This window comes from Gordonia sp. PvP123, assembly GCF_040547295.1.
Taxonomy (GTDB): Bacteria; Actinomycetota; Actinomycetes; order Mycobacteriales; family Mycobacteriaceae; genus Gordonia; species Gordonia terrae.
In genome coordinates, this window is the sequence record NZ_JBEPPN010000006.1 from 345,677 (window position 1) to 402,276 (window position 56,600).

Sequence of the window (56,600 nt, forward strand, 5' to 3'; positions counted from 1 at the left end):
CATCGCCGACACCTGCGTGAGGATGTCGATGCAGTAGGTGTCTTCCTCGACCATGCGCTGCAGTCCGCGTGCCTGACCTTCGATGCGCTTGAGTCGGCGGAGGTAGTCGTCCTTCCGGCCGATGTAACCGTGCTGGTGCTCGTCCATGATTCTCCCGTCCGGATACCCCTCAAGGGTATGCTCGACCAGGTATACCACCGTGGCGCCGATAACGGTACCCCCCTACCGTATCGGCGAGCGCAGCGATCCTCGTGCTCCCTGAGGTGCGAGCGCAGCGAGCCACGAAGGGCTCAGCGAACCGGAGGGAGCAAACTACGACCGCAGCGCGGCAGCCAACTTGGCCAGCGCGCCGGCCACCTCGTCGAGTGCGGCTCCGATGGCCGCCACTCGTGCGGCGTCGAAACCCGGTGCACCGTGGTCGGGCCCGGATACGGCCGGGAGGTTCCCCGGCGTGAGGGCGGCCGGCCGGGATCCCGGACCGCCGACAACCGGGCCGCCGCGGTCGTGTCCGTCGACAGGGTCCACCGGGTCCGGAGAGTAGGCGACGTCATACCCGTCGGCCCGGTGACGTCGACCCTGATAGTCGTCGACGACCTGCGGCTCGACGTTGGTCGAGCGCCGTCCACCGCGATACGACGTGTTCGGTTCCGGGTCGTCCGACGCCGGGGGCTGCGCGGCGAGCGACGCGGCCGGGTGAGAGTCGGGCAGGCGGTGCGACCCCATCCGTGACGAACCCGCTTGCGGCGGGGACTGACGCAGCGGGTCGACGCCGCGATCAGGCGCAACGGTCCGGGGATCGGGTGCGCCCGCGCCGCTCATCACCGACGGAGCGTGCCCGTTGCTGCGCGCATAGAAGTGCGGGCCGCCGTGCCCGGCGAAGAACACGCAGCCCGCGCCCTCCGGGGACGGCACCGGGCAGGGGTTGCGTTCGATGAGGGACTGCGCGCGGTCGTCGAAGTCGTTCCATTCGAGCCACAGCCGCCGGTCATGCCGCGGATGCGTGCTCGCATCGGTGGCGTGATTACCTCGGTGACCGATCGCCAGCCGGCACTGCAGCAACCAATCGGAGTCACCCGACAGTCCCAGCGCCGCGCGTTCGGCCGGCCGGCACACCACCGTCGACCAACAGCCCTCGCCGTTCATACGGACTCCCCTTCATGCCTTGCATCGCCGCGAGATCTTCGCACGACCACACCACTGTGGCGCGCACGGTCGTCTTCTCGTGCCCGTCGGCTTCGTGCCGCCCGGTAGCAAGCCCCCCGGCATGCATTTCCGCGGTGGCCGGCCCCCCGTGGCCACTCTGTGGTGAAGATCCCGCGGGTCAGTCTACGAAGCGGGCCGGTCCGGTGCCACCCTCTTGGCCCCGCGCGTCTGAACTGACGAACGCCAGGATCCTCCCGTGCACCTCATCCGGCCGGTCGAGGTGCAGAAAATGGCCCGCTCCGGCGACGACCGCGGCCGCGCTGCCGGCCGGCAGCACCTCTCGGACGTGGTCGGTGAGGCGCGACTGCATACAACCGTCGTCGGCTCCGTGCAGATACAGCGTGGGACAACGCGGTTCGCCCAGCCAGTCGTCCCGCATCGCAGCGTAGCGAGGATGGGTCCGCGGCCTGCGGAGCGCGCGGTAGTACCCGAGCGCCGCCGTCCGGTGAGCACGAGTGGGCAGCGCCGCCAGAGCGAGGTCGACGTCGAGTCGGTGGTCGGGCCGCGCGCCGGCGCCCGAGTTCAGTCGCCAGCGACGCCACAGCAGCGGGATCAGCCGGTGGAGCACCCGTTCGGGTAACCACGGCACCTGGTTGAAGGCGATGTACCAGCTCATCAACGCCTGACGGACGAGGGTCTTGGCTCCGTCGATCCCTCCGGCGAGCGAGCGTCGTACCGCCGGGACCGGCGGCACCGACATCGAGACCACCGCCGCGAACGGATTGTCGGCGCGATGTGCCACGGCGTTCGCCGTCATCGCGCCCCAGTCGTGCCCGATCAACACCGCGTCGGCACCCGCACCCGTGGCGCGATGAACCGCGACCGCGTCGTAGGCGAGCGCGGCGACGTGAAAGTCATTGTCCGACGGTATTTCCGACGGAGCGTAGCCACGGGTGAAGGGAGCGATCACCCGATGTCCGGCGGCGGCGAGTTCGGGACCGAGATGCCGCCACGTCCATGCCGAGTCGGGGAACCCGTGCAGACAGACGACGACCGGCCCGGCCACGGGACCCCAGGCCAGCGCATGCAGCGTGACGTGTCCGAGGTCCAGGGTGATCCGTTCGGGCGTCGCGATGGCCGGGTCGTCGTGACCGGGGCTGCCATCGCACCCCGAACCGTCTGCTGAGATCTGGGTCATCGTCGCCAATCCAACGCCGGCGGCGCCCGCCCGCATCGACTTCACCGGTCGCGACGAACCGGTCACGTCAACCGGTCGCAACTGCGGGGCGCGCCTCGCGCAGTTCGCCGTCGACGACGCGGAACGCCCGCGACTCCGCCACGTCGGCGGTCAGCGGGTGATCCGTGCGGACGTGCGCGCCTCGCGACTCGGTGCGCGCGGCCGCCGCGGCGACGACTGCCGCCGCGGTGAGCGTGAGCGCCGCGTCCTCGACATCGCGTACCGACTGCGCCGGCCGACGGGGCGCGGCGGCGATCGCGTCGGCGGCCGCGTCGAGCCCCGAGGCGGACCGTCGCAGTGCCACCTCCCGCGTCATCACGTCCTGCAGCACGTCCCGATCCAGGATGGGGACAGGCTGCTCGGCCCGCCGGCGACCGGCCTGCGGAAGCGGGAGCCCACGCCGGGTAACCGCCACCGCGGCTGCGCGTCGGCCCATCACCAGGCCCTCGAGGAGGCTGTTCGACGCCAGGCGGTTGGCGCCGTGCAACCCGGTGCGCGCGACCTCGCCGGCCGCGAGCAGTCCGTCCACCGCGGTGCGGGCCGACTCGTCGGTGACGACGCCCCCGCACAGATAGTGGGCTCCCGGCACGACCGGGATACGGCCGGACGCGGGATCCAGCCCGGCCGCGCGCACTCCGGCGGTCACCGTCGGGAAGCGGTCCTCGAAGTCGACGACGCCGCTCGTGTCGAGATAGACGCACGGGTGCCCGGTGAGTTCGATCGCGGTCTGCACGGCGTCGGCCACCACGTCGCGGGGCGCGAGATCGCCCATCGGGTGGACACCCTCGGTGACCGACCGGCCCTCGATGTCGACGAGTCGGCCGCCCTCCCCGCGCACTGCCTCGCTGATGAGCGTCCGGCGACCCCGCGCGCCGTCGGTGTAGAGCATCGTCGGGTGGAACTGGATGAACTCGAGGTCGGCCACCTCTGCCCCGGCGCGCAACGCCAGGGCGATGCCGTCACCCGTCGAACCTGCCGGATTGGTGGTGGCGGCGTAGAGGTGCCCGGTTCCCCCGGTCGCGAGCAACACGGTCGGGGCCAGCACGGACGCGGCACGCCCCGACCGCAGACACGCGACGCCGACGGCACGCCCGTCGTCGACGTAAACCGCGGTGGCGATCGTGTCGTCGAGGAAGCGGATCGGCGGGACGCCCCCGCCGATGCGGCCGGAGTGCCGGACGGCCTCGTGCAGGGCCCGCTGGATCGCGGCACCGGTTGCATCGCCCCCGGCGTGGATGATGCGCCGTCGGGTGTGACCGCCTTCGCGGGTCCGCAGCAGTGAACCGTCGACGTCCCGGTCGAACTCGGCACCCCAGCCGATCAGCGCCGACACCGACTCCCACCCGTCGGCGAGGATGAGTCCCGACGCCGTCGGGTCGGTGAGTCCGCCGCCGGCGGCGACCGTGTCGGCGAGATGGCGGTCCACCGAGTCGGCGGCCTCCGGCCCCGCCGCCCCGGGGATCACCACTGCGACACCGCCCTGGGCGTAGAACGTGGAGGTCGGCTGCTCCCGACTCGCGGCGTCCCATCGCGGCCCCTTGTTGAGCACGACGACCCGGAGGCCGTCCTGCGCAGCCCACAGCGCGGCGGTGAGACCTGCGATACCGGCACCCACCACCACCAGGTCGGCGTGGACCGTCTGATCGGTCCCGACCGGCTCCCGTGTGAACCCGCTCATGTCAACCGCCTCTCGCCGCGGCGTCCGACACCGCGCGTCTCCGGGGCAACACCGCGCAGACGTTTTCGATTCCCAGTCGAAAACCTTACCCCGGCCGCGATGTTTCATCACCTCCTCCCGAGGCAAACCCGGACACCATGAAAACCCTCTGGTTCGACCCCGCCGGCGAGGCAGCCCCCGACTACCTGCCCGATGTCCGTCCGGAGACGATGCCGATCGACGTCGTCGACACCTTCGACCAGATCGTCGTCGGCGGCGGGATCACGGGCCTGACCACCGGTCTCCTCCTGGCCCGCGCCGGTCAGTCGGTCGCGGTCCTCGAGGCACGGCACATGGGTGCCGCGGCGACCGGCCACACCACCGGCAAACTGTCCCTGCTGCAGGGCACCCGGTTGTCGTCGATCGCGAGCCGCCACGGTCATGCGGCCGTTCAGGACTACGTCGAGGCCAATCGCGAAGCCCAGGCGTGGTTGCGGCACTACCTGGAGCACCGCGGGCTACCCGTCGACGAGCGGGCGGCGCTCACGTTCGCGGCCACCGCGTCCGGCGCGAAGTCGGTCGAGAAGGAGTACGAGGCGTGCCGCGCCCACGATCTGCCGGTCGAGCATGTGGACTGCCCCGAGCTGCCCTTCGACGTTCGGAGCGCGATCCGCCTCGACGGCCAGGCGCAGATCGACCCGATGGTCGTCCTGCGCGCCCTCGCCGACGACCTCCGCGCGCACGGCGGCCACTTCTACGAGGGCGTTCGCGCGCAAGGACTCCGCCACGGCTCACCGAACGTGCTGACGACCGACGCAGGTGACGTGCGTGCCCACTCGGTGATCATCGCGACCGGGCAACCCTTCCTCGACCGCGGCGGCTTCTTCGCGCGGGTCCACCCGCAACGCTCCTACGCCGCCGCGTTCACCGTCGACGGGGAGATCCCCCGCGAGATGTACCTGGGCTCGGACAACCCGTCGGTCTCCCTGCGGACGGTCCGGCGCCCCGGTCACGACGGGGAGCTGCTGATGGTCGGCGGGTTCGGGCACGAGGTGGGCCGGACGAAGTCCGAACGACAGCACGTCCTGGACATGTTGAGCTGGACCCAGAAGCATTTCCCCAGCGCCCAGATGGTCGCGCGGTGGTCGGCCCAGGACTACACGACCATCGACGAGATGCCCTATGTCGGACCGATTCTCCCGGGCGTCGACTCGGTGCAGGTGGCGACCGGTTTCGCCAAGTGGGGTCTCACCAACGGGGTCGCCGCGGCACTCGCCATGACCGGACGGATCCTCGGAACCGAGCCCCCGTGGTCGGCGACACTGCGTCCGTGGCGGACGACCGAGATCAGCCGGCCGGGATCATTGATCTCGGCGGCGTCGGCGAACGCACAGGTTGCGGGCTATCTGGCGGGCGGCTATCTCTCGCTGCTGAAGCCGACCGGCGCGGCGCCGAAGGAAGGTGACGGGACCGTCGGACGCTCCGGCATCACACCCGAGGGCCGGTGCACGGTGGAGGGTCAGACGCGGTCGGTGGCGCCGCTGTGCACGCATCTGTACGGGGTGCTGCGGTGGAACGACGCGGAGCAATCCTGGGACTGCCCGCTGCATGGTTCGCGGTTCAGTCACACCGGCGAGGTCCTCGAAGGTCCGGCGACGCGAAACCTGGTTTCACACAACGACTGACGTCGCCACGCCGAGTTCATCGCGAACGCGACGCCCCGTCGACGGCGCCGGGCCGGGTCTCTCGGAGAGCGGCGTCCCCCAGGATCCGCCGAAAGACCGGCCGGGTGAGCGTCGCCACCGGCCGCTGTACCGCGCCGGCCAGCAGGCGCACTCCCAGATCGATTGCGCGCGCGTCGAATCCGATGGGGATGCGGTCGCGACCCGCCAGTACGCCGTGCAGGATCGCCGCGGCCGCCGCCTCCGGCCTGGTCCCGGGCAGGCGGTGGTTGAATCCGCGCGTGACGAAGTCCCGCACCCCTGGTGTCACATAGCGTGCGCGGGTGGCGATCTCGGTATGGACGGCACCGGGGTGCACCACATGCAGCCGAACCCCGGAGCCGTCGGCCCGCAGCTGCTGCTGAACGGTCTCGGAGTACCCGCGAGCGGCGAACTTCGACGCCGAGTACGCCGATTGCGCAGGCGAGCCGAGGAGCCCGAACGCACTCGAGGTGTTCACGATGGAGCCGCTGCCGGCCGCCTCGAGGTGCGGGAGGAAGGCCACCGTGCCGTTCACGACACCGCCCAGGTTGACGGACATGATGCGCCGCGCGTAGTCGTCGTCCTCCTCGAGAACCCCGGCCACCATCGTGATCCCGGCGTTGTTGAACACCATCGCCGGTGCCCCGGACCTGCCGACGACGGCGTCGGCATGTGCGGCCACCGCGTCGGCGTCGGAGACATCGACCTCGTCGACGTGCACCCGGACACCGGAGTCGCACAGACCCGCCGTCTCCAGCGCAGCGGGTACGTCGACGTCGACCAGGTACAGCTCGACGCCCGAGCGGGCCAGGCGTCGCGCCAGCGCCCGGCCCATCCCCGCCCCGGCGCCGGTGACGACCACCGGCCGGCCGGCGCATCGTCGGCGCAACCGATGGTCGGAGACCTGCGGACGCCACAGTTGTTCGGGCGGGAACGGCAGGTCCGGGAGTCGCGACCGGAGGTCAGACGAGTTCGTCACCCCGGCGGACTACCCCCGTGCCGGGGCACTACACATCACCACCGGCCACCACGCGAGGCGCCGTCGGGCCGCGCGGGTTCACCATCCTCGTGTGCCGTTCGCGTTTACCCTCTGGGGCGGCGGGTATCCCGCGCACCGGACGGAAGAACCCGGCGAACGGGCCCGGACCAGGGTGACACCGACGAGAGGAGCCGACCGGTGAGCGTGTCGGACGCAGTTGTCATCGGAGCCGGTCACAACGGCCTCATCGCCGCGATCCGCCTCGCCGATGCCGGCTGGGATGTGACGCTCCTCGAAGCACAGCCCGAAGTCGGCGGCGCGATTCGCAGTGCGGAACTCACCCCCGGTTACGTGACGGATCTGTTCAGCGCCTTCTACCCACTCGCGGTCGCGTCCCCGGTCTTCGCGGACCTCGACCTCGCCGATCACGGACTGGAGTGGAGCCGCGCCCCGCTCGCCTTCGGCCACCCCGCCGGGCCCGACGACGTCGACGCGCCGGTCGTCTTCCCCGACGCCGCGGACACCGCAGCGCACCTGGCCACCTTCGACGAGCGTGACCGGCGCGCCTGGCTCGACCTGGTCGAGCAGTGGGAACAACTCCGGCCGGCGATCCTCGACATCCTGTTCGGTCCGTTCCCCCCGGTCCGCGCGTTGTTGTCGCTCCTTCGCTCGCTCGGCACGGCCGACGCCCTGCGCCTGGCCCGGTTCCTCATCCTGCCGGCCGATCAGATGGTGCGGGAACTCTTCCACAGTGAGAAATCCGGTCTGCTCATCATCGGTAACTCCCTGCACGCCGACATCCCGCTCCACGCCCCCGGCAGCGGAATGATGGGGTATCTGCTGACCATGCTCGGCCAGGACACCGGATATCCCGTACCCGTGGGCGGGGCGAGCGCGCTGCCCGCGGCCCTTCGACGCCGCGCCGAGAGCGCCGGGGTGACCGTCGTCTGCGGCACGCGCGTCACACACATCGACGTCCAGGACGGGCGGGCCACCGGGGTCGTGGACAGCACCGGCCGCCGATGGCCGGCGAAGCGCGCCGTCCTCGCCGACGTGGCAGCGCCCACGCTCTACACCGAGTTGCTCTCGGCCGACGACGTGCCCGCGCGCGTCCTCGACGACCTGCGGACCTTCACCTGGGACACCCCGGTGGTCAAGGTGAACTATGCGCTGAGTGAGAAGATTCCGTGGCGCAGTACCAATCTCAGCGGAGCCGGCACGATCCACCTCGGCGCCGACGCGCGCAACATCGCCTACGGGACCGCCGACATCGAAACCGGTCGCGTCCCGGAGCATCCGTTCCTGCTCTTCGGACAAATGACCACCGCCGACCCGGGTCGGTCCCCCGCCGGCACGGAAAGCGCATGGTCGTACAGCCATCTACCACGCGGGGTGACCGACGACGAGGCGGCCCAGCTGTTGGCCCGCAGGATGGACGCCGTGCTCGAAGCCCACGCGCCCGGTGTCTCCGACCTCATCGTGGGACGGCATGTCCAGACCCCGCACGACCTGCAGGCCGCCGACGCCAGTCTCGTCCACGGGACGGTCAACGGTGGTACGGCACAACTGTTCCAGCAGTTGATCTTCCGCCCGACGCCGAACCTCGGCGGTGCGTCGACGCCGGTGGATCGTCTCTACCTGGCGGGGTCGGGAGCGCATCCGGGCGGTGGAGTGCATGGTGCTTGCGGCAACAACGCCGCACGCGCCGCCCTCGGCTCGGACGGTCTCCGCGGATTGCCGCGACGAGTGTTCGACCGCAACGTCATCCGTCGCCTGACGAAGACCGACTACAACCACTGAACGGAGACCGGAGCATGAACCGAGTCGAACGCCACACGAGCGCAACACCGGCGCAGGTCTGGTCGGTGCTCTCCAACGGTTGGCTCTATGCATCGTGGGTGGTGGGTGCCTCCCGGATCCGCGATGTCGATCAGTCATGGCCGCAGGCGGGGTCGAAGATCCACCACTCGGTGGGGGTGTGGCCGGCTCTGCTGAACGACGAGACGACATCCGTCGAGTCGAAGGCCGGGCTCCTCGAATTGTCGGCGGCGGGCTGGCCTTTCGGACGGGCACGCATTCGCATGACCGTGGAGAAGGACGGAAACGGTTCCCTGATCGGCATGGAGGAGTTCGTGGAGACCGTGCCGCTCAGGTGGATTCCGCCGACGATCCAGGAGACCGTCATGTCCCCGCGTCTGAACGAGTGCCTGCAACGCTTGGCGATGCTCGCGGAGAACCACGCGAGCTGACGAGGGTTGTGTCCACGTCGGTTCGGTATTCGCCGGCATGACCACTGCACTCGCGATCACCTGCACATCTCAAAGCTGGAACGACGAGGCGATGGGCGGCCGCGACTACAAGGACCTCGACGCGGTCCCGGATCCGGTCGACTCGGCGACCCATGCCGCCGCCCGCAACGCGGCACACCTCGCGCAGCTGCTGTCACACAACGGTTTCCCGGCGTACGAGTGATCACCGGACGACTCTGATCGTCTCCAGCTCGTCGTCGGCGGCGTCGGCAGATTCATGTCCGCGTTCTTTTCGGAATTGCTCGTCGTCCGCGTGCATGAGCAACTCGCCGTTTCCGCCACCCGGGACGGCCATCATCGCTGCCTTCACCGACGGGCGCTGCCGCAGGTCGAGAAGAACGCCATCCCGGCACCGGTCGCCTCGGCCATGAGGTCCTCCGCGTCGGAGAGGTAACTGACGCAATCCGCTGGTCATCGAACCCGCTGTCGGTCAGCGCATCTCGGTGTCGGTTCGATGACCCGCGGCCTCGGATGCCTGGCGTCGCAACCGCTCTCGATAGCCGTAGGTGGCACGCAGGACATCGTCGTAGCTGTCGGCACTCGAACCCAGGGCGCCGGCGAAGATCCCCATCGACGTCGCCAGCCACGCCAGGTACACGTAATTCCGTAGGCCCACCGGATAACCCAGCTGTGCGGCGAGGAAGTTCTCCTCGATGACGATGAGCGCCGCGGCAAGAGTCGCGACGAACAGTCCGGCGTAGAGCACCACCGTACTGAACACGACGGTGCACGCCGTGGCCATGTTGTAGAGACGGGCGCGCGGCTTGGCGGTGACCGCCGCGCGTTCCCACAACCGGTTGTTGACGATGAGCCAGACCGAGGCGAGCACCAACGACAGCAGGGTGATCGCGGCCAGACGCCACGCGCTCAACGCATTGGCCATCGACCAGATGGTCGAGAAGAAGATGCCGAACGACGCCGCGGCCGCGGCCGCCGCCGTCATGCCCGTGAGAGTCGGGATCAGCCGCCACGGCCGGTTTCCCCGGACCATTCCGGCCATCAGCTTGAGTCGGCGCAAATAGCCCTGGGCGCAGACGTATTCGGTGTTGTCCTCACGGACGACGACGATGCCGCGCTGCCGCTCGAACCCGGGCACCGAGTCATCACCGGTCATCGCCCCGGCGATGGTCGCGATCACGCTCCGCAGCGCTCGCCGCGGTGCGGGGCCGAGCGCGTGGAGCGAGACGACGGCGGCGTTGCGCTCGCGGTCCAGTTCGGCCAGCACCACGAGATTGCGGGGACTCCGGTCGTCGTCGCCGTCCCGCGGCCGGTAGAGCCGCGGCATCTCGGTGACGAACACGATCACCTCGTCGGCCGTGTCCTCCGTGCCCCAGACCGTCTCCAGATCACCACGCGGCGTCATCTGCAGCGTGGTGTCCTTCGTGACCGTGTGGCCCCGGTACTCCAGCGACAGTTCGTCGGCGATCTGCTCGAACCGTTCCTCGCCGCGCTCGATCAGGGTGGCGGGCAGCCCGTGTTCGGCGACGATGCGCAGCGCACCGGCCCGCCCGTGGTCACGCTTCTGGCTGGTCATGTGCCCTGCCGTCATGATCGAAGTGGTGCTCTCAGTCCGGCGGTTCGGACTCCCCCGCCGCCGGCGAGTTCGGGTCGTCCTCGTCGTCGCGTGCGGTGGCGGCGGAGGGGTCCACCTGCTCGTCCGTGTCGGGTTCGTCGACAGCCCGCTCCTCGAGTTCGTCGACCTTGCGTCGAGCGTCGTCGGGCGTCGCGTCCGGCGTACCGGTCTCGGCCGGCTCCATGGGTAGTTCTTCGGTCATCGTGTGCGTCGACCCTCCGGTTGGTGTCGCTCGGTGGTGCCTCTGTCGGAGGGACGGGTTCCCGTTCGTCACAGCGGGCAAACCCGGCGGGACACCGACCGAGCGCGGAGACGGCCGACCGTCACCGAGCCGTACTAGAGCGTCGAGGTGTCGATCACGAAGCGGTAGCGCACATCCGAGGCCACGACGCGGTCGTAGGCCTCGTTGATCCGGTCCGCGGAGATCACCTCGATCTCGGCACCGATGCCGTGTTCGGCGCAGAAGTCGAGCATCTCCTGGGTCTGTGCGATGCCGCCGATCATCGAGCCGGCGAAGCTGCGCCGCTTCCCGATCAGCGCACCCGCGGGCACGTCGATCGGATGTTCGGGCAGCCCGAGTTCCACGAGCGTGCCGTCGAGAGCGAGCATGCCGAGGTATTTTCCGATCGGCAGGTTGGCCGACACGGTGTTCAAGATGAGGTCGAACGAACTGCGCAGTTCACGGAAGGTCTGCGGATCGCCCGTCGCGTGGTAGTGGTCGGCTCCGAGGCGCAGACCGTCCTCCATCTTCTTCAACGACTGCGACAGCACCGTCACCTCGGCGCCGAGCGCGTGGGCGATCTTCACCCCGACGTGACCGAGCCCGCCGAGGCCGACGATCGCCACCTTCTTTCCCGGGCCGGCACCCCAGTGCCGCAGCGGTGAGTAGAGCGTGATCCCGGCACACAGCAGCGGGGCTGCCTCGTCGAGTGCGATGCCGTCGGGAATCCGGAGGACGTAGTTCTCGTCGACGACGATCGACGTGCTGTATCCGCCGTGCGTGGGTGTCCCATCGCGGCCGACAGCGTTGTAGGTGCCCACGTTGCCCCGCTCGCAGTACTGCTCCTCGCCGAGCCGGCACGGTTCGCACTCGCGGCACGAGTCGACGAAACAGCCCACGCCGACCCGATCACCGACGGCGTACCGGGTGACGTCGTCGCCGACAGCCGCGACCGTCCCGGCGATCTCGTGGCCGGGCACCACCGGGAACTTCGTCCCGCCCCACTCGTCGCGGGCGGTGTGGATGTCGGAATGACAGATCCCGGCGAACGCGATGTCGATCGACACGTCGTGCGGGCCCAGGTCGCGTCGTTCGATGGTGGTGGGTTCGAGCGGACGATCGGCGGCCGGGGCGATGTAGGCGTTGACCGTGGTGGGCATGCGGACTCCTCGGTACACATTCGATGGGTGGCAGATGGGCGATGCGCAACGCACCGACGACACACGAACAGATGCGGGCTGATGCATGTGTCCGACGCCCGCCAGTCTGCCCCCCGCGCGTTCTCCTTGCCATAACGGCACGTCGCGGCGTCGCGGGTGCTGTCCATCGGGGCGCGAGGCCACTGGATCCGTCGGCGATGATCGTTACAATGACCGACGGTGACGATCAACAGCTCAGTCGACGACGGTCAGCGCACGCAGTTGCACCCGGTGTCCCCCATCGCCGAGCTCACGCGATTCGGGACGACCACCGCTCACGCGGCCGCGGGCGTCGGACGCCTCGTCCTCCACACCGCAGGCGACGCCGTGCGCGGTCGCGCACCCGGCGCCGCCCGCGTCGCACACGAGATCCGGACCACCTTCGAACACCTCGGGCCGACGTATGTGAAGCTCGGGCAGCTCATCGCCTCGAGTCCCGGTGTGTTCTCCGAGTCCCTGTCCGCCGAGTTCGAATCGCTGCTGGACCGGGTGAAGCCGGCCGACCCGGCACTCATGCGCGAACAGTTCATCGCCGAACTCGGCCGCGGCCCCGAAGAGGTCTTCGCCTCGTTCGACCCGGTGCCGATCGCCTCCGCGTCGATCGCCCAGGTGCACACCGCGACCCTGCCCGGCGGCGAGGAGGTGGTGGTCAAGATCCAGCGCCCGGGCATCGCCGACCGCCTGGCCCCGGACGTCGCGATCCTCGAGCGCCTGGCCGGCCTCGCCGAGATCTCCGAGTACGGACGCATGCTCAGCGCGCGGCACGTGGTCGAGGACTTCGCGGCCGGGCTCGACGCCGAGCTGGACTTCCGTATCGAGGCCGACACCATGCGCGAGTGGTTCGCCTGCCTCCAGCCGGGACCGTACGGCGACCGTGTGCGCGTCCCCCGCGTCTACGACGACTTCACCACGCAACGCGTGCTGACCATGGAACGAATCCACGCGACCCGCATCGACGACGCCGCGGCAGTGCGCGCCGCCGGGCACGACGGTGTCGCGCTGTGCCGCAATCTCCTTCTGTCCCTGCTGGACTCGGCGTTCCACGGCGGCCTGTTCCACGGCGACCTGCACGCCGGAAACGTCCTCGTCGACGATGCCGGCAAGCTGGTCCTTCTCGACTTCGGCATCGTCGGGCGGTTCACTCCCCGCACTCGACGCGTCCTCCGCCAGCTCGTCGTCGACCTCGTGGTGCGCGGCGACCACGAGTCCGCGGGCCGGGCCATCTTCCTCCTCGGCGCCGTGCACAAACCGGGCTCGACGTCCCAGGGCGCCGAGGACATCAAGAAGGTGACGACGCCGTTGTCGACCGCCGAGCTCGGTTCGATGTCCTACACCGACCTCGGACGGCAACTCGCCGCCGTCGCCAAGGCCCATGACGCCCGCCTACCCCGCGAGCTCGTCCTCGTCGGAAAGCAGCTGCTGTACGTGGAGAAGTACACGAAGCTGCTGGCCCCCCGGTGGAAGGCGATGTCCGACAAGGAGATCTACGGCTACATGGCCGGCATCCTGAAGGAGGCCGAGCGCGATCGGCGAGCCGACCGGGGCTGACCGCACGCTGCACATTCCGGCATGTCGGACCCACTGTGCCCGTCTGTGGCAAAGGCGACAGTTAGGGTGGGAGCGATCAGCTGATTCCAGGAGTCACACATGAGACGTTTTGTGCCGGCAGTGCTGGCCTTCTTCGGCGCTGCGTGCATCGCGGCGGCCATCGCCATACCGCTTTATCTCGTGCCGCAGTTGAAGGTGGTTCCGCTCGATCTGGACATCACTTCCGACGCCACCACGGTTGCCGCGGACGGTTCGACGGGGGAGCGCTTCCCAGCGGTGATCTTCGATCGCTGTTCGGTGTCCGAGCCCCGTGCCCGCACACTCGATGCATCGCTCACCCAGCAGCGACGCTCGATCATCACCGAGCCGTCGGACAGCCGCCAGGCGAGCCTGCAGTCGGCGCAGACCGTCCTCATCGAACGTCTGCGTGACGCCGAGGGAACCGAGACCGAACCGACGGTCGCCGCCGCGGGTGAAACGCGCACGTGCGAGGACGGCCTGCTGACCGCGACCATCGACCGCGTGTCGGTGAATCGCAAGACCTCGGCACCCAACGGCGCCGTCAGTTCGCTGCAGCTCGAGGCGGTCCCCGAGGGCGGCAACGTCAACGACGTGTCGGTCGCCATCGACAACCGCACCGGCTACCAGTACAAGTTCGGCTTCGACGTGCAGCAGCGCGACTACCCCTACTACGACCTCAACACCCGCCAGGACTGCGCGGCGAAGTTCGAGGGCGAAGAGACCATCGACGGGGTGAACACCTACCACTTCGTGTGCGACGTCCCGGAGACCGACCTCTCCAACCTCCCGAACGCGCAGGGCGAGGCGGCATTGGGCACGATGCTGACGATGCCCGCCCGCTGGTGGGGCATCACCGGACGCGGCGTGCGGGCGAACGACCCGATCACGATGCACCGGTACGCCGCCGCGACCCGCCATGTGTGGGTGGAGCCGGAGACCGGGACCATCGTCGACGGTCGCGAGGACCAGCACCAGTACTTCAAGTCCCCCGATCAGAGCGACGCCACCCCGGAAGCGGTGCGCGAGTTCCGTATGGACGCCTTGAAGGGCACCTTCAAGTGGACCGACGAGACCGTCTCCAATCAGACGAAGAAGGCCAGCGGCTACGTCGACCAGCTGAAGGTGGGCGGGGTGTGGGTCCCGATCATCCTGGGCATCGTCGGCGTCATCCTGCTGATCGCCGCCGCGCTGCTGTTCTTCCGCGGACGCCGTGACGACACCCGGGTGGACGACACCCCGCCGCCGACGACCCCACCCGCCGACGAGCGCGACACCACGCTGATCAAGCGCGACGCACCGCCGGCCGGAGCAGCGCCCGCAGGCGGGAATCCGTGGGAGCGACCGACCGAGCAGATCCCCAAGGTCGGCGACACACCGCCGGCCGACGACTCGGCCACGCGCACCTTCCGCAAACAGCCGCCGCCCGAGTAGACAGAGGCAAGAGCGACCACCGCGGGCGCATCCGGTATCCACCGGGTGTGCCCGCGGTGTTGTGTCTGGATCCCCTGCGGGTTGTGCCGGGCCCCCGCGGGTTGAGCCGGGCCACACCCCCCGCGGGTTGAGCCGGCCCCGAGCGGAGCCGCCGGGCCGAGCAAGCGACGAAGGAGCGCGTCGAGGTCGAGGCGCCGGGTCGAAGCCCCTCCGCACCCCTGCGGGTTGAGCCGGCCCCGAGCGAAGCCGCCGGGCCGAGCAAGCGACGAAGGAGCGCGTCGAGGTCGAGGCGCCGAGTCGAAGCCCCCTCCGCACCCCTGCGGGTTGAGCCGGCCCCGAGCGAAGCGAGGCGCCGAGTCGAAGCCCCCTCCGCAACCGGCCCTCACGAAGTGACCTCGACAGACGCGCGGGCACGCTCCGCGTGGACGAGCTGCTCGGCCAGCAGTGGTTGCGCCACACCCCCTGCGGGTTGAGCCGGCCCCGAGCGAAGCGAGGCGCCGAGTCGAAGCCCCTCCGCAACCGAACCCACCAAGGTGACCTCGACAGACGCGCGGGCACGCTACGCGCGCACGAGCTGCTCGGCCAGCAGGGGGCGCGCGCGGGCACGCTACGCGTGCACGAGCTGCTCGGCCAGCAGCGTGCACGAGCTGCTCAGCAGATACAACAAGGGCCGGTGACCCGAAGGTCACCGGCCCTTGTCAGAGGGTCTGACTCAGAAGAAGGCGGGGCGGAAGGTCTTGGCCCACGACTCCTTGAAGGTGCTCTGCCAGTAGTCCCACCAGTGCGCACCGTCCGGGGTGATCCGGGTGGTGAGCTTGACGCCCGGGACGAGCGCGAGGCGGCCGATGTAGATCTGGCTGCTGGTCGACGCGGCGACCTCGAGCGGGATCATCTGCGCGAACTTGACCGGGTCGAAGTTGGCGCTGGCCGGGTTGACCGAGGAATCGTACTTGCTGCCGACACCGCTACCGGACGAGACGTAGACGTTCTTGCCCGCCAGGTTGCCCGCGCTCAGGAACGGATCGTTCTGGAACCAGGTGCCCGCGGGGTAGAAGCCCCACATGTTGAACGGGTTGCCGCCGACCTCCGCGACCGAGGCCATGATGCCCTGGGTGAAGCCCGGCAGGGTGACCGTCGGGTAGCCGCTGTAGGAGGCGACCGCCTTGTAGAAGTTGGGGTGACGCGACGCGAGGTTCAGCGCCGAGGTGCCCGACATCGAGAGTCCGGCGATGCCGTTGCGGCGGTTGTCACTGTTGTGACGCGCCTTCATGTAGCCCGGCAACTCGCGGGTCAGGAAGGTCTCCCACTTGTTGACACCCAGCCGGGGATCGGCGGTCTGCCAGTCGGTGTAGAAGCTGCCTGCGCCGCCGAACGGGATGGCGACGTTGGTGCCCTTGCCTGCCATGTAGCGGGCGACATCGGTGTTGATCAGCCAGCCGCTGTTGTTGGCGGGGGCGCGGAGTCCGTCGAGCAGGTACAGCGTCGGCTTGGGTCCGCCACCGCCGGCCGAGACGATGCACACGGGCACGGTCCGGTTCATGGCGTTCGAGCGGACGTACTCGACATTGCAACCGTTGGCCGCAGAGGCCTCCGGCGGAGCTGCGACCAGCGTCGCACCCGACACGGCCACGAGAGCCACGAGTCCGGCGACGAGGCGCTTACGGGCGCGTGTCAGCATTCGTCAGTTTTCCTTTGGATCACCACGGCCGGAGCCGGCCGCTTGCGGGTCTTGCCTACCGGGTACTGCTGCGGGCTTGTGTACGAAGACGTACGAGGAGGGATTGTATTGGTCCCCCCGGGCAGCGGTACCCGTCCTGGTGAAGTGTAACGGCACGATAACGCCACGGCAAAGGCGAGAGCGGGTCCCGTGACCCCATTACGGAGTGGTACACGTCACACCTCTCTACGCTGAACAGCTCATTCGGGACATAGGCGACGCCGCCGCCACGTGCTGCCGCTTTTCGTTCACGGTCTCGCGATCCGGCCGTTACCGGTTTGCGTGGGCAACGGTGACCGTGGGTCCCGGGTCGCCGAGAGGCCCGCCCGGCCCGCCGGCGGATCACCGACAAGTCCGCTCGACCGGCTCCCGGAACCACTAGGGTCAGGACGTGCACATGGGTGAGTATCTGTCCGCCGACGCGACCACCCTGGCAGGTCTCGTCGCCTCCGGCGAGGTGACGGCCGCCGAACTCCTCGACCTCGCGCGAGCCCGCGCGGACGCGGTGAATACGTCGCTCAACGCGATCGTGATCCGGATGGACGCCGACGCCGATGCCCGCGTCCGGGGCGATCTCACCGGGCCGTTCGCCGGTGTCCCGTTCCTCATCAAGGATCTCGCACAGGACTACCGCGGCTACCCGACGACCCGTGGCTCCCGCGCGCTGGCGACACACATCGCCCGCGAACACTCCGTCGGCGTGCAGCGGTTTCTCGACGCCGGCCTGGTGATCTTCGGTAAGACGAACACCCCGGAGTTCGGCGCGAAGGGCATCACCGAACCCACGTTCTGGGGGCCGACGCGTAATCCCTGGGACCTCGCGGTGACCCCGGGCGGGTCGTCGGGTGGCAGCGCCGCGGCGGTGGCCGCCGGAATCGTCCCGGCGGCCGGGGCCAGCGACGGCGGCGGTTCCATCCGCATCCCCGCCGCGTGCACCGGGCTGTTCGGACTCAAGAGTTCGCGTGGCCTGATGCCGTTCGGTCCGCAGACCGGCGAACCGCTCTTCGGGATGGGCGTCGAAGGCGTGGTGACCCGAACCGTCCGCGACGCCGCGGCACTCTACGACGCACTCATCGGGCCGACGCCGTCGTCGACGTACCCGACGCCGCTGCACACCGAGAGTTACACCGCCCGGATCGCGACCCCACCGCGGTTGCTGCGGATCGGCTACACCACGACGTCGGCGATCAACGCGAATCCGCACCCGGAGGCGGTCGCCGCGGTCGAACACGCCGCGTCGGTGCTGACCGATCTCGGCCACCAGGTCGAGGAGGTCGCCCCACCGCACGACGACGCCGCACTCGCGCGCGATTTCCTCGACATCTGGTTCGCGAAATGCGCCGCGCAGGTCGACGAGGTCCGACGCCTCACCGGTGCTCCCGACTCCCACTTCGAGGCCGACACCCTGACCCTCGCGGAGCTGGGCCGGGCGGCCGGCGTCGTTCCCCTGTTCACCGCACTCGACCGGATCAACGACCACGTCCTGGCCCTCGACCGCTTTCATCAGACCCACGACCTGCTGCTGACGCCCACGCTCGCAGTGCCGCCGCCCCGGGTCGGTTCGATGACCACGCCGCCGGTCCTGCAGCGGGCGGCGCGACTCGCCTCGAGAGCACGGTCCGGCCGGGCCATCGCGCGCCTGGGGATCATCGACAAGCTGATCTACGAGAGCCTCGGCTGGGTGCCGTACACGCAGCTCGCGAACCTCACCGGCCGCCCGGCCATGAGCGTGCCGCTGCACTGGACCGACGCGGGTCTCCCGCTCGGCGTGCAGTTCGTCGGCCGGCTCGGTGCCGACGGTGATCTCCTCGCACTCGCGGCCGGACTCGAGGCGGCCGCGCCGTGGTTCCACCGGTACGCCGACATCTCGCTGTAGTACCGGGCTAACCTCGTCTGCGAGTGCACATGCCCGGAGCAGCCCGGGGATGGCGGCGGGCGTGAGGAGTTGCGGTGGCGGAGCACGGGGCCGACGCGGTGGTCGTCGGCGTGGGACTGGCGGGGCTCGTCGCGACATACGAGCTCACCAAGGCCGGGCGCCGCGTCGTGGTGGTCGATCAGGAGAATCGCAACAACCTTGGCGCCCAGGCGTTCTGGTCCCTGGGCGGGTTGTTCATGGTGGACACCCCCGAGCAGCGCCGGCTGGGCATCCGCGACTCTGCCGACCTCGCTCTCCAGGACTGGATGGGGTCGGCGGGATTCGATCGTGACGACGAGGACTACTGGCCACGCCAGTGGGCCCGCGCCTACGTGGACTTCGCCGCCACCGAGAAGCGGCAATACCTGCATGACCTCGGCCTGCGTATCACCCCGATCGTCGGGTGGGCCGAACGCGGCGGCGGGTTCGCCGACGGCCACGGCAACTCCGTGCCCCGGTTCCACCTCACGTGGGGCACCGGACCGGAGGTGGTCCGGGTCTTCGCCGAGCCGGTCCTGGAGGCGGAGAGGCGCGGCCTGGTCGAGTTCCGATTCCGGCATCGCGTCGACGAGCTGATCGTCGAGGACGGCACGGCGGTGGGCATCCGAGGCGCCACCCTCGCTCCCACCGACGCCGATCGCGGTCAGGCCTCCAACCGGGATGTCGTGGGCGACTTCGAGATCCGCGCCAGAGCGGTCATCGTCACGTCGGGCGGCATCGGACACAATCACGATCTGATCCGTAAGAACTGGCCGGTCGAGCGCCTCGGCCCCGCTCCGGAGACGATGATCTCCGGCGTCCCGGCTCATGTCGACGGCCGCATGCTGGAGATCACCGAGACCGCCGGCGCCAACATCGTCAACCGAGACCGGATGTGGCACTACACCGAGGGCATCCACAACTGGGATCCGATCTGGCCCGATCACGCGATCCGGATCATCCCCGGGCCGTCCTCACTCTGGCTCGACGCCAACGGCAATCGCCTGGCCCCACCGAACTTCCCGGGCTTCGACACCAATTCGACGATGAAGGCGATCCTGTCGGCCGGCCACGACTACTCGTGGTTCATCCTCACGCAGACGATCGTGGAGAAGGAGTTCATGCTGTCGGGGTCGGAGCAGAATCCCGACATCACCGAGAAGGATCTCACACTCACCGCGAAGAGTCGGCTGGCGAAGGGCGCATCGGGTCCGGTGGACGCCTTCGTGCGCAACGGCGTCGACTTCGTGGTCGCCGACAACCTGCCCGAGCTGGTGGCCGGGATGAACAAGATCGCCCGCGGCCCCGAGCTCGATCTCGCACACATCGAACGCATCATCTCCGCGCGTGACGCGGAGATCGGCAACAAGTTCTCCAAGGACGCGCAGCTGATGGCGATCACCAACGCGCGACAATTCCTCGGCGACAAGATCGTTCGCGTCGCCAAACCGCACCGGCTGCTCGATCCGGAGCACGGCCCGCTGATCGCCGTCCGGCTCAACGTCCTCACCCGCAAGACCCTGGGCGGGCTCGAGACCAACCTCGACTCCCAGGTGCTGCGACCCGACGGCAGCGCGTTCGACGGTCTGTTCGCCGCCGGTGAGGTCGCGGGCTTCGGCGGTGGGGGCGTACACGGGTACAACGCCCTGGAGGGGACGTTCCTCGGCGGATGCATCTTCTCCGGCCGCGCCGCCGGTCGGGCAGTGGCCCGGGCCACACCGCGCGGCTGATCCACGGTACGACCGCACGTCGTCGGCGAAAAGGGTTGCCTGCCCTATACATTCGCGGCACGATCTGCTGCCCCATGCCGGTACGCGATCGGCTAGGGTGTTCAGCGTGCCGGTCCCCCAGACGATCCTGACCCGGAAGACGAAATCGGCGATCTTCCTCGTCTTCACCATCGACGACGGCGGTGAGGACGCGGTTCGCGATGCGCTGGAAGAGATCCCCGGACTGAACAACGCGGTGTCCTCGCGAGCGCCCGAGGCGGCGCTGGCCGGCATCGTGTCGATCGGGTCCGCAGCGTGGGACCGCCTGTTCGACGGCCCGCGGCCACGCTCGTTGCGGCCGTTCGTCCCGTACGAGGGCGAGGTCCACACCGCCCCGGCGACGCCCGCCGACCTCCTCGTGCACATCAAGTCCGACGACATGGGCCTGTGCTACGAACTCGGCGCCAAGATCACCGAGGCACTCGGAGACGCGGTCACCGTGGTCGACGAGGTGCACGGGTTCCGCTACTTCGACCTCCGCGACCTCATCGGGTTCGTCGACGGCACCGAGAACCCGACCGGGCAGGCCGCGATCGACGCGATCACGGTCGGCGACGAGGACCCCGACTTCGAGGGCGGCAGCTACGTCGCCATCCAGCGCTACGTCCACGACCTGTCGTCGTGGAACGACCTGAGCACCGAGGATCAGGAAGCCGCGATCGGACGCACCAAGCTCGACAACGTCGAGATGTCCGACGAGGTGAAGCCCCCGAACTCGCACATCGCCCTGAACGTCGTCGAGGACGAGAACGGGGAGGAGATCGACGTGGTCCGTGACAACATGCCGTACGGCGACGTCTCCGGCAGCACGGTGAACGGCAAAGGCGTCAACGGCACCTTCTACATCGCCTACTCGGCGGCCCCGGATGTCACCGAGGAGATGCTGCGCAAGATGTTCATCGGCGACCCGCCCGGCACCTACGACCGCCTCCTCGACTTCACCACGGCGGTCACCGGAGCACAGTTCTTCACCCCGACACTCGACTTCCTCGAAGACCTGCCGCCCGCACCCGACGCGGCACCCGCCACACCCCCGGCACCGACGACCCGTTCCGACGGCTCGCTGGGCATCGGGTCACTGCACTGACGTCACCTTCCGACCACCGCACCAGGAGGACACCATGAACAACCTGCATCGCGAACTCGCGCCGATCTCCGACGCGGCGTGGGCGGAGATCGAGGAGGAGGCGACCCGCTCGTTCAAACGCAACGTCGCCGGTAGGCGCCTCGTCGACGTGACCGGGCCGCTCGGTTCCGACACCGCGTCGGTGACCCTGGGACATCGCACCAAGATCGACTCACCCGCCCAGGGCATCACCGCCTTCCAGCGCCGCACCCAGTCCCTGGTCGAACTCAAGGTCCCGTTCACGGTGTCCCGGGAGGCCATCGACGACGTCGACCGCGGCGCCAAGGACTCCGACTGGGACCCGGTCGTGGAGGCCGCACGCGAACTGGCACTCGCCGAGGACCGGGCCATCTTCGAGGGATACGCCGCGGCGTCGATCAGTGGTATCCGTGCCGAGGCCGCCGCCACCCCCATCCCGCTGCCCGCCGACGTCCGCGACTACCCGGAGGCGGTCAGCCAGGCGTTGAGCACGCTTCGGTTGGCGTCCGTCGACGGCCCGTACGCGGTGGCCCTGTCGGCGGAGGTCTACACCCAGGTCAACGAGACGTCGAATCACGGCTACCCGATCCTCGAGCACATCCAGCGCCTGTTCACCGGCGACATCGTGTGGGCGCCGGCGATCAGCGGCGCGTTCGTCATGAGCACCCGCGGCGGCGACTTCGAGCTGACCATCGGCCAGGACGTGTCGATCGGATACGACTCGCACGACGCCGACGTGGTGAATCTGTACTTCCAGGAGTCGTTCACCTTCCTCACCCACACCGCGGAGGCGGCTGTCGCACTCACCGAACCGCCGACCGTCTGAGCGGCGGTCCGCCGTCCCCACCGGCCCCGGGTCCTGCCTGGCCGACACACTGCGGCGTCCGTTGCGAGCGGCAACTAGTCTGGCGCAGGTGATCGCGAAGAAACCCGGCCCGCCTGCGCTCCCGGCGGTCAGATGCTGACCCGGCTCATCCGCACGTACCTCGTGCGGTACCGCGTCAACGTCGTGCTCGTCATCGTGCTGCAGCTGCTCGCCACCACCGCGATGCTGTACCTGCCGAGCCTGAACGCCGACATCATCGACAACGGCGTCACCCGCGGGGACACCGGCTACATCCTGCGGATCGGCGGATGGATGCTGCTGGTGAGCGTCGCGCAGATCATCGTCACGGTCACCGCCCAGTTCTTCGGCTCCCGCGCCGCGCTGGGGGTCGGACGTGACATCCGCGGCGATCTGCTGCACCGGGTGAACTCCTTCTCCGCGCGCGAGGTCGGCACCTTCGGTGCGCCGTCGCTGATCACCCGCACCACCAACGATGTCCAGCAGGTGCAGATGCTCATCGTCATGAGCAGCGCCATCCTGGTGATGGCCCCGATCATGTGCATCGGCGGCATCATCATGGGTGTCCGCGAGGCACCCGCGCTGTCGTGGGTCATCGCCATCGCGGTGCCTGTCCTCGGAGTCTCGATGGGGGCCATCATCGCGAAGATGATCCCCGGTTTCCGGGCCATGCAGGAACGCATCGACAACGTCAACCGCGTTCTGCGCGAGCAGATCACCGGCATCCGGGTCGTGCGGGCGTTCGTGCGGGAGGACTACGAACGCAAGCGGTTCGCGGTTGCCAACGACGATCTCGCCGATGCGACCCTGCACGTCGGCCGGCTGATGGCCCTGATGTTCCCGGTTGTCATGGTGATCACCAACGTCACCATCGTCGCCGTCATCTGGTTCGGCGGTCACGCGGTCTCCGACGGCTCGCTCGAGATCGGCGCGCTCACCGCGGTGATGAGCTACGTCATGCAGATCCTGATGTCGGTGATGATGGCGTCGTTCCTGGCGATGATGGCGCCGCGCGCCGCGGTCTGCGCCGAGCGCATCTCCGAGGTCCTGGCCACCGACACCTCGGTCCACCCGCCGAGTGAGCCGATCGGCTTCGCCACCCATCCCGGCACCGTGGAGTTCGACGCCGCCGAGTTCCGGTACCCGGGCGCCGACGACCCGGTGTTGAGCGACATCGATTTTCGCGTCGAACCGGGCACGACGACCGCGATCGTCGGGTCGACCGGCTCGGGCAAGACGACGCTCATCGGGCTGGTCCCGCGACTCATCGACACCACGGCCGGCGCGGTCCGGGTCGGCGGCACCGACGTGAAGCGGCTCGACCCCGACGAACTGCGATCGGTCGTCGGGCTGGTCCCCCAGCGGCCGTACCTGTTCTCCGGAACCGTCCGCTCGAACCTGCTGCACGGCAAGGCCGACGCCACCGACGACGAGATCTGGGAGGCGCTGCGCATCGCGCAGGCCGAGGATTTCGTGTCGGCGATGCCCGACGGTCTCGACACCAAGGTGTCCCAGGGCGGCACGACCGTCTCCGGCGGGCAGCGCCAGCGCCTGGCCATCGCGCGGGCCCTCATCCGGCGGCCGGCCATCTATCTCTTCGACGACTCGTTCTCCGCCCTCGACCTCACCACGGATGCGCGCCTGCGCGCCGCCTTGCGTCCCGCCACCCGCGACGCGGCGGTGATCGTGGTGGCCCAACGCATCTCGACCATCGTCGACGCCGAACAGATCGTCGTCCTCGACCGCGGCCGGATCGTCGGTCTCGGCACACACGACGAACTGCGTCAGTCGTGCCCGACCTATGCCGAGATCGTCGAATCGCAGATGGCGATGGAGGAGCGCGCATGACCCGGCCCGGTGGTCCGCCGATGGCGGCCGGACCCGAATCCAAACCCCGGTCGTTCTGGCCCTCGATCAAACGCGTTGTCGCACAACTGGCCTCCTATCGCCTGTTGATGACGATCACGCTCGTGTCGCTGGTGGGTTCGGTCGTGCTCATCGCGATCGCGCCCCGCGTGCTGGGGTATGCCACCGACCTCGTCTTCGACGGCGTCATCGGCCGCACCCTGCCCGACGGCCTCACCAAGGAACAAGCCGTCGCCGGTCTCCGGGAGAGCGGCGACGACACCTTCGCCGACATGGTGTCGTCCATGAACGTGACACCCGGCGTCGGAGTGGATTTCGGCGCTGTCGGGCGCGTGCTGCTCGTCACCCTGGCGCTCTACGTCGTCTCGTCACTGCTCGCGTGGCTGGCCGCCTACCTGCTGAACATCGTCGTCGTCGGCACCATCCGCCGACTCCGCGACGACGTCGAGGCCAAGGTGCATCGCCTACCGCTGCGCTATTACGACACGATGCCGCGCGGCGAGCTGTTGAGCCGGGTCACCAACGATCTCGACAACCTGTCGCAGAGCATGCAGCAGACCATCTCCCAGTTCGCGAACTCGGTCCTGACGGTGATCGCGCTGCTGGTCATGATGATCTGGATCTCGCCGCTGCTGGCGCTCATCGCGGTGGCCACGGTGCCGCTCGCGATCATCGCGACCGGGATCATCGCCAAACGGTCGAAACCGCATTTCTCGGCGCAGTGGTCCTCGACCGGTGCTCTCAACGCTCAGGTCGAGGAGGCCTTCACCGGTCACGAGCTGGTCACCGCCTTCGGCCGGCAGCGCGAGATCGAGGCGACCTTCGACGAACGCAACCAGAAGCTGTACGAGTCGAGTTGGCGTGCGCAGTTCATCTCCGGCGTCATCATGCCGACGATCATGTTCCTGGGAAACCTGAACTACGTCGCGGTCGCGGTCGTCGGCGGACTGCGCGTGGCGTCGGGATCGCTGAGCCTCGGTGAGGTGCAGGCGTTCATCCAGTACTCACGCCAGTTCACCCAACCGCTGACGCAGATCGGTTCGATGATCAACCTCATGCAGAGCGGTGTCGCCTCTGCCGAGCGGATCTTCGACATCCTCGATGCCGACGAGCAATCGCCCGACGCCGCGAAGCCGAAGACGCCCGCCGACGACAAGGGGCTCATCGAGTTCGACGACGTCTCCTTCCGGTACGTCGAGGACAAGCCACTCATCGAGAACCTCAGCCTGGTGGCCCGGCCGGGCCACATGGTCGCGATCGTCGGTCCGACCGGTGCGGGCAAGACCACCCTGGTCAACCTGATCATGCGGTTCTACGACGTCGACTCCGGGGTCATCCGGGTCGATGGTGTCGACTCGACCGAGATGACACGGGACGCCCTGCGCGAACGCACCGGCATGGTGTTGCAGGACTCATGGCTCTTCGGCGGCACGATCTACGACAACATCGCCTACGGCGACCCCACCGCCTCTCGCGACGAAGTGATGGACGCGGCCCGGATGAGTCACGTGCACCACTTCGTGCGGACCCTCCCCGATGGTTACGACACGGTTCTCGACGACGAGGGCGGCGGGGTGAGCGCCGGTGAGCGGCAGCTCATCACGATCGCGCGGGCCTTCCTCGCCCGCCCCACGATCCTGATCCTCGACGAGGCGACGAGCTCGGTGGACACCCGCACCGAGCTGCTCATCCAGAAGGCGATGGCGAACCTGCGGTCGGACCGCACGAGTTTCGTCATCGCCCACCGGTTGTCGACGGTGCGCGACGCCGACGTCATCGTCGTCATGGAGGACGGGCACATCGTCGAGCAGGGCAGCCACGACGAACTGCTCGCCGCCCGCGGCGCGTACTGCCGCCTTTACGAGAGCCAGTTCACCGGCGCGATCGAGGCGAGCTGACCCTTCGTGACGCTCGCAAGCTCGCTCCTCAGGGAGCAGGATGACGCGCTCGCAAGCTCGCACCTCAGGGAGCAGTAAAGGCGGCCCACCCCCGCTCCCTGAGGAGCGCCCGGAGCTTGCGGAGGGCGCGTCACGAAGGGTCTGGCGACCCACTCAGCGTGGCAGTCGGTTCGCATTCGGCCCGGCCCCGGCGACCAGGTCCACGGCGTGGGCAGGTTCGAGACGGCCGTACCACTCCCCGGCCGGGTTGACGATCGCGAGCGGGCCCAGGTTGCAGGGACTCAGGCAGCCTGTGCCGGTGACCTTGGTCGGGGTCCCCTTGGAGGTCGCGGTGAGTTGGCGGTGAAGTGGTCCGGCACCATAGGCCATGCAGCGCGGGCCTTTACAGACGAGCACGTGTCGGTCGTGATCCTCGATCACCGACCAGGCCGGACTGCGATAGGACGCCGGTGATACTCGGATGTCCTCGGCAGGAACCCGCTCGATGGCGTCGGCGAGGTCGGCGACCACCGCTCCGGCGATGTCCGGTTCGATGATCGAGATGTCGAGACCGACACCGGACCGACTCTCCCGCCAGTTCGCCACCGCCCGCTTGGTCCAGGTCACCAGGTACTTGTCGCGCGGGATCGCCACCGGGACGAGGTTGACGGCCGACAGCCCGTCACCGGCCGCGCGGTCGAGCTCGTCATGGACGGTGGGTGTCGAGATGTCCAGGTAGGCGAGCCCGACATCACGGGCACTGCGCGCCCGCAGTCGGTCGACCATCGCCACCGCCGACGCCTCGTCCAGTCCGCTCACCGTCGGGCGGAGCACGACGACGATCCGGCAGTCTTTCGAGGTGGTCATCCGCCGAGCGTCTCCGCGAAGTCGATCCCGCTGCCGGGGACCAATCCGTACTCCTCGAGGGACTTCCGCAGCTCTTCGGCGCCATAGATGTTCGGGTAGCCGGAGGTGAACATCGCCAGCGGCAGGACCACGAACCGGTTGTCCCGGACAGCCGCGGTGTCACGGAGTCCTGCCCGGGCCTTGATGGCGTCGATCTTGCCCTGGACTTCGTCCGGACTCTTCTTGTAGTCCATGATCACGATGACATCCGGGTCTGCCGAGGCAACGGTTTCCCAACTCGCCCGGAACCAGGTGTTGTCGACGTCGGCGAAGACGTTCGCCCCGCCCGCGACATCGATGATCCCGTTCGGCGCTCCGTTGCCACCGCTGGTGTACAGGTCCTCCTCACCGCTGTCATAGATCAGGACACGCGGCGCCACTGCCGGACGCGGCGCGCCCTGCAGCCGGCGCAGTCGATCGTCGAGTTCGGTCCCGGCAGCGGCGGCGGCCTCCTCGGTCCCGAAGAGGATTCCGTAGTTCTTCACGTCGGCTCGCAACGCATCCCAGGGATCCATGGTGCCGAGCTTGTCCGGGGCGTCACCGCCCTGGCGGCAACTGTCGGAGATGATGTACGACGCAATGCCGTTGGCCTGCAACGACTCGGGCGTCACACCCGATGCGCCCTTGAACAGTCCGCTGTAGGAACCAACCACCAGATCGGCGTCCGCGCCGAGTGCCGTCTCAATGGTGATGGTGCTGCCCTCGAGGTGGGGGACGTCGGCGATCCCAGGGCCGAACATCGACTCCATCACCGGATCATTGTTCTTGTTCAGCGACACTGCGGCAAGCTTGTCGAGTCCCCCGACCTTGAGGATCGTTCCGACGTTGGCCCCGTTGCTCGTTGCGACCACGCGCTCGACCGGCACCTCGTAGGCCACTTCGGCGCCGCAGTTGGTCAGCGTCGCCGACTCTCGTTCTGCCGCGTCGTCGGTGGGCGGAGTGGCACTGCAACCGGCCAGCACAAGGGCCGCAGCCAACGCTGCCGTCGCGAGGGGCGTTCGGAAGTGCCTTGTGGTGGTTCTCGTCATCGTGTCTCCATTGTCGGTGTCGAATCAGTTGGCGGGCAGGTGGTCGTGACCGGGATCGCGCAGCGGCAGCGGCGTATCCAGCGACGCGCCCGGGGTCGACTCGAATACGAGATGCGTTCGGCCTGTGTCGCTGTTGAGAACGCGGTGGGCGGAGACCCCGAAGACCTCGGCGACGACTGCGGGATCGAGCGCGGTGGCGGCGTCGCCGTGCGCGCGGATTCTGCCGTCGTTCAGCACGTACACCGAATCGCAGTGGCGAGCAGCCAGATCGAGGTCGTGAAGCGACACGAGGACCGTGGTTCCCAACGTTCGCACGAGCCCCAGCAGGTCCAGCTGGTGCCGGATGTCGAGGTGATTGGTCGGTTCGTCGAGAACGAGTACGCCACAATCCTGGGCGAGTCCTCTGGCCAGGGCGACGCGGCGTCGTTCACCACCGGAGAGGTGGTCGACGGCGGCGTCCCGGTGCTCGATCATCCCGACCGATCGCAGAGCTGCTTCCACCGCGGCGCGGTCATCGGTGCGACCCATACTCCACGGCGGTGCGTAAGGAAGCCGCCCCAACGAGACGTACTCGTGCACCAGCATGTCGGCGGGTAGGTCCACTTCCTGCGGCACGAAGGCGATCTGCTTGGCCCGGTCCCGGACGCTCATCGATTCGGTTGCCCGGCCGTCGACGGTGACCGTGCCACGCCGCGGTCCGAGCAACCCGACGACCGACCTCAGCAAAGTCGACTTGCCGGACCCGTTGGGACCGACGAGGCCGACGATGTCACCTGCCCGCACGTCGAGTGAAATGTCCTGCAACACCGGGTGATCGTCGATCCACACCTCGACCCCGGACGCTGCGATCCCGACCGGTGTGCGACTCATGCGGCGGCACCGAACTGGTAGCGGCGCCGGCCGAGGATGAACAAGAACAGCGGCGCACCGATGACTCCGGTGACCACGCTGAGCGGGATCTCGACCGGCCGCAACGCAATCCGGGCGACGACGTCGACGAGAACCAGGAAGACCGCGCCGATCAGGGCTGAGGTGGGCAGGACCCAACGGTGCCGGGAGCCGACGAGAATGCGTGCGATGTGGGGGATCACCAATCCCACGAACGCGATGGCCCCCGACACCGCGACCATCGTGCCGACCATCACCGCGAGGAGCGCGAACAACAGGTTTCGTAGCAACGGGACGCGAACGCCCACCGCGGCGGCGACATCGGGTCCGGCCGAGAGGGCGTCGAGCCACCCATGGAGTGCGAAAGCGATCGCGGTGCAGGTCACGACGACCGAGACCGGCAGCAGCAGCTTGCCCCACGATGCGCCGGCAAGACTGCCGAGCAGCCAGAACAGGACCGATTGAGCGGCCTGCGAATCGTTGGTGCGCAGCACGAGGAAGCTGGCGATGGCGGACAGCGCCGATGCGGCAACGGTTCCGGTGAGCACCAGCCGGAGCGGAGTGATACCACCCTGGCTCATGGTGATCGCGAAGACGAGCAGCGCGGCTCCCAGTGCGCCTGCCATTGCTCCGAGGCTCAGCGACCACAACCCGAAGCCGGCAAGGAACCCGGTGGTGATCACCGATGTCGCCCCGACTGCCGCACCAGACGAGACGCCGAGAAGGTGCGGGTCGGCCAGCGCATTGCGGACCAGGGTCTGGACCAGCACCCCCGCAACGGCAAGACCCGCGCCGACCACCAGCCCGAGCAGGATTCGCGGCATCCGGATGTCCCAGACGATCGCAAGCTGGGTACGCGTGACGGCAGGCCCACCGAACCGTGAGGCGATCACGTCGACGACCGTGGACACGGGCAGCACTTCAGCGCCCGAGCACAGGGCGAGAAACGCAGCGGCCAGACCCAACCCGAGCACGACGACAACGACGACCACGGGACGGCGTCGTCTCGTGCGTCTGTGCGTGCGCGGCAGTACCGGCGCCCTGCGGGCACCATCGATCAACATGTGTCGTCGGTCCATCCTCGTGGCGTGACAAGCAGCATCGAGGCTGGTATCTGGCTGAGTCAGTGCGTCGAGGTCATCGACGCGCCGAGTTCACAGTGGCGGGACCGCGCCGGAGTCGAACCGGCTTCCCAGGGATCTCGATGCGACGAGACTACGACATACCCGACAGTCTCCGACACCGCGCCCCGACGACACGGGCGTCAGGGTCGCTCGTTGCGCCCCGCCCGCTCGACGAGGGCGGCGACGCGCTTGGTCTTGGTCTCGGGTCGTTTCGCGAGAGCCAGCTGCGACAGCCCGAACTTCCGCACGCTCGGCGGGAAGGCGTCCCAGTTGGCGCGCGCAACCGGGTTGGCGTCGAGTGCAGCGGCGAGCTCCGGGGACTCGATCAGCGCCTCGGCGTCGTCGAACATCGTCCAGAGACCGCGGGCCTGGGCGTCGTCGATCACGGCTTGTCCCGCGGGCTGAATCCGACCGGCGGCCGCGAGGTCGGCGACACGCGCCTTGTTCGACGCCGACCATCCGCTGTTGCGTCCGCGCCGGGTGAACCACATGCCGCGGCGGCGGTCGTCGATGACGCGGGTGTGGCCGTCGATCCAGCCCCAGCACAGCGCCTCGCGAACGCACTCGTCGTAGTCGATCGGTTCCCGGCCCGATCCCTTGCGCCAGAACACCAGCCACACGCCGCCGGATGAGTCGTGGTTGTCCCGCAACCACTCTCGCCATGCCTCGATCGTGTCCACGGCGAGCTTCGGCGCATCGGGGTCGGCCATGCGTTCACCCTAATCAGCCGGGCCTCGTCTCGGTACAGTTGAGCCGTGAACGAGATCGTCAGCTTCGCGACGGACAACTGGTGGCTGATCTTCCCCATCGGCGCTGTCGTCGGCGGGTGGGCGGGGTCGATCGGGAAGTACAACGAGAAGCGGCGCAAGGACAAGATCGAGCTCGCCCGGATCAAGGCGAACGCGCAGACCGAGCAGCTCAAACTCACGACGACGTCGGCCGACCAGCTGCGCCGGACCCTTCGCCAGCACGACTCGCTGAACGAGAAGTGGTTCGGTTACGAGCTCGATCTCGCGACGCTCATCGAGTACCCGATGATGACCGACATGCGTGAACCGCTGACCCTCGCGTTCCACCGCGCCCGGGTCCGCGCCGACGATCTGCGACCCGAGCCGGGCGCCCAGGGGCCACTGCCCGATTCGATGTCCCCGGCAGACTTCGCCGAGTACCGCGACGCCGTGGGCGAATACGCCGCGGCATTCGACGCAGCCGAACGAGAGTCCCGGCGGCGCAGGCAAACCGACTTCTCACCCGTCGAACGCGAAGCCCTGGACCGGGCACGCAAGCTGATCGGCGTGGCCGCCGACTCCGCGGCCACACCCGCAGAGCGGCAGGCGGCCTACAAGAAGGCCCTGGCCGAACTCGAGGGCATCATCGACGTTCCGCAGGTGGCCGCGGCGCAGCTCGAACGGCAGATCGCCGGCGCCCTCGAGCGCGGCTCGGAGTGATCAGAGGTCCGGGATCGGCAGGTCCAGGTTCGGCGAGATGATCCCGCCGTCGACCTCGAGGATCTTGCCGGTGACGTACGCGCCGGCCGGGGACGCCAGGTAGAGGGCGGCCGCGGCGATGTCCTCCGGGTCGCCGAGTCGGTGCAGCGGAGTCGATGTCTCGACTGCGGTACGCATTCCGTCGTCGCCCGCGACGATCTCCAGCGCCGATGTCAGGATGGCGCCCGGTGCGATGCCGTTGACCCGGATCTTCGGATTCAGATCCATCGCCGCGATGCGCGTGTAATGCGCGAGAGCAGCTTTCGCGGTGCCGTAGGCGGCGTAGGCACGTCCGGGCAGGCGGCCCACCGCCGACGTGATGTTGATGATCGAACCCCGGCCGCTGGTCTCAAGGATCTGCTTGGAACCGGCGACGACCAATGCGTGCGCGTTACCGACATTGAAGTCGAAGGCATCCCGCAGGTGCTTGGGGCTGGTGTCGAACAGAGGCCGGGGCATCGCCCCGCCGACGTTGTTCACCACGGTGTCGAGCCGCCCGAACTCGTCGACCGCGGTCTGCGCGAGCGCCGCCGCCGCATCGGGGTCGCCGAGGTCCACGGCGACGGTGCGCGCGCGTCGGCCCGCCGCGCGGACCCGTTCGGCGACCTGCTCGAGGTCGGATTCACTGCGGGCCGCGATCACCACGTCGCCGCCGGCCTCGGCGAAGGCGACCGCGATCGCCGCCCCGAGGCCCCGGCTCGCGCCGGTCACGATGGCCACCTGGTCGTCTATCCGGAATCTGTCGAGAATCACCCGTCGACCATGCCACGCCGGGACCGAAAACGAGAACGTGTTCTAGGAATCGGCCGAAAACAGCAGGTCGTGATCTCAGTAGTCGCGGCCGGCGGACACCACGGAGAGCAGTTCCTCGCCCGCGGCGAACCTGCGGAGGTTCTCGGCGACCCACGGTGCGAGCTCGCGCGTCAGTCCCGACGCCGGGTTGGCGACATGCGGGGTGATGATCACGTTCGGCAGGGACCAGAGCGGATGGTCGTCGGCGGGCGGTTCCGGATCGGTCACGTCGAGGGCCGCGCCCGCGATCTGGCCGTCGGCCAGCGCCCGGTACAGAGCTTCCTCGTCGACGAGCGGGCCGCGCGCGATGTTGACCACCCACGCATGGTCGGGCAGCGCCGCGAGGCTCTCGGCGTTGATCATGTGCCGGGTCTCGGGCGTCGCCGGCGCCGCCAGCACCACGTGGTCGATGGTTCCCCACAGCTCGTCCAACTCGTCGGACCGTCGGATCTCGTGCGCACCGGGCACGTCGCGGCCCGATCGGTTCACCGCGACGACGCGGGCACCGCACGCCCGGAGACGTGGGGCGAGGGAGGCACCGATCCCGCCGGCACCGACGATGGCGACGGTGGCGCCGTGCAGCGACCGGACCGCGGTGTCGATCCGTTCCTTGTCCCAGTGCCGGAGGACGGCGGTGTTGATCTGCCGGAGTCCTGCGAGGAGCAGCGCCAGCGCGTGCTCGGCGACGTTCTCGGCATAGAAGCCCGACGCGTTGGTCCAGAGCCGGCGGTCGTCGAGGATGTCGGCGGCCACGAAATCCTCGATGCCCGCGGTCTTGAGGGCCACCCATTCGACGGTGTCGGGCAGTTGCGGGAAGTCCGCGGGCGGCCCGATCCACACCAGCACCCGGGCGTCGTCGAGGCCGACGATCTGTCCGCCCGCGCCCTCGATCGCCGCGACCAGGTGCTCGTCGCGGACGGGTTCGAGGGCGACGGCCACCGGGGTCATCGGGAGACCGATCGGGCCGCGGTGGTCGCCAGTTCGTCGGCGATCTCGTTGAAGTGGTCGCCGGCGTGCCCCTTCACCCAGCGCCACTCCACCTGATGCCGTTTCTCCTCCTCGACCAGACGACGCCACAGATCCGCGTTCTTGACCGGCTTGCGATCCTTCGTCTTCCATCCGTTGGCCTGCCAGCCGTTGACCCACTTCATGATCCCGTTGCGGACGTAGGTCGAGTCGGTGTAGATGATGACGGTCGACGGCCTGGTCAGCGCCGCGAGACCCTCGATGGCGGCGGTGAGTTCCATCTTGTTGTTCGTCGTGTCGGGTTCCGACCCGGAGATCCGCTTCTCGGTGCCCTTGTATCGGAGCACCGCGCCCCATCCGCCCGGGCCCGGGTTCCCCAGGCAGGCACCGTCGGTCGAGATCTCGACGACGGCCGAGCCCGATTCCGGGTCTGCGGAGGAGTCGTCGGTTGTCGGGTTCGCGGAAGCTGTCACGCACGGAAGCCTACGGCAGCTGCGATGCCCGGCAGCAGACTCACCGCTAGGGTGGACTCATGGCTGTGTGGGACCCGACACGCTATCTACAATTCGCCGACGATCGCGCGCGGCCGTTTCTCGACCTCATCGCGCAGATCCCGACCAACCCGCTGTCGGTGGTCGACCTGGGGTGCGGACCGGGCCACCTGACCAAGCACCTGCGTGCGCTCTGGCCCGCGGCCGAGATCCTGGGCATCGACGACTCGGCGGAGATGGTCGACCGGGCCATCCGGGACAACACCGACCCGCACGCCAACTACGACGCCGTCGACGTCTCGCAGTGGACGCCCCACCGGCCGGTCGACCTGATGCTCTCCAACGCGATGTTCCAGTGGGTGCCCGACCACCTCGACGTCATCGACGGTCTGCTCGGTCACCTGACCGATGGCGGCGCCTTCGCCCTGCAGGTGCCGAACAACACCGACTCGCCGACCCACGCGGCGCTCGCCGAGCTCGCCTCGACCGAGCCGTACGTCGGGGCCTTCGGCGACCTCCGGGCGCTCCCCCGGCTCGACGCCGAGATGTATCTCGACTTCTTCGCCGAGCGCGGTCACCACGTCAACGCGTGGGAGACGACCTACTTTCACGTGCTCGACGGCCAGGACCCGGTGTTCGACTGGATGTCGGGAACCGGTGCGCGTCCGTACCTCCAGGCACTTACCGGCGACCTCCGGAAGCAGTTCGTCACCGACCTCAAGAAACGTTTCGCCGAGGCCTACCCGCGCCGCGAGTGGGGCACGGTCCTGCCGTTCCGCCGAACGTTCGCCGTGGCCACTCGCCGCTGATCCGCCCCCGTCGACTGTGCATCGATATCCGTCGACTGTGCGCTGTATCCCGTCGTTCGTTGCCCCACTTCCGGCGAAGGGTCACGCACCGGCGTCGGTTCGGCATCGACGCCGCTCCGAGCCGCCACTTCTGCAACACTGACACCACTTGTCGTTTCTTCTGGGGGTACGTCCATGCGTCCGGCCCGCCGCATCATCGCGACCGTTGCCGCTGTCGCCCTCGCGGGCGGCCTGTTGACCACCGTGTCTGTTCCGGCGAGAGCCGCGGTCTGCAACGCCACCGGCGTCACCGGGGGCGATGTCGGCAGCACCGGCAGTTCCGGGTCCAGTGAGCTCGGGTGGGGCAGTCTCGACTTCGGCAGCTACCGGGCGGACGGAAAGAAGCCTCAGGGTCCGCTCCCGACATTGACCGGCGCCACCAAGGCCGTCTCCTGGGTGACCGGCCCGCGAAGTCCCGCACGCACCGACACCCGTTTCGGCATCACCGCCACCGACGTCGGTGTGCCGTGGGACAACGGATCCGGTCAGATCCTGATGGCCTTCGGTGACACGTGGGGCAGGTGCGCGGGACAGATGGCCTGGAAACACAACACGATGCTGCGCAGTGACGCGAACTCCGACCTGGCCAAGGGCATCCGATTCCCGAACGCCGTGCCCGGGTCGGTCCGTTCGGGCGCGCCGGTGACGCCGGCGCATCCGACGTGGGCGCAACCCATGTTCAACGCCGTCGGGGTGCGCAACATCGAAGTCGGTCGGATCCCCACCGGCGGTATCTCGATCAACGGCACGCAGTTCGTCGGTTTCATGTCGATCCACCGGTGGCTGGGGCCCGGCCGGTGGAGCACGAACTACTCGGGAATCGCTGTGTCGCACAACAACGGTCAGACCTGGACGGTCGACAACAACACGCTGCGTTGGAACACCGACCTGACGATCCCGGGCGTTCCCCAGGTGACGAGGGGCCATGATCGGTTCCAGATGGGCGCCTTCCTGCGGAGCGGGGAGTACATCTACCAATACGGAACGCCCAACGGACGTTCCGGTTCAGCCCATGTGGCCCGCTTCCGTCCGGCCGACATACTGAACCTCAGCCGATACCAGTACTTTCGCGGTGGCACCGCGTGGTCGCCGAATCCGGCCGACGCCGCGCCGGTCGTCGCCGGCCCGGTCAGCGAGATCTCCGTGGCCTACAACGCCTTCCTCGGCCGGTTCGTGATGCTGACCGAGCGTGCAGGGACGATCATGCTGCGCACGTCGCCGTCGCCGGTGGGCCCGTGGAGCGGAGAGCGAGTGCTCATCACCCCCAAGCAGTCCAGCGGTCTGTACACCCCCTACATCCACCCTCGATCGTCGGGCAAGAACCTGTACTTCGTCGTCTCGCGGTGGGACGACTACAACGTGATGCTGGTTCGGACCGACCTGTCGAAGGTCCGTCTGTGAGCCGCCGCATCGTGTTGATCCGCGCGGTCAATGTCGGCGGGGCGAAACTCCCGATGGCCGAATTGCGCCAGATCGCAACCGACCTCGGTGCCGAAGACGTCTCGACCTACATCGCGTCGGGCAACCTGCTCTGCACACCACCGGCCGCACCAGAGCAGTTTGACCGCGCTCTCGAAACCGCGATGGAGGATCGCTACGGATGGTTCCGGGAGGTCATCAGCCGCACGCCCGGGCAGGTCCGCGCCGCGCTCGACGCGCATCCGTTCGAGATCGCCGACGACAAGTATTCCTACGTCTACTTCCTGACCGGCCGACCGGCGCCCGACAAGGTGGCCGCGTTCGAGCGCAAGGACTTCGGCCAGGACGTCGTCCGGGTCATCGGATCCGATCTGCACATCCGCTATGCCGACGGGGCGGGGCGTTCGACGCTGACCGCACCGGTGATCGCGCGCGGTCTGGGTGTGCAGGGCACGGGACGCAATCTGCGGACCGTCCGGAAGCTGCTGGAATTGGCCGACTCCTGATCACGGCTCGGTGGCCGGCGTCTCGCCACGGGCGTAGCGTCGGTGGAGGCATCACGAGACAAAGCCGACGAACCAGACGTTCGCGTCGAGAGGAGTCCGGACATGAGTCAACCGGTCCCGCCGCCCCCGCCACCGCCGGAGCCCGTTCCCGCACCCGAGCCCATCCCCGAGCCGCCGCCGGAACCGCCGATCCCCGTGCCGACCCCGCCGCCGGCTCCCGACCCACAGCCCGCACCACCGCAGCCGGACCCACCGCCCCGCCCGACGGTGATCTGAACTGCTCCGAGCGGTCAGCCGCGTGCCAACACCCGCGCGACACGGTCGATGTCGGCGAGTTGTTCCTCGCGAGGCGCCTCCCACAGTTTCTTGGGTAGCTTCTCGAGGTCCTTGATGGCCGACTCGGCGTGATCGAGCGCCTCGGTCGATTCGTCTTCGCCGAGGTCCGCCGACGCGATCAGCCGATCGTCGAGTTCGAAGACCGCGTCGTCGAGGCGATTGCGTGCCGCGACGAGTTCGTCGTCGTGCGGGATCGCCGGGTTCGCATGGACGTCGGCGATGGCGTATCGAATTCGACGGTGCAACAGCGCTTCTCGCGTGTTGTCGGTGGCCCAGCTCTCGGGTGCCCGTCCCGGTCGGCCGGGAATCAGGTCGGTGGACCGCGCGAAGGTGCGTACGCGTTTGTCCGAGTCGTAGGCGAACCAGGCGGCGCCGCCGAGGATGAACAGTGCGACCACCACGGTGGCCACGATGATGATGACCGCGATCATGTGGTCAGCCTACTCAGGACGACTGCACTCCCTTGGGTGCCTTTCCCGACATGAAACCGAACAGGTATCCGGCGACGCGTCGCATCTGGATCTCATCGGCGCCCTCGGTGATCCGGTAGCGACGATGATGCCGGTAGATGTGCTCGAACGGCTCGTGCCGCGAGTAGCCGCGTCCGCCGAACACCTGCATCGCCTGATCGGCGGCATCGCAGCACAGCCGGTTCGCCTGGTAGTTGCACATCGAGACCTCCGCAGACGCGGCGAACGGTCCGTAGGTGTCCATCTTCCAGGCGGTTTCGCGGATCAGGGCCCGGATCATCGCGCACCGGGTGTGCAGGTCGACGAGCGGGAACTGGATCGCCTGATTCGTCGACAGTTTCTTGCCGAAGGGCGCGCGTTCGTTGGCGTACGCCACGGCGCGATCGACGCAGTATTGGGCCGCCCCGAGACTCGACGCCGCCTGACGGATGCGGTTCTCGTTGAAGAAGTGCTGCACGACCTGCAGACCGGCTCCCTCCGCCCCGAACACCGCGGAATTCGGCACCCGGACATCCCGCAGCGAGATGTGCGCATGGTCGGTCGGCATGTTGAACGTCCACAGGTACTCCTCGACGGCGAACCCGGGGTCCTGCGGGTCGACGAGGAAGGCGGTGATCCCGCGAGCGTCTCCCGGTTGACCGCTGGTGCGGGCGAACACGATGTCGCGGTGTGCGGCATGGATGCCGGTGTTCCACGTCTTCTCGCCGTTGATGATCCAGTCATCGCCGTCGCGGACGGCGGTCGTCTCCATGTAGGTGGCATCGGACCCGTGGTCGGGTTCGGTGATGCCGAAGGCGAAGAACTTCGTGCCCGCGGCCAGTCCCTCGACCCATTCCGCCTGCTGCTCCGGGGTGCCGTACTCGAGCATGAGGAGCAGACCGATGTTGTTGCCGACGATGGCGTGCTCGTTCTGCAGATCGCAATGCAGGCCCAGCCCTTTCGACGCCAGGTGCTCGCGGATGATCGCCATCGCCAGGTTCGATCCGTCCCGGCCACCGAATTCGGACGGGAACGGGTAGCGGAAATGGCCTGCCGCATCCGCGCGACGCCGCGCCTCGCCGAGGAGCGCTTCCCACTCCTTGTTCGGCAGGCCGCCTCGCTCCCAGTCGGTTCGGGAGTCCTCACGCCGGTGGTCGAAGAATCGGATGTTGTCGTCGGTCTGCTCGAGGGGGACGATCTCGGCCTCGATGAAGGCGTCGAGTTCGGCAAGGTAGTCGCTCAGCGACTCGGGCAGGGCGAAGTCCACGATGAACCCCTCTCGGTTGGGATCGGATGTCCTGCGGTCACGGATGAGGGACCGCGAAGTACTTGGGGTTCGCCACGAGGAGTCGCGCGCGCACGTCGGCGACGACGGCGTCGCGGACCTTCTCGTCGGTCCCGTCGAGCTCTCCGGAACGAAGTGCTGCACAGAGCGCCTGTTGATCGGCGATGCCGAGAGCACTCAGGCGTTGCGCACTCGCGGCTGCATCTGCGGCACCCAGCAGGACCTGCCGACGGACGACGTCGACGACATTGCCGGCCACCCTCGTGTGAAAACGCACCTGTGGTGACAGATCGGCCTGTACCGAGTCGGATCGAAGGAACTCGGCGAGCGCTTCGAGTAGTTCGACGGAGCTCGGCGATCCGTAGAGATCCTCGCTCGCGCGTGCACCCGTCGCCTCGGTCAGCGGATCGGGCACCGCCTCCGGTGCCACGAGCCCGAGGTCGAGCAGGGCGTCGAATTCCTGCTCGGCACTTCGGCGTCCGATGGCGGCCAGTTCCACCGACCGTTCGACCCCGTCGAGGTGGCGGGCGGCCTGGACCGCACAGATCAGTCCCCACTTCACGGTGGCGTAGAGCTCCCACCAGCGCAGCGCCCGGTCGGTGGGACGCCAACCCGCCTCCCGGGCGTACGCGTCGAGCAGCTCGTCTCGGCTGCCCATCCCGGCCACCGGTGTCGACCCCCCGAACCGCCACGCCTTCGCGCACAGCCAACCGAGGTCCTCGACGGGATCGCCGAGGTGGACCAGCTCCCAATCGAGCACCGCCGCAATACCTTCGGGTTCGACCAGAAGGTTGCCCAACCGGAAGTCACCGTGTACGAGGCACTGCCGCGGTGAGGGTTCGGGAGGGTTGTCGGTGAGCCACTGGGTCGCCAGTACCAGTCCGGCCGGCATGGCGTCGAACTCGCGTGGGAACAGCTCCCGGAGCCCGGCGGTGGGATCGCCGAGTTCGCTGAGACCGGGCGTCTGCCGCACGTCGATCCGATGGATGCGCGCGAGGATCTCACCGCATTGAGCGACGAACCGGGCACGCGCGCCGACATGGGAGTCGTTGCGCAGTATTCGGCGTGGGATGGACTCACCATCGATGAACGTCATTGCCAGATAAGGGAATCCCAGGACATTGCCGTCCTCGTCGAAGCCGGCGTCGAGGATCTCCGGCACCGGCACCCCGGCGTCGGCGGCTGCACGCAGCACCTGCGCCTCGGCTCGCAACCCGCCGTCGTCGGTGGCGGCGGGAACCGCGCGGATGATGATCGGCTCCACCTGTCCGGAACCCTCGACGAGGCCGGCGGCGTAGGTCGCCCGGCTCGCACCCGCCGGCAGCAGTCGTGCGGATTCGACCGAGAGTGAGGTACCGCGTCGGTCGGCGAGTCGGGACGCAATCGTCGCGGCGACATCGTCCGCTTCCGGTACTCCCACGCCGATCCGTCCCTTCGCGCCGTCGCCCTGGGCGGCGGTAACCGCCACCACAGCGAAGCTAGCACGGGAGCTGAATCCGGACTCAGAAATCTGGCGTCGCGGCGACTCAGTGGTCCGGCGTCTGGAACTCCGGCTGGTCGATGATGCGTACCCACGATCCATCGGATCGTCGCGCGACCACCTGAGCGCGGGCACCCGCACCGTCGCGGGGCGGTGTCGATGTGAGTGCGAGATCGTTCCCGAACATCAATGTCGGCAACGGCGGCTCCGGCACGAAGGTCGGCCGGTGCGCGAGAACCGATGCCCACAGGTCGCGGATCGCGGTCCGGCCGCGGGTGACCTCGCCGGGCGGGAAGGCCATCACTGCGTCCTCGTCGTAGAGCGAGGCGACGGCGTCGGCATCCCCGGCGTTGGAGAACTCGACGAACAGTCGAGTCAGGTCCTCGGGCGTGCGTGCGGTTTCGTGTGTGGTCATGACGACTCCTCTCGATGTGTTCGGAGTCCAGAGTCGACCCAGCCGCCCGATAAGTCCAAATGATGGTTTGTATGGAAGATATCATTTTCACTTATGGACCTTCGCCAGCTCGAATACTTCGCAGCCATCGCCGCGGAAGGCAGCTTCACCGCGGCAGCAGCGCGCGTCCACACGACGCAGCCGAACATCAGCGCGCAGATCCGCACCCTGGAACGGGAACTCGGTGCGGCCCTCTTCGATCGCTCCGGCCGCGCTGTGCGCTTGACCGACGCCGGCCGGGAAGCTCTCCCCGCGGCCCGCCGTGCCCTTGCCGCTGCCGACGACGTCGCCCGTACCGTCGCCGAGGTCTCCGGACTCGTTCGTGGCAGCCTCTCGGTCGGGATGGTCGAAGGGTGCACCATCGCGCCCCTGTTCGCAGCGCTCGGCACCTTCCGGTCGACGCACCCGCAGATCGAACTGAGCCTGCGCGAGTCTCCATCGACCGAACTGATCGCGTCGGTGGAGGACGGGCGCCTCGACGTCGCCCTGGCCGGGTATGGCGGTGGCCTGCCGCCGGGGGTCGAGTCCATGACGATCATCGCCGAACGCGTCGTCGCCGCGGTGCCCGCGAACGATCGTGCCCCCGGCCGATCGGTCGACCTCGCCCTGCTCCGCGAACGGTCGCTCATCTGTCTCCCGAGCGGCGCGGGAATCCGCAGCGTGTTCGACGCGGCAGCGTCGGAGGGTAGCCCTATCCGGCCCGCGATCGAGGCGTCCTCTCCGGAGGCGATCATCGAATTGGTCTGCAGTGGACTGGGAGTCGGCATCCTGAGCGAGTCGATCGCAGCGGCCGACGACCGCGTGGTCGGGGTGCCGATCCGCGACGTCGACGGCACCGCGCATCTCGGCTTGCTGTGGGGTTCGAAACCGTCCGCTGCTGCCGCGCGTTTCGTCGAGGTGGCCACGGATGCGTTCGGAGGAGCCGACTGAGGATGGGGCGGAACCTTGCACCCCTGAGCTCGGGCGGGTGGCCCGGGAGCCCGCTACCGGACCCGCACTCGTTCTGCCGACGAGAGCCCCTGGAGAAACGCCAGGTGTAGTACCCGGTGAGCTTGTGGACGCGCAGGCGATCGATCGGGACGAGTCCGCCGATCCCGGTGTGGGGACGGTGTTGATTGTTGGTGGTGCAGCCAGTCGTCGTAGGTGGCCGCTCGGGCGGTTCGGAAGAGTAGGACTCAGCGCCGGCCCATCTGATGTGTGGCCGCGGCTCACCGTTTGACCTTGCCGCTCGCTTGTGGCCGGCGCGGGCGGGTCTTCGTGCGACCAGTCGCGGTACCGAGAGTCTCTGCGCCAGAGGGGCGTGGCCGTCGACGCCAGAGCGAATGGTTGGCATATCCCGGACATTGCTCGTGCTGCGCCTGTTGTGGATCGTGCGTCGAGTGTGCGGTGTCCACCGCCATCGGGGGGTGCGCCCGAGCCGGATCTGCTACAGGTGTGACTGCAGTTCACTGCTGTTGCCGAGAAACGTACCGTCGCCGAAATCGGCCACACAGCACCGGTTTCCGCAAGGACAGGTTGTGGAGAAACCTCGTAACCGAACACATATGTTCCCGTACAGTGGAGTCATGCCAGAGCTCACCACCCTTCTCGACCAGCTCATCGAGACCACCACGCCCACCGACGACCCCACGGGCAGAGCGACATTCGACGCGCTCGACACTGTCCGGCTGATTCGTAACATCGTTGACCACCAGATCGTCACGCATGCAGCGCAACTCGACGAACTCGGAGTCGCACAGAAGGCTGGTGGGACCACCAAGAAGGTGTTGATCGAGATGGGCTACGCACCCGCCGCGGCACTACGCGCCATGCGAAGCGTCGACGCTCTCCCGACGCTGCCCACCCTCGCCCGTCACGCCGCCGACGGACGCCTGTCGAGCGAAGTCACCGACGCCATCGTCCGCGGCCTGATCCAGATCGACAAGCGTTCGCCAACAGCACTTTCCGACGAGGAGCGCGCCACCCATGAGACAGCTTTGATCGGCCAGGCACTGTCGGGAGCAACCCCGGCAGAAGTAGAGAAGTACGCCCGCGCCATCGGCAACACCATCGCGGACGCCACCGACACCGGCATCCCGGCCGCCGACGATCCATCGCTGAACACGGTCAATGCCCACACCACCGACGAAGGACGCGTCGACATCCGCGCCGACCTCACCCAAGTGGTCGGCGAGAAGTTCCTCTCGATGATCGACGAACGATCCTGCCCGAGACCCGAACCCGACGGCTCCGAGGATCGGCGCGCCGCCGAGCAGCGCCGCGCCGATGCACTCGAGCTGATCCTCGACCAAGCCGCACTCGGCGCGAGCATCGACAGCGTCGGCTCTCCCCGTACGCAACTCATGGTGACCATCCCCGCCACCGGCGCCGATCCCGCCACCCTGCCGTGGACCGGGTCGGTCAGTCAGGCCGTCGCGAAACAGGTGTCCTGCGACGGGTCGCTGACCGAGATCATCCTCGACGGCGAAGGTGTACCGCTACAGATGGGCCACACCCACCGCCTGTTTTCGGCACATCTGCGCAAGGCGGTCATCGTGCGCGACCAATGCTGCATCAAATGCGGTGCACCACCGTCGCATACGCAAGTGCACCATGTGCGCCATTGGGCCGACGGCGGTCCCACCGATCTCGACAATGGTTGCCTGCTGTGCCAGCGCTGTCACACCCAAGTCCACCATCACGGCTGGGACGTCGTGATGGGCTTCGACCGACACCCCTGGCTCGTCCCACCCGCCACCATCGACCCACAACGCCGACCACTACCCGCCTACAACCGACGGACCATGCGACTCGACGACGCCGCCTGACCCAGATTCCGCCCAGCCACACTCGGCTCGCCCACACATTCGCGTAGCACCTTCCGCACCCGAGCCAGCCCGGGACCGCGTCCGTCTCTTGACAATTCCAGAGTGAAGGCCCAAGCCTCCGTCTCCACTGCCCCGCTACAACGGCTGGGCCCGACGGACCTGGTCTGCGGCGTGGGTGGCGTCGAGTTCGACATCGCTGATCAAGACCGCACGACCGAGACTGAGGGTCCCCGACGTCAGCGGCTGCGCCCGCAGGCCACCTCGGCCTATCAGAGCCTTGCGCACGCCGTCACCGGCGACGGTGTCCATCCACGAACACGGGTGGGCAGGGCGCCCGCCGCGGAACCGGATCGGCCCCGCCCCTGAGTCCAGCTCGAACTCTCGGCCCCGCAGAGGATCCAGTTCCACGCCGCGCACCACGATGTTGCGCCGGGCGAGGACTGGATCGGCGTCACCGGCCGCGGCCATCCATGCCTCGAGCGCGAGAAACGTCACCGCCGCCTCGGTGTGGGCGCGGACGCCGAAGAATCGATCCCCACGAATTCCCTTGTCGGCGATTATGTCCACCGACTCCGGTGTGCGGGTCTCCACCTCGTCGGCCGGGCCGTCCTTGGGCCGACCGAAGTAGGCGTGGTCAGGCGAGACCACGAACATCAATAACTCGCAGGAGTATTCGTAGGTCATCAATCGGGCACCCGGGTCAGGAAGCCGGGGGCGTCGGCCGCGCGTCGGCGGCCGTCGCGTCCGGCGCCTTGACCACCACGCTCGCGGGGTCGGTGGGCTTGCCCGCGATGAGGTCGCCGATGCTCAGACCCCAACGCCCCCAGCGGTCGTCGAAACTCTTCGCCCGGGCCCGCGCCCTCGCGGTCTTGACCGGGGTGTATCGACGGCGGGCCCAGGCCGAGTGCGGTCGGGCCAGCCGGATCGCACCCGACCAGGCGAACACCGGGATGAAGACGCCGACGATGGCCGTCGAGAACTTGCCTTTGAGCACGCACAGGATCGCGCAGGCGACGTTGATCGGAACAGTGGCCACCAGAGCGACGGGGCCGATCTCCACGTTCGCGTCGTCGAGCGGGTTGAAACCCAGCACCGCCATCCCCAGGGCGGCAACCGTCAGGGCGACCACCTGAACCGAGAGTTGGCCTTCCGGTGACCAATACACATCCTGCAGGCGGAGGATCAGCGCGAACTCGTCGAGCACCAGTGAGGCGCCGACGCCGATCAGCACCGCACTGATCTCCGCACCGGGCGACGCCCCGTTGACACCCACCGAGAGGAAGGCGCCGACGATCGTCAGGATCAGACCCGGCACCATGTGGTGCACGTGCACGCCGTCCGACACGTTGTTACGGAAGGGGCCCTTACCGGCCCGGATGAGTCGGGTGATCACCCGGGTGACGATGAACGTGACGACGAACGACGCGAACAGCAGGAACAGCGGAAGTCGTTGGTGCGTGAGCTCGTCCAGGAAGTTCACCGGGGCCGCCCTGCCGTCAGCCGGGAACGATGCCGGTGCGGCGCTGCTCGATGATCAGGCAGCGATCCTCGACATACAGCAGGCCGGCGTCCTCGGCGATCGCCCGCGCCTCCGCCGATCGGATTCCGAGCTGCAGCCACAGTGCGGTCGCACCGGCCGCGACGGCAGCCCGGGCGACGTCGGCACATTCGGGCCCGGGGCGGAAGACGTCGACGAGGCCGACCTGTTCGGGGACATCGGCGAGGGTCCGATACACCTTCTCGCCGACGATCTCGTCGGCGGTGGGGTTCACCGGGATGATCCGCCAACCGCGGTTCTTCATGTACGCCGGGACCTCGTTGGCGGCCTTCGACGGATTGGCGCTGGCACCGACCACGGTGATCGCGTCGTAGGTGGACAGGATCTGTTCGACGACGTCGTCGGTGTTGCTCGGTGCGGTCATCCCACGAGTGTAGGTGGGTGGGCCGATCTCATCGCAGAACTCCGTGCACGACCAGCGCGCTGAGTTGATCGGCCCACGCGGTGTCGAACTCACGGTCGTCGAGCAGCAGTGCGTGCAACATCGCCGCTCCACCGACGACCTCGATGAGCCGATCCGGATTCACATCGGGATGCACCTCGCCGCGGTCGACGGCGGTCACCAACCGGTCACGCAATGCACCGAACACCTCCGCGAAGCCTGCGTGCACACGCGCCGACAGTTCGGGTTCGGCAGCCATGTCCGAGATCAGGCCGGGCAGCGCGGCACGGGTCACCGGGCTGGCGAAGAGGTCGCGAGCCGCCGCGACCATGATGCGGAGGTCGGCCTCGACCTCACCGCTGGACGGAGGGAGCCGCACCATCCGGGAGAACGCGAGATCGTGGATAAGCTCGGCTTTGCCCGACCAGCGGCGGTAGAGCGCGGTCTTCGTCGTCCCCGCGCGATCGGCGATCGCAGCCATCGTCAGTTTCCGATAGCCGACGTCGACGACCAGTTCCGCAGCGGCGTCGAGCACCGCCGAATCGATCCGGACGTCGCGGGGACGCCCCGGGACCGCTTCTCCCGTCCCGGTGCTCATCGGCCCACCCGCTCTCCGTCGGCCCCCGTGTAGTCGGGGATTTGCCGAAGTCGCTGCGAACCGCGCGACCGTTCTGCTGTCATAACGCTACTCACCGTAGCGAATGTGCCGGTAACGATCACAGGGGGTGCCCATGGCCACCGAACCCGCCGTCGAGCAGGTCGACCATCTGCAACGTTCCAGCCGGGACAACGCCTCGGTCCCGGACACACTCGCGCGCTGGCTGGCCGGGCAGAGCGACACCCCCGACGCCCTGCCCGAGGTCACGGTCACCGCGAGTGGGGACAGCAACGGCATGTCGTCGGAGACGATCCCGGTGTCGGTGTCCTGGCCCGGCGAACCCACCCGGCACTGGGTGATGCGGATGGCGCCGTCGAGCGCCGACGTTCCCGTGTTCCGCTCCTACCGGATGGACCATCAGTACGCGACGATGCGGCTGATCGCCCGGCTCAGCGACGTCCCGGTCCCCGCGGTACACCACCTCGAACCGAGTGGCGCCCTCCTGGGTGCGCCGTTCTTCCTGATGGACCGGTGCGAGGGCGAGGTCCCGCCCGACGTGATGCCGTACACGTTCGGCGACAACTGGTTCGGGGACGCCTCCGAGGCCGATCGTCGTCGGGCCCAGGACTCTGCGGTCGGCGTGATCGCCGACCTCCACTCCATCCCCGACGCGGCGCAGCAGTTCGGCTTCCTCGCCGACGACCTCCCCGCGGGTGACACCCCCCTTGCTCGTCTGCTCGCCTGGCTGCAGGACTGGTACGACTTCTCGGTGGAGGGGATCGGCCGTTCGCCCCTGGTCGAACGCGCGCTCGCCTGGCTCGCCGACAACTTTCCCGACGACGTCGCGCACACCGAACCCGTCCTGTCCTGGGGTGATTCGCGCATCGGCAACATGATGTTCGCCGACTTCACGGCCACGGCGGTCCTCGACTGGGAGATGGCACGTATCGGCCCGCGCGAACTCGACGTCGCATGGGTGGTGTTCGCACACCGTGTCTTTCACGAGCTGGCGACGATGGCGGGCCTGCCGGGCCTGCCGGACCTACTGCGCGAGAGCGACGTCCGCGACACCTACCGGCAACGGACCGGTGTCGAACTCGGCGACCTGCGCTGGTTCTACGTCCACGCCGCCGTGCAGTGGTGTTGCGTCTTCATGCGCACCGGTGCGCGGCGCGTGCACTTCGGCGAACTCGAACGCCCCGACGACGTCGACGGCACCCTGTTCTACCACCGACCACTGCTCGAACGACTTCTCGAGGAGAACTGACCACATGAGCCGAACCGGCCTGGGACCGATGGACGAGTATCCCATTCACCAACTGCCGCAACCGATCGCATGGCCGGGTAACAGCGACCGCAACTTCTACGATCGCGCCTACCTCAACGCCCACGACCGCAGCGGCACCATCTTCCTCATCACCGGCATCGGGTACTACCCCAACCTCGGCGTGAAGGACGCGTTCGTCCTCATCCGACGACGCCGGGCCGACGGAACCGACACCCAGACCGCGGTCCACCTCGGTGACGCGATCGACGACAACCGGCTCGAGCAGCGCGTCGGCGACTACCGATTGTCCGTCGACGATCCGCTGCGCACGTTGCACCTGACCCTCGCCGAGACCGAGGGCATCGCCCTGGACCTGCACTGGGAGGGCCTGTTCGACGCCCTTCTCGAGCAACCCCACGTGATGCGACAGGGCGCGAAGGTCACCCTCGACGCGCAACGATTCGCACAGGTCGGTACCTGGCGCGGGTCGATCACCGTCGACGGCGAACAGATCGTCGTGGACCCGGCGACCTGGGTCGGCACCCGCGATCGCTCGTGGGGAATCCGGCCGGTCGGCGAGCCCGAACCGGCCGGCCGACCGTCGGACCCGCCGTTCGAGGGCATGTGGTGGCTCTACATCCCGATGGCGTTCGACGACTTTCAGCTCGTCTTCATCATCCAGGAGGATCCCGACGGTTATCGAAGCCTCAACGACTGTTCGCGCGTCTGGAAGGACGGCCGCGTCGAGCAGCTGGGTTGGCCGAACGTCACCGTCCACTACGCGCCGGGCACCCGGATTCCGACCGGCGCAACCATCTCCACGACCGGGTCAGGCGGCTCGCCCGTGACGCTGGAGGTGGAATCGCTGCTCCCCGTACCCATCCACGTGGGCGGAGGCTACGGCGGCGACCCCGACTGGACCCACGGCGTCTGGCGCGGAGCGGACTTCACCGAACGTCTCACCTACGACATGACCAGCACCGACATCATGGGACGCATGCCCTTCGGGGTCATCGATCACGTCGGACGCGCCGAATGCCGTGAGGCCGACGGCACCACCCGCACCGGCTGGGGACTCTTCGAGCACGGGGCCCTGGGCCGGCACGATCCGTCGGGATTCGCCGACTGGCTCAGCGTCGCACCGGAGTGAGTGCCGCGCTAGTCGACGACGCGAAGCCGATAACCCATGCCGCGCACGGTCTCCAGCCGATGCGAACCGATCTTGTTGCGGAGCGCCCGTACGTAGACGTCGACCACGTTCGACGCGGGATCGAAGTCGTAGCCCCACACGTGACCGAGGATCTGCTCGCGTGACAGCACCTGATCCGGGTGTCGCAGAAACACTTCCAGCAGGGCGAACTCACGCGCGGTGAGGTCGAAGGTCTCGGTGCCCACGCGCGCTCGTCGCGACTTCAGGTCCAGACGCAGGTCCCCGGCGGACAGCAGGTTCTCCGACGCGACCGCCGAATCGTCGACGAGCCGTAACCGGATGCGGGCGAGCAACTCGGCGAACTGAAAGGGTTTGGTCATGTAGTCGTTGGCCCCACCCTCGAGCCCGTTCACCGTGTCGCTCACGCTGTCCCGGGCCGTGAGGACGACGACCGGTGTCGAGATCCCCTCGCCGCGCATGGAATACAACACGTCGAAGCCGTCCATCGCCGGGAGTCCGATGTCGAGGACGACCATGTCGAAAGCGCCGCTGCGCACTGCCTCGAGCGCGGACAGTCCGTCGGACACATGCTCGGTGCTGTAACCCGCCGCACGCAGGCCGTTGCCGATGAACGACGCGATCCGCGCGTCGTCCTCCGCGATCAAGACACGGCTCATCGCCGTTCTCCTTCTCCTGGTGCCGACGACGCTGTGTCGACGTAGGTGGTCATGTCGGGGACGGGGACATCGATGCCGAACGTCGCACCGTGCCCGGGAACACTACGTACCCAGGCGATTCCGTGGTGTGCGTCGGCAATGGCCCGCACGATCGCGAGTCCCAGTCCGGCACCGGACGAGTGCTGGGGTGCCGGCCCCGACCGTCCGCGCTGGAAGCGCTCGAAAATCCGCGCAGCGTCCTCCTGCTCGACACCCGGGCCGTCGTCGGTGATCCAGATGGACAGATGGCGCTGCGCTCCGATGCCGGCGAAGCGAGAACCCAACTGGATGACGGAGCCCTCGCGCGTATGCCGGACCGCATTCGAGGCGTACTGCAGCATCGCCTGGGTGATCCGCTCGTGATCGACGGTGCACGGGCCCTCGGCGACCTCCATGAGCAACCATTGCCGATCACCGAGCGGTTGCACCTTGGACTCGATGTCAAGCATCAGCTGCGCCGCGTCGGTCGGCCTGACCACCACGAAGTCGGGTTGCTCGGACTTCGCCAGCATGAGCAGATCCCCGACGATGCGCCCCATCCGCCCCAGCTCGCTGTCGACGAGGTCGAGCGTCTTCCGGCGTTCCTCCGGATCGTCGGGCAGGAGTTCGAGATGACCACGCACGACCGTGATGGGAGTCCGCAGCTCGTGGCCGGCATCGTCGACGAACTGACGCTGCGTCGTATAGGCGTCCTCGATCCGGTCGAGCATCGCATTGAAGGTCTGCGCCAGCGCGGCCACGTCATCACGCCCGATGACCGGCACGCGCGCGGTGAGGTCGTTCTCGCCGATCTCCGCGGCGACCATCCGCACACTCCGCACCGGCGCCAGAATCCGGCCGGCCACCAGGTACGCCACCCCGGTGGTGACGATCATGCCGGCGAGGCCCACGATCGCGAGGACCCGCATCGTACGGTCCACCAGTTCCCGACCGGGGTCGGTGTAGATGCCGACGATGAACGTCCCCGGTTGCGCCGACTCCGCGCCCGGATCCGCTGTCCCGGAGCCGACGGGCTCCAAATCGACCTTTCCCCAGCGGATCTCGCCGTGATCGGTCATCAACACGCCGGCCGGACCGGTCTGAGCCCGCAGCTCGTCGAGCACCCGGCGACCCTCACCCGCGGCCGGCCAGGCGTTACCGGGGAGTTCCAGGATCTCGGTGTCCCCGACGACGCCGGCCATCACCTCGCCCTGCCCGGCCGACTGCCGAGAGAGAAACACCTCCAACAGCCGCGACACCGAGGTGAAGGGTTCGGTGGTCGTCGGGTCGACCCCCTCGGCCGCGAACGTCCGGAACTCGCTGGCCTCCTGTGCGACGTCGTGGTTCGCCCGGCTGTCGACGTCGCGGAGCAACAGATTGCGCGTCACCACGAACACCACCACCAGCAGCAAGAACGTCGTGAGCATGATCCAGGCCGTGATACGCCAACGCGCCGAGAGCGCGGGGCGCTGCCGCACACCCGCACTCTCGGCTGACTTCGGTGTCTCGGCGTCAGTCGTCCTGGTCGTCATCGATGTCATCGTCCCAGTCGTCGCCCTGATCGTCGTCCTGGTCATCCCAGTCGTCGTTGTGATCGTCCCAGTCGTCGTCGCAGTCGTCGTCGCGCTGAGCCGATCGGGGGTCACACCAGTCGTCGTCGTCGGAGTTCAGGTTCGGCGGGACGGCCCGCTGCACCGGTGCTCCGGCGGGGATCTGCGGAACCGGCGCCGGGGCCGGCGGGGTCTGGGTCGGTGGCGTCGGGCCCTGAGGCGTCTGCGACGCGACATCGACCGACACCGAGTCGGCGGCCAGGTCGGGCTCGGGCGAACGGATGAGGAAGAAGCTGGCGGTCACGACGGCGACCGCGAGCGCACCGAGGGCGAGGGTGGCGAGTACTCGTGAGATCTTCATGTCGACGACTCTGTCGGACTCCGGTGAGCCGACCATGAGTCGAAGATGAAGGTTTTTTCATCTACGAGTCGCGGGGGTCCAGGTCGCTCAGGAACTCCTCGATCCGGGGCCACGTCTGTTCGACCGCCGCGGACCCGGCGATCAGCCCCAGATGGCTGGTCTCCACGGTGGTGAAGTCCACGCGCGGCGCCCCGGCCAGGAGTTCCACCCCGTGATGAGCAGCCGCCCAGCTGACGATCGCGTCCCGGTGACTGCCGAACAGCGCGACCGGTACCGCGACGTCGGCGAGATCGACGACGCGACCGTCGAAGTCGAGCACGCCGCCGGCGAGTTCGCCGCGCATGATGAAGTTCTCCCACATCTGTTCGGACACCTTGCCCGGGTAACCGGGCATCGTCTCCTGGAACCGGTCGATGGCCTTCATCCGCACGAGGGCGTCGGTGTCGTCGGCGTTGCGCAGGATGTAACCGGGCTTCTTCAGTTCGCGCTGCCAGGCGGTGCCCCGGTAGGCCAGGCGGACGAGTGGCGCGGGAATCCCGCCGAGTGCGCGCAGCGCCAGCTTCACCGGCGTGGTGCCGACTGGTCGCATCAGGGTCTTCACCAGCGGATACGGTGGCACCTTGGCGTAGTCGAGCGGGGTGCCGACCGCCGTCACCGAGGCCAGGGGGAGGTGCGGGTTGGCCGCGGCGGTCAGCAGGCTGATGGTCCCGCCGATACTCCAGGCCAGAACGTCGACCCGCCCGGGCCCCGGCGTCACCCCGGACTCGCGGCGGTCCGCTGTGCCGTAGAAGTCCGCGACGGTCGCCGCGACGGCCTCGGGGACGATGTCGTCGAAGAAGTCGGCGAACCCCAGGTGGCGGTCGGCGCGGGTCATGTCGCCGAAGTCGAGCACGTACGGAACCCGGCCGGCCGCCAGCAGGAACTGCACGACGGACAGCCCCTCGGCGAGGTCGTAACACGCGGTCGACACCGCGAGCGGTGGGATCAGCAGCACCGGTCGCCGTCCGGTTCCGGCGGCAGTGACCACCTCGTCATCGGCGCCGTACCGCCGCAGCGTGCGATGCGGCCCCTCGGCGATCACCGAGTGCGGGGTCTCGTGCCACTCACCGATCTCCCCGCCGCGCGCCAGATGAACCAGCGTCGCGACGCCGTCGAAGCCTCCCACCACTACCTCCCAGTCGTTGCCCGGGGACATTCAACACACCCCGGTCGGGCCGGGTCCGGGCGGGTCCGACCGTTTGGTGCACCACACCGACGGGTATCGGACCTGACGAGGCACCGCTGCCGTATGCGGTGCACAGAGGAGGTACACGCCATGGCCGAAGAACTCAACGGCACCACCATCGCATTCCTGGTCGCCCAGGAGGGCGCCGAGCAGGTCGAACTCACCGAACCATGGAAGTCGGTCGAGGCGTGCGGCGGAAAGCCCGTCCTGGTGTCCACCGACTCCGGGACCGTCCAGGCGTTCGACCACCTCGACAAGGCCGACACCTTTCCGGTCGACCTCACTCTCGAAGACGCGCGCGTGATGGACTTCGACGCGCTCGTCCTGCCCGGTGGTGTCGCCAACCCCGACTTCCTCCGTGCCTCGGAACCCGCCGTGCGGTTCGTGCGCAGCTTCTTCGAGGCAGGTAAACCGGTGGCAGCCATCTGCCATGCGCCGTGGACGCTGATCGAGGCCGATGTGGTCCGTGGGCGGACACTCACGTCCTTCCCGAGCGTGCGGACCGATGTGATCAATGCCGGCGGCACCTGGGTCGACGAAGAGGTCGTCACGTGCCGGGACGGGGACAACGTGCTGATCACCAGTCGCAAGCCCGACGACCTGGCAGCGTTCAACGCCGCGATCGTGGCCGAATTCGCCCACAGCAACGCCGCGACCTGACCCTCGCGCGTACAGCCCTCAGACGAGGGTCGGCGGCTCGGATTCGCGACCGGTCAGGGTGAGCAGCACTCGCTCACCCTGGCCGATCCGTGTTGCTATCGCCGTCGTGGTGGACAGTGCTGACGCGAGCACCGGCGCCGGGAGCGGTAGGTCGGCGTCGATCGCGCGGGAGATGTCGAGGCCGTGCACCGCCAGTTCGAAGGTCCGGGTCGGCAGATAGTCGGACAGCATGATGCCGCCGAACGGTGTGGTCAGCGGCCGGTCACGTTCTCCCGCAAGTGCTCTGATGGCCTGGTCGCGGCGCTCGAGCACCCCCGCCCGTGGATCGTCCCCCAGTGCCAGGCCGGCGTCGACTCCGCGCTGCCGGACCGAGGCGGGGTCGCCGTATCCCTGGATGGACGCGAAATACGCTGCTGTCGAATCCAACTCGATGTCCGAGCCCGGCTCGGCCAGATAGCTGACCACGGTGGTCAGCGACCGACTCGCGTGTCCGACGAGCGATCTCAGCGACCACTCCCCCAGCCCCGGACCGTCCCATCGGTCGTCATCGATCAGGGCAACCAATTCCGTCAGATGCCGGGCGCCGGCCGTGAAGTCGTCGACCGCGCGCGACAGTGCCCCCTCGCTCATCTCCGTCAGTCCTTCGGTGTCCCGGCGGTGGTCGACGACGCGGTCCCGCTCGCGGTGGCGATCTTGCGGACACGGTCGTAGAGGAGTGCGATGGTCGCGGCGAAGACGATGGCGCCGAGGATCTGGGCCCACCGCTCGAACCCGTCACCGACGATCGCCAGAGCCGAGTCGTCGCCGGTGGCCGCGACGATCCCGGCGAAGACCACACCGAAGAGCGCCTCGCCGACGATCAGACCGGTGGCCAGCAGAACACCCATCCGTTTCTTGTGTTCGACTGCGCCGCCGCTGCGTTCGGCCCACCGGTTGTAGTAGTGACCGATGAAGGCACCGATCGGGATCACCAGGACGACTGACATCGGCAGGTACATGCCCATGCCGACGGCCAGCGGCGGCAACCGGAATCGCCCTGCGCGACCGAGGAGTTCGTCGATCACGATCACCGCCGCGCCGATCAGCGCCCCGATACCGATGAGCCCCCAGTTCAGGTCCGCCCCCAGCACGCCCTGCGCAAGAGTCGTCAACAGGCCGGCCTGCGGTGCCGCGAGGGCATCCTCCGTCGCTCCCGGCGCTCCGACGAAACCGAAGGCGTCGTACATCAGCTGCAGGATCGGCGGGATCACGGCGGAGCCGAACAGCACGCCGATGATCAGGGCCACCTGCTGTTTCCACGGTGTCGCCCCGACCAGCTGACCGGTCTTCAGGTCCTGCAGGTTGTCGTTGGAGATCGTCGCGACGCCGAAGACCACCGCGGCGGTGAACAGCGTGTAGGCGATGAGCGCGTCGGTCTGCGACGCGTCCGCCGGCCCGAAGGTCAGCTTGACGAGCAGTGCAGCGATCAGTACCACCAGGATGCCGACACCGGAGATCGGACTGTTCGACGACCCGATGAGGCCCGCCATGTAACCACACACCGAGGCGACGGCCAGTCCGATGACGAAGACGAAGACGATGCTGACCGCGATGATCCCGGTGGCGCTGCCCTCCAGCACCGTGTCGTGGACGAAGTCCCACAGCAGCACCCCGATCGGGATGAGCAGCACGAGGATGCTGCCGCCGACGATGTTGATCGGCATGTCCCGCTCGGTGATGTCGACGGTCACCCCCTCACGGCGTGACCGCGACGAGACCATGGCCGCCCGGATTCCGCGCACGATCGGCCCGATGACCTTGATCAGGGTCCAGATGGCCGCGATGGCTATCGCACCGGCGCCGATGAGCCGCACGTCATTGGCGAAGATCGCGCTGACGGCGTCGCCGAGATCCTCCCCCGCCGTCTGCCCCTGGGTCTCGATGGGCAGCAGGACGACGTAGGAGATCACCACCCCGACGAGCATGGCGACACCGACGGTCACCCCGACGAGATGGCCGATGCCGATCAGCGACATCGACAGTCCGGCACTGAAGAGCGTTCCGCCCGTGCCGATCTTGATCGTCGCCGAGATCGAGTCGCTGAGCACCTTCAGTTTGGTGAGCAACGCGAATCCGGCGGACGCGACCGAGCCCAAGATGATCGTGCGCAGGCCCGCCTTGTTCTCGGTGGCGCCGCCGGCGGAATCGCCGACCTTCAGGACCTCGGCCGCCGCAACACCTTCGGGGTAGGGCAGATCGGATCCGGTGACCAGCGCGCGGCGCAGCGGAATGGAGTACATGACGCCGAGGATGCCGCCGATCGCGCAGACCGCCACCGTGATCCAGTAGGGGAATCCGGTCCACCACCCGATGATCACCAGACCGGGGATGACGAAGATGATCGCCGACAGCGTCCCGGCCGCGGACGCGATGGTCTGGACGATGTTGTTCTCCACCACCGAGTGGTTCGCGAAGTACCGCAGGATGCTCATCGAGATGACGGCCGCCGGGATCGCGGTGGCGAAGGTGAGACCCACCTTGAGCCCGAGGTAGACGTTGGCGGCGGTGAAGACCAGCGTGATGATCCCGCCGAGGACCGCGCCTCGGAAAGTCAGCTCACGTAGGTTCGCGGTGGCCGGAGGCGCAGTCGCCATCGTGTCCTCCCAACAGTCGGGTCCTGCGACCGATGGTCGTTCGGACGGCGGATCATCCGGGCCTTCGTCGATTCACCTTAGGTCGGGGTGTCCACTCGCGCAGGGACTTCCCGAGTAGGCGGAGGTCGGTTCGCGCGTCGGGCCGAGCCGCCGCGGTACGGGTGCGTCCGCTATGCCCGTTTCTCATCGTCGTAGAGACGGCCGGTATCGCGCCGTTTCAGACGGCTCGCGTAGGGCATCATCTAGGTCATGAGCGAAGGGAAGTCGGAGCAGTCTGCCCGCACTCGCGCGCTCCTGATCGGCGCTGCCGAGAAGCTGATCGCCCTCAACGGCGTGGCCGCCGTCTCCAGCCGCCAGATCAGCAAGGCGGCGGGTCAAGGCAACAACTACGCCGTCGGACATCACTTCGGTTCCAAGGACGATCTGCTTCGCGCGACATTGACCTCGCACAACATCCCTATCGAACGGTTGCGTCGCAGATGCCTGGCCGAGGTCGGACCCGAACCGGGGGTTCGCGACTGGCTCCGCTGTCTCGTCGGGCCGGAGGTCGAGTATCTGGCGGAACTCGGCCCGCCCAGCTACTTCGCCCGGTTCTTCGCCCAGGTGTCCAGTGACCCGTCCGCGACCGTCCTGCTCTATGAGGAGACCGCACGATCGGAAGTCCTCATGACGATCCTCGACCGGTTCTACGCCACCTTGCCGACCCTCTCCGACGACGTGCTCGAGGTGCGTAACAACCTGACGCGCCACATGATCGTCAACGCGCTGGCCGACATCGAGCGCACGGGCGAGGCCGAGGCGGGCGCTGCATCTCGGACCTGGCAGCACCAGCGCGATCTCGTCGTCGACGCTCTGACCGGGATGTGGCTCGCCCCGGTCACCCCGTGACGGTCAGATCACCGCGCCGACGTCCTCGGCGACGATCCGGTCCAGTGCCCGCTCGGCCACCGCGGCGATGGTCATCGACGGATTGCATGCCGCGGTGTTGCCCGGCATGAGCGCGCCGTCGATCACGTAGAGTCCGCGCTGGCCCTCGACCCGCCCCTCGAGGTCGCAGACCGTGCCCATGTTGGCCCCACCGAGGGCATGCCAGGTCGACGGGAACACCGCGTTGGTGTCGGTGAGGATCGCGTCGGGCCCGGCGATCCGCCGAACCGTCCGAT

The 56,600-nt window shown here is 68.3% G+C and carries 56 protein-coding genes and 1 riboswitch (2 of these 57 running past the window's edge); of the genes, 23 read left to right on the forward strand and 33 right to left on the reverse strand.

Annotation, left to right across the window (positions count from 1 at the left end; all coding sequences use genetic code 11):
• From ABIC25_RS14095 to nadB, 4 genes are all read right to left on the reverse strand, one after another.
• Positions 1–147, reverse strand: partial view of a metal-sensitive transcriptional regulator gene (locus tag ABIC25_RS14095; RefSeq protein ID WP_004020389.1) — the 5' end (the start) only. Its footprint begins 147 nt before the window's first position; the window shows 147 of its 294 coding nt (coding positions 1–147); its start codon is at positions 145–147; its stop codon lies beyond the left edge, outside the window.
• A gap of 165 nt (positions 148–312) precedes the next feature.
• Positions 313–1,143: a hypothetical protein gene (locus ABIC25_RS14100; protein ID WP_354561942.1), complete on the reverse strand. Its 831-nt coding sequence runs from the start codon at positions 1,141–1,143 to the stop codon at positions 313–315.
• A 178-nt stretch (positions 1,144–1,321) separates the two neighbouring features.
• Complete coding sequence (locus ABIC25_RS14105; protein WP_354561944.1) at positions 1,322–2,341, reverse strand: alpha/beta hydrolase; 1,020 nt, start codon at positions 2,339–2,341, stop codon at positions 1,322–1,324.
• 67 nt (positions 2,342–2,408) lie between these two features.
• Positions 2,409–4,058, reverse strand: a complete 1,650-nt coding sequence (nadB, locus tag ABIC25_RS14110; RefSeq protein WP_354561945.1) for an L-aspartate oxidase — start codon at positions 4,056–4,058, stop codon at positions 2,409–2,411.
• A gap of 137 nt (positions 4,059–4,195) precedes the next feature.
• Here nadB and ABIC25_RS14115 point away from each other — a divergent pair, with 137 nt between their 5' ends.
• A complete protein-coding gene (locus tag ABIC25_RS14115) occupies positions 4,196–5,722 on the forward strand; it encodes an FAD-dependent oxidoreductase (RefSeq protein WP_354561946.1) in 1,527 nt (508 codons plus the stop codon).
• 16 nt (positions 5,723–5,738) lie between these two features.
• On the opposite strand, the gene ABIC25_RS14120 is transcribed toward ABIC25_RS14115, so the two are convergent.
• A complete protein-coding gene (locus ABIC25_RS14120; protein ID WP_435529084.1) occupies positions 5,739–6,575 on the reverse strand; it encodes an SDR family NAD(P)-dependent oxidoreductase in 837 nt (278 codons plus the stop codon).
• Positions 6,576–6,917: 342 nt separating this feature from the next.
• Between ABIC25_RS14120 and ABIC25_RS14125 the strand changes: the two genes are divergently transcribed.
• The 3 genes from ABIC25_RS14125 to ABIC25_RS14135 are packed head-to-tail and all read left to right on the forward strand — an operon-like array spanning position 6,918 to position 9,191.
• On the forward strand, positions 6,918–8,519 hold the full coding sequence (locus tag ABIC25_RS14125) for a phytoene desaturase family protein (RefSeq protein WP_354561948.1): 1,602 nt from the start codon (positions 6,918–6,920) through the stop codon (positions 8,517–8,519).
• 14 nt (positions 8,520–8,533) lie between these two features.
• The gene (locus tag ABIC25_RS14130) at positions 8,534–8,968 is read left to right on the forward strand and encodes an SRPBCC family protein (RefSeq protein WP_064570526.1); all 435 of its coding nucleotides are present in this window, start codon (positions 8,534–8,536) and stop codon (positions 8,966–8,968) included.
• Between the two features lie 37 nt (positions 8,969–9,005).
• Complete coding sequence (locus tag ABIC25_RS14135) at positions 9,006–9,191, forward strand: hypothetical protein (protein ID WP_435529079.1); 186 nt, start codon at positions 9,006–9,008, stop codon at positions 9,189–9,191.
• Here the strand turns inward: ABIC25_RS14135 and ABIC25_RS24950 are convergent, their stop codons facing one another.
• The 4 genes from ABIC25_RS24950 to ABIC25_RS14155 form a co-directional block, all read right to left on the reverse strand.
• Entirely contained in the window at positions 9,192–9,338 is a 147-nt protein-coding gene (locus ABIC25_RS24950; RefSeq protein WP_435529078.1) for a hypothetical protein, read from the reverse strand.
• Between the two features lie 120 nt (positions 9,339–9,458).
• Entirely contained in the window at positions 9,459–10,562 is a 1,104-nt protein-coding gene (locus ABIC25_RS14145; RefSeq protein WP_354561949.1) for a hypothetical protein, read from the reverse strand.
• Positions 10,563–10,593: 31 nt separating this feature from the next.
• Positions 10,594–10,803, reverse strand: coding sequence for a hypothetical protein (locus tag ABIC25_RS14150; RefSeq protein WP_101820002.1), 210 nt, complete (start codon positions 10,801–10,803; stop codon positions 10,594–10,596).
• A 134-nt stretch (positions 10,804–10,937) separates the two neighbouring features.
• Positions 10,938–11,981, reverse strand: coding sequence for an NAD(P)-dependent alcohol dehydrogenase (locus ABIC25_RS14155; protein WP_211540673.1), 1,044 nt, complete (start codon positions 11,979–11,981; stop codon positions 10,938–10,940).
• Between the two features lie 219 nt (positions 11,982–12,200).
• Here ABIC25_RS14155 and ABIC25_RS14160 point away from each other — a divergent pair, with 219 nt between their 5' ends.
• Together ABIC25_RS14160 and pgfA are read left to right on the forward strand one after the other, a co-directional pair.
• The gene (locus ABIC25_RS14160; RefSeq protein WP_354561951.1) at positions 12,201–13,568 is read left to right on the forward strand and encodes an ABC1 kinase family protein; all 1,368 of its coding nucleotides are present in this window, start codon (positions 12,201–12,203) and stop codon (positions 13,566–13,568) included.
• 99 nt (positions 13,569–13,667) lie between these two features.
• On the forward strand, positions 13,668–15,020 hold the full coding sequence (gene pgfA / locus ABIC25_RS14165; RefSeq protein WP_004020403.1) for a cell envelope lipid trafficking protein PgfA: 1,353 nt from the start codon (positions 13,668–13,670) through the stop codon (positions 15,018–15,020).
• A 712-nt stretch (positions 15,021–15,732) separates the two neighbouring features.
• Here pgfA and ABIC25_RS14170 read toward each other — a convergent pair.
• Positions 15,733–16,698: an alpha/beta hydrolase gene (locus ABIC25_RS14170; RefSeq protein WP_004020404.1), complete on the reverse strand. Its 966-nt coding sequence runs from the start codon at positions 16,696–16,698 to the stop codon at positions 15,733–15,735.
• Positions 16,699–17,134: 436 nt separating this feature from the next.
• Here ABIC25_RS14170 and ABIC25_RS14175 point away from each other — a divergent pair, with 436 nt between their 5' ends.
• From ABIC25_RS14175 to ABIC25_RS14200, 6 genes are all read left to right on the forward strand, one after another.
• Positions 17,135–18,613 carry an amidase gene (locus tag ABIC25_RS14175; protein ID WP_354561952.1) on the forward strand — a complete coding sequence of 493 codons (1,479 nt, stop codon included), beginning with the start codon at positions 17,135–17,137 and terminating at the stop codon, positions 18,611–18,613.
• A 74-nt stretch (positions 18,614–18,687) separates the two neighbouring features.
• Positions 18,688–20,361, forward strand: coding sequence for an FAD-binding dehydrogenase (locus ABIC25_RS14180; RefSeq protein WP_354561954.1), 1,674 nt, complete (start codon positions 18,688–18,690; stop codon positions 20,359–20,361).
• A gap of 106 nt (positions 20,362–20,467) precedes the next feature.
• On the forward strand, positions 20,468–21,487 hold the full coding sequence (locus ABIC25_RS14185) for a Dyp-type peroxidase (RefSeq protein ID WP_354561955.1): 1,020 nt from the start codon (positions 20,468–20,470) through the stop codon (positions 21,485–21,487).
• A 34-nt stretch (positions 21,488–21,521) separates the two neighbouring features.
• Positions 21,522–22,331, forward strand: coding sequence for a family 1 encapsulin nanocompartment shell protein (locus tag ABIC25_RS14190; protein WP_004020408.1), 810 nt, complete (start codon positions 21,522–21,524; stop codon positions 22,329–22,331).
• 132 nt (positions 22,332–22,463) lie between these two features.
• Positions 22,464–24,197, forward strand: a complete 1,734-nt coding sequence (locus ABIC25_RS14195) for an ABC transporter ATP-binding protein (RefSeq protein ID WP_004020409.1) — start codon at positions 22,464–22,466, stop codon at positions 24,195–24,197.
• On the forward strand, positions 24,194–26,113 hold the full coding sequence (locus ABIC25_RS14200; protein ID WP_354561956.1) for an ABC transporter ATP-binding protein: 1,920 nt from the start codon (positions 24,194–24,196) through the stop codon (positions 26,111–26,113). Before ABIC25_RS14195 ends, ABIC25_RS14200 begins: the two co-directional genes overlap by 4 nt.
• A gap of 153 nt (positions 26,114–26,266) precedes the next feature.
• Here ABIC25_RS14200 and ABIC25_RS14205 read toward each other — a convergent pair whose 3' ends face one another.
• From ABIC25_RS14205 to ABIC25_RS14225, 5 genes are all read right to left on the reverse strand, one after another.
• Positions 26,267–26,959, reverse strand: coding sequence for a (2Fe-2S) ferredoxin domain-containing protein (locus ABIC25_RS14205; RefSeq protein WP_354561958.1), 693 nt, complete (start codon positions 26,957–26,959; stop codon positions 26,267–26,269).
• Entirely contained in the window at positions 26,956–28,026 is a 1,071-nt protein-coding gene (locus tag ABIC25_RS14210) for an ABC transporter substrate-binding protein (protein ID WP_354561959.1), read from the reverse strand. Before ABIC25_RS14210 ends, ABIC25_RS14205 begins: the two co-directional genes overlap by 4 nt.
• 24 nt (positions 28,027–28,050) lie before the next feature.
• Positions 28,051–28,896: an ABC transporter ATP-binding protein gene (locus tag ABIC25_RS14215; RefSeq protein ID WP_354561961.1), complete on the reverse strand. Its 846-nt coding sequence runs from the start codon at positions 28,894–28,896 to the stop codon at positions 28,051–28,053.
• Entirely contained in the window at positions 28,893–29,978 is a 1,086-nt protein-coding gene (locus tag ABIC25_RS14220) for a FecCD family ABC transporter permease (protein WP_435529077.1), read from the reverse strand. The genes ABIC25_RS14215 and ABIC25_RS14220 overlap by 4 nt, the downstream gene beginning before the upstream one ends.
• A gap of 24 nt (positions 29,979–30,002) precedes the next feature.
• A riboswitch (cobalamin riboswitch) is annotated at positions 30,003–30,133 on the reverse strand.
• 45 nt (positions 30,134–30,178) lie between these two features.
• A complete protein-coding gene (locus tag ABIC25_RS14225) occupies positions 30,179–30,748 on the reverse strand; it encodes a YdeI/OmpD-associated family protein (RefSeq protein ID WP_354561963.1) in 570 nt (189 codons plus the stop codon).
• A gap of 45 nt (positions 30,749–30,793) precedes the next feature.
• On the opposite strand from ABIC25_RS14225, the gene ABIC25_RS14230 reads away from it, so the two are divergent.
• Positions 30,794–31,486 carry a hypothetical protein gene (locus ABIC25_RS14230; RefSeq protein ID WP_354561964.1) on the forward strand — a complete coding sequence of 231 codons (693 nt, stop codon included), beginning with the start codon at positions 30,794–30,796 and terminating at the stop codon, positions 31,484–31,486.
• On the opposite strand, the gene ABIC25_RS14235 is transcribed toward ABIC25_RS14230, so the two are convergent.
• From ABIC25_RS14235 to rnhA, 3 genes are all read right to left on the reverse strand, one after another.
• Positions 31,487–32,278 carry an SDR family oxidoreductase gene (locus ABIC25_RS14235; RefSeq protein WP_354561965.1) on the reverse strand — a complete coding sequence of 264 codons (792 nt, stop codon included), beginning with the start codon at positions 32,276–32,278 and terminating at the stop codon, positions 31,487–31,489.
• 75 nt (positions 32,279–32,353) lie between these two features.
• Positions 32,354–33,265 (reverse strand): D-isomer specific 2-hydroxyacid dehydrogenase family protein, encoded by a 912-nt coding sequence (locus ABIC25_RS14240; protein WP_004020414.1) that lies wholly within the window; start codon positions 33,263–33,265, stop codon positions 32,354–32,356.
• Complete coding sequence (gene rnhA / locus ABIC25_RS14245) at positions 33,262–33,756, reverse strand: ribonuclease HI (protein ID WP_101819989.1); 495 nt, start codon at positions 33,754–33,756, stop codon at positions 33,262–33,264. The genes ABIC25_RS14240 and rnhA overlap by 4 nt, the downstream gene beginning before the upstream one ends.
• Before the next feature lie 59 nt (positions 33,757–33,815).
• On the opposite strand from rnhA, the gene ABIC25_RS14250 reads away from it, so the two are divergent.
• The 4 genes from ABIC25_RS14250 to ABIC25_RS14265 all read left to right on the forward strand — a co-directional run bounded on the left by ABIC25_RS14250 (position 33,816) and on the right by ABIC25_RS14265 (position 36,823).
• Positions 33,816–34,583 (forward strand): methyltransferase domain-containing protein, encoded by a 768-nt coding sequence (locus ABIC25_RS14250; protein WP_354561967.1) that lies wholly within the window; start codon positions 33,816–33,818, stop codon positions 34,581–34,583.
• A 174-nt stretch (positions 34,584–34,757) separates the two neighbouring features.
• Positions 34,758–36,023 (forward strand): glycoside hydrolase family 183 protein, encoded by a 1,266-nt coding sequence (locus tag ABIC25_RS14255; RefSeq protein ID WP_354561968.1) that lies wholly within the window; start codon positions 34,758–34,760, stop codon positions 36,021–36,023.
• On the forward strand, positions 36,020–36,547 hold the full coding sequence (locus ABIC25_RS14260; protein ID WP_354561969.1) for a DUF1697 domain-containing protein: 528 nt from the start codon (positions 36,020–36,022) through the stop codon (positions 36,545–36,547). Before ABIC25_RS14255 ends, ABIC25_RS14260 begins: the two co-directional genes overlap by 4 nt.
• Positions 36,548–36,649: 102 nt before the next feature.
• Positions 36,650–36,823: a hypothetical protein gene (locus ABIC25_RS14265; RefSeq protein WP_156036616.1), complete on the forward strand. Its 174-nt coding sequence runs from the start codon at positions 36,650–36,652 to the stop codon at positions 36,821–36,823.
• A gap of 14 nt (positions 36,824–36,837) precedes the next feature.
• Here the strand turns inward: ABIC25_RS14265 and ABIC25_RS14270 are convergent, their stop codons facing one another.
• From ABIC25_RS14270 to ABIC25_RS14285, 4 genes are all read right to left on the reverse strand, one after another.
• On the reverse strand, positions 36,838–37,314 hold the full coding sequence (locus ABIC25_RS14270) for a hypothetical protein (protein ID WP_004020419.1): 477 nt from the start codon (positions 37,312–37,314) through the stop codon (positions 36,838–36,840).
• Between the two features lie 13 nt (positions 37,315–37,327).
• A complete protein-coding gene (locus tag ABIC25_RS14275) occupies positions 37,328–38,599 on the reverse strand; it encodes an acyl-CoA dehydrogenase family protein (protein WP_004020420.1) in 1,272 nt (423 codons plus the stop codon).
• A gap of 37 nt (positions 38,600–38,636) precedes the next feature.
• Positions 38,637–40,037, reverse strand: a complete 1,401-nt coding sequence (locus ABIC25_RS14280) for a phosphotransferase family protein (RefSeq protein ID WP_354562038.1) — start codon at positions 40,035–40,037, stop codon at positions 38,637–38,639.
• 106 nt (positions 40,038–40,143) lie between these two features.
• Positions 40,144–40,512 (reverse strand): YybH family protein, encoded by a 369-nt coding sequence (locus tag ABIC25_RS14285; protein WP_064570537.1) that lies wholly within the window; start codon positions 40,510–40,512, stop codon positions 40,144–40,146.
• 93 nt (positions 40,513–40,605) lie between these two features.
• On the opposite strand from ABIC25_RS14285, the gene ABIC25_RS14290 reads away from it, so the two are divergent.
• Together ABIC25_RS14290 and ABIC25_RS14300 are read left to right on the forward strand one after the other, a co-directional pair.
• Entirely contained in the window at positions 40,606–41,481 is an 876-nt protein-coding gene (locus ABIC25_RS14290) for a LysR family transcriptional regulator (RefSeq protein ID WP_354561970.1), read from the forward strand.
• A 614-nt stretch (positions 41,482–42,095) separates the two neighbouring features.
• Positions 42,096–43,358 carry an HNH endonuclease signature motif containing protein gene (locus ABIC25_RS14300; RefSeq protein WP_354561971.1) on the forward strand — a complete coding sequence of 421 codons (1,263 nt, stop codon included), beginning with the start codon at positions 42,096–42,098 and terminating at the stop codon, positions 43,356–43,358.
• Between the two features lie 135 nt (positions 43,359–43,493).
• On the opposite strand, the gene ABIC25_RS14305 is transcribed toward ABIC25_RS14300, so the two are convergent.
• From ABIC25_RS14305 to ABIC25_RS14320, 4 genes are read right to left on the reverse strand one after another with little or no spacing between them, the layout of a single operon-like run.
• Complete coding sequence (locus tag ABIC25_RS14305) at positions 43,494–44,042, reverse strand: molybdenum cofactor biosysynthesis protein (protein WP_354561972.1); 549 nt, start codon at positions 44,040–44,042, stop codon at positions 43,494–43,496.
• Positions 44,043–44,058: 16 nt separating this feature from the next.
• On the reverse strand, positions 44,059–44,838 hold the full coding sequence (locus tag ABIC25_RS14310) for a hypothetical protein (protein WP_354561973.1): 780 nt from the start codon (positions 44,836–44,838) through the stop codon (positions 44,059–44,061).
• A 16-nt stretch (positions 44,839–44,854) separates the two neighbouring features.
• Positions 44,855–45,280 (reverse strand): CoA-binding protein, encoded by a 426-nt coding sequence (locus tag ABIC25_RS14315; protein WP_101819979.1) that lies wholly within the window; start codon positions 45,278–45,280, stop codon positions 44,855–44,857.
• 28 nt (positions 45,281–45,308) lie between these two features.
• Positions 45,309–45,896: a TetR/AcrR family transcriptional regulator gene (locus ABIC25_RS14320; RefSeq protein WP_354561975.1), complete on the reverse strand. Its 588-nt coding sequence runs from the start codon at positions 45,894–45,896 to the stop codon at positions 45,309–45,311.
• A 133-nt stretch (positions 45,897–46,029) separates the two neighbouring features.
• On the opposite strand from ABIC25_RS14320, the gene ABIC25_RS14325 reads away from it, so the two are divergent.
• Positions 46,030–47,163 (forward strand): phosphotransferase family protein, encoded by a 1,134-nt coding sequence (locus ABIC25_RS14325; protein ID WP_004020430.1) that lies wholly within the window; start codon positions 46,030–46,032, stop codon positions 47,161–47,163.
• Positions 47,164–47,167: 4 nt separating this feature from the next.
• Positions 47,168–48,313, forward strand: coding sequence for an Rv3169 family protein (locus tag ABIC25_RS14330; protein WP_064569691.1), 1,146 nt, complete (start codon positions 47,168–47,170; stop codon positions 48,311–48,313).
• An 8-nt stretch (positions 48,314–48,321) separates the two neighbouring features.
• Here ABIC25_RS14330 and ABIC25_RS14335 read toward each other — a convergent pair whose 3' ends face one another.
• The 4 genes from ABIC25_RS14335 to ABIC25_RS14350 all read right to left on the reverse strand — a co-directional run bounded on the left by ABIC25_RS14335 (position 48,322) and on the right by ABIC25_RS14350 (position 52,084).
• Positions 48,322–48,990: a response regulator transcription factor gene (locus tag ABIC25_RS14335; protein ID WP_004020432.1), complete on the reverse strand. Its 669-nt coding sequence runs from the start codon at positions 48,988–48,990 to the stop codon at positions 48,322–48,324.
• A complete protein-coding gene (locus ABIC25_RS14340; RefSeq protein ID WP_354561977.1) occupies positions 48,987–50,540 on the reverse strand; it encodes a sensor histidine kinase in 1,554 nt (517 codons plus the stop codon). Before ABIC25_RS14340 ends, ABIC25_RS14335 begins: the two co-directional genes overlap by 4 nt.
• Positions 50,521–50,919 (reverse strand): hypothetical protein, encoded by a 399-nt coding sequence (locus ABIC25_RS14345; RefSeq protein ID WP_354561978.1) that lies wholly within the window; start codon positions 50,917–50,919, stop codon positions 50,521–50,523. The genes ABIC25_RS14340 and ABIC25_RS14345 overlap by 20 nt, the downstream gene beginning before the upstream one ends.
• Positions 50,920–50,980: 61 nt before the next feature.
• Complete coding sequence (locus ABIC25_RS14350; RefSeq protein ID WP_082931969.1) at positions 50,981–52,084, reverse strand: polyhydroxyalkanoate synthase family protein; 1,104 nt, start codon at positions 52,082–52,084, stop codon at positions 50,981–50,983.
• 150 nt (positions 52,085–52,234) lie between these two features.
• Between ABIC25_RS14350 and ABIC25_RS14355 the strand changes: the two genes are divergently transcribed.
• A complete protein-coding gene (locus tag ABIC25_RS14355; RefSeq protein ID WP_004020437.1) occupies positions 52,235–52,804 on the forward strand; it encodes a type 1 glutamine amidotransferase domain-containing protein in 570 nt (189 codons plus the stop codon).
• 18 nt (positions 52,805–52,822) lie between these two features.
• On the opposite strand, the gene ABIC25_RS14360 is transcribed toward ABIC25_RS14355, so the two are convergent.
• Both ABIC25_RS14360 and ABIC25_RS14365 read right to left on the reverse strand, forming a co-directional pair.
• The gene (locus ABIC25_RS14360; protein WP_004020438.1) at positions 52,823–53,434 is read right to left on the reverse strand and encodes a maleylpyruvate isomerase family mycothiol-dependent enzyme; all 612 of its coding nucleotides are present in this window, start codon (positions 53,432–53,434) and stop codon (positions 52,823–52,825) included.
• A 5-nt stretch (positions 53,435–53,439) separates the two neighbouring features.
• On the reverse strand, positions 53,440–55,437 hold the full coding sequence (locus tag ABIC25_RS14365) for an OPT family oligopeptide transporter (RefSeq protein ID WP_354561980.1): 1,998 nt from the start codon (positions 55,435–55,437) through the stop codon (positions 53,440–53,442).
• A 249-nt stretch (positions 55,438–55,686) separates the two neighbouring features.
• Between ABIC25_RS14365 and ABIC25_RS14370 the strand changes: the two genes are divergently transcribed.
• A complete protein-coding gene (locus ABIC25_RS14370; RefSeq protein ID WP_354561981.1) occupies positions 55,687–56,325 on the forward strand; it encodes a TetR/AcrR family transcriptional regulator in 639 nt (212 codons plus the stop codon).
• A gap of 3 nt (positions 56,326–56,328) precedes the next feature.
• On the opposite strand, the gene ABIC25_RS14375 is transcribed toward ABIC25_RS14370, so the two are convergent.
• On the reverse strand, positions 56,329–56,600 hold the end of the coding sequence (locus tag ABIC25_RS14375) for a GMC oxidoreductase (protein WP_354561983.1). It continues 1,330 nt past the right edge of the window; only the last 272 of its 1,602 coding nucleotides appear in the window; its start codon lies off the right edge, out of view; the stop codon is at positions 56,329–56,331.

Coding starts and splice junctions, on each gene's coding strand:
- ABIC25_RS14100 (WP_354561942.1), bottom strand. CDS start 1,143: ATGAACGGCGAGGGCTGTTGGTCGACGGTGGTGTGCCGGCCGGCCGAA.
- ABIC25_RS14105 (WP_354561944.1), bottom strand. CDS start 2,341: ATGACCCAGATCTCAGCAGACGGTTCGGGGTGCGATGGCAGCCCCGGT.
- nadB (WP_354561945.1), bottom strand. CDS start 4,058: ATGAGCGGGTTCACACGGGAGCCGGTCGGGACCGATCAGACGGTCCAC.
- ABIC25_RS14115 (WP_354561946.1), top strand. CDS start 4,196: ATGAAAACCCTCTGGTTCGACCCCGCCGGCGAGGCAGCCCCCGACTAC.
- ABIC25_RS14120 (WP_435529084.1), bottom strand. CDS start 6,575: ATGGGCCGGGCGCTGGCGCGACGCCTGGCCCGCTCGGGCGTCGAGCTG.
- ABIC25_RS14130 (WP_064570526.1), top strand. CDS start 8,534: ATGAACCGAGTCGAACGCCACACGAGCGCAACACCGGCGCAGGTCTGG.
- ABIC25_RS14135 (WP_435529079.1), top strand. CDS start 9,006: ATGACCACTGCACTCGCGATCACCTGCACATCTCAAAGCTGGAACGAC.
- ABIC25_RS14145 (WP_354561949.1), bottom strand. CDS start 10,562: ATGACCAGCCAGAAGCGTGACCACGGGCGGGCCGGTGCGCTGCGCATC.
- ABIC25_RS14150 (WP_101820002.1), bottom strand. CDS start 10,803: ATGACCGAAGAACTACCCATGGAGCCGGCCGAGACCGGTACGCCGGAC.
- ABIC25_RS14155 (WP_211540673.1), bottom strand. CDS start 11,981: ATGCCCACCACGGTCAACGCCTACATCGCCCCGGCCGCCGATCGTCCG.
- pgfA (WP_004020403.1), top strand. CDS start 13,668: ATGAGACGTTTTGTGCCGGCAGTGCTGGCCTTCTTCGGCGCTGCGTGC.
- ABIC25_RS14170 (WP_004020404.1), bottom strand. CDS start 16,698: ATGCTGACACGCGCCCGTAAGCGCCTCGTCGCCGGACTCGTGGCTCTC.
- ABIC25_RS14175 (WP_354561952.1), top strand. CDS start 17,135: ATGGGTGAGTATCTGTCCGCCGACGCGACCACCCTGGCAGGTCTCGTC.
- ABIC25_RS14190 (WP_004020408.1), top strand. CDS start 21,522: ATGAACAACCTGCATCGCGAACTCGCGCCGATCTCCGACGCGGCGTGG.
- ABIC25_RS14195 (WP_004020409.1), top strand. CDS start 22,464: ATGCTGACCCGGCTCATCCGCACGTACCTCGTGCGGTACCGCGTCAAC.
- ABIC25_RS14200 (WP_354561956.1), top strand. CDS start 24,194: ATGACCCGGCCCGGTGGTCCGCCGATGGCGGCCGGACCCGAATCCAAA.
- ABIC25_RS14205 (WP_354561958.1), bottom strand. CDS start 26,959: ATGACCACCTCGAAAGACTGCCGGATCGTCGTCGTGCTCCGCCCGACG.
- ABIC25_RS14210 (WP_354561959.1), bottom strand. CDS start 28,026: ATGACGAGAACCACCACAAGGCACTTCCGAACGCCCCTCGCGACGGCA.
- ABIC25_RS14215 (WP_354561961.1), bottom strand. CDS start 28,896: ATGAGTCGCACACCGGTCGGGATCGCAGCGTCCGGGGTCGAGGTGTGG.
- ABIC25_RS14220 (WP_435529077.1), bottom strand. CDS start 29,978: ATGTTGATCGATGGTGCCCGCAGGGCGCCGGTACTGCCGCGCACGCAC.
- ABIC25_RS14225 (WP_354561963.1), bottom strand. CDS start 30,748: ATGGCCGACCCCGATGCGCCGAAGCTCGCCGTGGACACGATCGAGGCA.
- ABIC25_RS14240 (WP_004020414.1), bottom strand. CDS start 33,265: ATGACCCCGGTGGCCGTCGCCCTCGAACCCGTCCGCGACGAGCACCTG.
- ABIC25_RS14250 (WP_354561967.1), top strand. CDS start 33,816: ATGGCTGTGTGGGACCCGACACGCTATCTACAATTCGCCGACGATCGC.
- ABIC25_RS14255 (WP_354561968.1), top strand. CDS start 34,758: ATGCGTCCGGCCCGCCGCATCATCGCGACCGTTGCCGCTGTCGCCCTC.
- ABIC25_RS14265 (WP_156036616.1), top strand. CDS start 36,650: ATGAGTCAACCGGTCCCGCCGCCCCCGCCACCGCCGGAGCCCGTTCCC.
- ABIC25_RS14270 (WP_004020419.1), bottom strand. CDS start 37,314: ATGATCGCGGTCATCATCATCGTGGCCACCGTGGTGGTCGCACTGTTC.
- ABIC25_RS14285 (WP_064570537.1), bottom strand. CDS start 40,512: ATGACCACACACGAAACCGCACGCACGCCCGAGGACCTGACTCGACTG.
- ABIC25_RS14290 (WP_354561970.1), top strand. CDS start 40,606: ATGGACCTTCGCCAGCTCGAATACTTCGCAGCCATCGCCGCGGAAGGC.
- ABIC25_RS14300 (WP_354561971.1), top strand. CDS start 42,096: ATGTTCCCGTACAGTGGAGTCATGCCAGAGCTCACCACCCTTCTCGAC.
- ABIC25_RS14305 (WP_354561972.1), bottom strand. CDS start 44,042: ATGACCTACGAATACTCCTGCGAGTTATTGATGTTCGTGGTCTCGCCT.
- ABIC25_RS14315 (WP_101819979.1), bottom strand. CDS start 45,280: ATGACCGCACCGAGCAACACCGACGACGTCGTCGAACAGATCCTGTCC.
- ABIC25_RS14320 (WP_354561975.1), bottom strand. CDS start 45,896: ATGAGCACCGGGACGGGAGAAGCGGTCCCGGGGCGTCCCCGCGACGTC.
- ABIC25_RS14325 (WP_004020430.1), top strand. CDS start 46,030: ATGGCCACCGAACCCGCCGTCGAGCAGGTCGACCATCTGCAACGTTCC.
- ABIC25_RS14330 (WP_064569691.1), top strand. CDS start 47,168: ATGAGCCGAACCGGCCTGGGACCGATGGACGAGTATCCCATTCACCAA.
- ABIC25_RS14335 (WP_004020432.1), bottom strand. CDS start 48,990: ATGAGCCGTGTCTTGATCGCGGAGGACGACGCGCGGATCGCGTCGTTC.
- ABIC25_RS14340 (WP_354561977.1), bottom strand. CDS start 50,540: ATGACGACCAGGACGACTGACGCCGAGACACCGAAGTCAGCCGAGAGT.
- ABIC25_RS14345 (WP_354561978.1), bottom strand. CDS start 50,919: ATGAAGATCTCACGAGTACTCGCCACCCTCGCCCTCGGTGCGCTCGCG.
- ABIC25_RS14355 (WP_004020437.1), top strand. CDS start 52,235: ATGGCCGAAGAACTCAACGGCACCACCATCGCATTCCTGGTCGCCCAG.
- ABIC25_RS14360 (WP_004020438.1), bottom strand. CDS start 53,434: ATGAGCGAGGGGGCACTGTCGCGCGCGGTCGACGACTTCACGGCCGGC.
- ABIC25_RS14365 (WP_354561980.1), bottom strand. CDS start 55,437: ATGGCGACTGCGCCTCCGGCCACCGCGAACCTACGTGAGCTGACTTTC.
- ABIC25_RS14370 (WP_354561981.1), top strand. CDS start 55,687: ATGAGCGAAGGGAAGTCGGAGCAGTCTGCCCGCACTCGCGCGCTCCTG.